Source organism: Bacteroides sp. AF32-8BH, from assembly GCF_003435205.1.
Classification (GTDB): domain Bacteria; phylum Bacteroidota; class Bacteroidia; order Bacteroidales; family Bacteroidaceae; genus Bacteroides; species Bacteroides ovatus.
Genome location: NZ_QVLZ01000014.1, coordinates 57,672 through 115,342 on the forward strand (window position 1 = coordinate 57,672; position 57,671 = coordinate 115,342).

Sequence of the window (57,671 nt, forward strand, 5' to 3'; positions counted from 1 at the left end):
CAAAAGATTCGTACCCGTGTCGGACTTCAGGAATTGAATGCCAGTTCAAGAGAAGAGCTGACCCGGCTTCTTTTGAAAGAAAGACGCTTGGAACTGGCTTACGAAGGAGAGCGATTCTTTGATTTGAAACGTTATGGTATTGCTCAAAGCACCCTGTCAAGTCTGACGTGGTCGGAAATTGTGGATGGAGAACAAACGACTGTTACGGGTAAATTCCCCGCACACATGTTGCTGATGCCTATTCCGCAGGAGGAAAGGGATCGTAATCCGAACCTAACTCAAAATCCGGGGTATAATTAATCCTCTTCCTTTATTAATCTTTAAATGAAGAAATATGAAAACGAATTTATATAAGCTTGTTTCATTCTATATATTTATCGGGCTACTGGCTGTTTCTTGCCAGAATCAGGATGAAATGTTTTTCGATCCGTCTGCCGAAGCACCTGTCATTGGAAAATTGTCCTTGAATCAGGAACAGTTGCAATATGGTGGGTCGGTAAAATTGAATGTGGAGGTGACGGATGCAGATGCTTTGTCGCACGTAGAAATACGCTTGGTTGCCAATCAGGCGGTGCTTTATTCCAAAACTCTTCCGGGAAATAATCAAAAGACGTTGAAAGTGGAAGAGGAAATCGAAGTGCCGTTTGGACGTTTGTGTGGCGAGCAACTTGCTTCTCTGGAGGTTGTGGCTACAAATAAAAATGTGAAAACAGCAGAACAATCTTACGAGATTCCATTGGAAAGGCCGGATTTTGCACAATTATATGTAGTGGTTGGTGAAACAGGGGAAGAAATTGTGCTGCAAAGGGATGAAAGTAATCCGTTAACTCCTTATTTATATAAGGCTACTGTAGACTTGCCGAATAATACAAATGTGTTTATATATAGCGAGCCGGAAAAGAAAGGAATGGTATGGGGATTTGATGCCAGTACGAATACTTGCGAGTTGGCTTCGTCGCGTCCGGTTTCCCTTTGTGATTCACAGAGTACGGAAGAGAAAGTGAGAGAGGTGGTATTCGATGCTTTTTCTTTTGAGATTTCACCTCTGAAAAAGGAAATGACAGTAAATGATGTTGTCTTCATGCTATATAAGAAGAATGCGTCGGATAATGATTTTGTAAGCAATACACTTCGTGCCCAGAATGTTTCTTTGACAAACGGTGAAGAAGTGAGGACAGAATTGATTGATCTCAATGTGTTGAAGTTTGATCCGGATTTCTTTAAACTGGAAGGAGATAAGTTGATGTATATCGGGCAGACAGGTAATGTGACGTTATATATGAATACGATGTTCAACTTTGTTTTTGTAGAGAGTGCGGAAAATCCGTTAACTACTAATGTTTCCTATCCGGAAGTTTTGTTTGTGAATGGTTGGGGAATCGGTCGCCCGGAATTGTGGAACTATAATCCGGATTGGGATTTTAATAATGCAGTTATTTTCCGTAAAATATCGGAAGATGCTACCCAAACTGTCTATTCACAGACTGTCATTGTCAGTAAATGGGTTCAATTCAAATTCTATAATCAGAAAGACTGGGGAGGTGAGTTCTCTTGTCCGAATATAACGTTTGAAGATGACAACTTTAAAGCCGTAGAAGAAAGCGGTAAACCGGGAAATTATAATATATCACCTTCGTTGGGCGATGATACGAGTTATAAATCAGCGGTTGCCAAGATTACATTTATTGTTCCGAAATCGGGAAATACAACTCATTTCCGGAGTACTATTCTGGTAGAGAGTGACCTGGATTGAGTAATCACTTATCATTAAACTAATTTGTATTATGCATAAAAAGATTCAATATATATTATTGCTTATGTTATTTACCTGTTTGATACCTGTTACGGCGAAAAACAAAAGCCGGATCAGTCTGAATGATGAATGGCAGTTCAAGCAATCTATATCTCAAAGTTGGCTCCCGGCACAAGTGCCCGGAGCCGTACATACCGATTTGATGAATAATCGTATGATAAAGGACCCGTTTTACGGAGTAAATGAGAAATCCCTGCAATGGATTGGAGAAAAGGATTGGGAATATAAAAAGACTTTCATAGTAGATGAGGCTCTGCTTCAAGCGCCCAATGTACAGCTAGTTTTTGCCGGACTTGATACGTATGCCGATATTTATATCAATGATTATCTGGTGATGAAGTGTGACAATATGTTTCGTACATGGACTTTGAATCCTCTTCCTTATTTGAAGAAAGGGGAGAATACTATCCGCATCTATTTCCATTCTATATTTAAGGTGGATATGCCTAAGTACCTGGCGTCTCCTTTCCAGTTGCAGGCATGGCCTAATAATGATCAGTCGGATATTATGTTAAGCCTTTATGCCCGCAAAGCCGGATATAATTATGGATGGGACTGGGGCCCTCGTTTGATTACTACCGGTATCTGGAGAGATGTTTATCTGGAATACTGGGATGATATCCATATCGATGGAACTCAAATTATTACCCGGAAACTGGAGTCGGGAAAAGCGAAGATGGAGGCTGTTTGTACGGTGATGAGTGATGAGGATACGAAGGCAACGTTTACAGTGGAATATGATAAGAAAGAGGCTGTTCGTAAACAAGTAGCATTAACTAAAGGGATGAACACGGTACGGGTAGACTTCGAAGTGAAGAATCCTGAATTATGGTGGACTAACGGATTAGGCAATCCCCGGATGTATGATTTCGATATTGTATTGGATAAAGAAGGACGTAAGGTGACAGACCGTGTAAAGACGGGTATCCGTACATTGGAAATAGTTCGTGAAAAAGATGAACAGGGGCAGTCAATGTTTGTGAAGCTGAATGGAAAAGCGGTCTTTATGAAAGGAGCCAATTATATTCCTTTGGATAATTTTCCGAACAGGGTGCCTGAAAGTTGGTACGAATATATCATCAAGTCGGCAGCTGATGTGAATATGAATATGTTGCGTATTTGGGGCGGAGGTATTTATGAGATGGATGCGTTTTATGAAATGTGTGACAAATACGGTATTCTTGTTTGGCAGGATATGATGTTTGCCTGTGGCATGTTCCCCGCTGACGAGCATTATTTGAATAGCGTGGCCGAGGAAGTGAAGGATAATGTGAAACGCTTGCGTAATCATCCTTGCATTGCACTCTGGAACGGAAACAATGAAAATGAGATTTCATATTTCGGATGGGGATGGAAAGATCGTTATACGCCCGAAGAAGACAGAATTTATCAGAGTAATCTGCATAAACTCTTTTATGACGTAATTCCGGAAGCGATACAGGCTGTGGATGAAACGAGGTATTATCACCCGACATCTCCTGTGACCGGCTATAATAATATAGATTATAATATGGGAGATGTACACTTCTGGTCTGTCTGGAAAGGAGGATGGCTTGAAGAGTACACGGAAGCTAAAAACATAGGTCGCTTTATGAGTGAGTATGGTTTTCAGTCTTATCCGGAGATGCGCACCATCCGTCGTTTTGCAAGTGAACATGATTTGCGTTTGGATTCGGAAGTTATGTTGTCTCATCAGCGTGCCCGCAATGACCAGACTCGTGATCCGAATTTCGGGAATAATATGATGAAGATGTATATGGAGAAATATTTTAAAGTTCCCGATGATTTTAGTGCATTTGTTTATATGAGCCAGTATTTGCAGGCGGAGGCGGTGAAGATTGGAATTGAAGCTCATCGTCGTGCAAAACCCTACTGTATGGGAACACTTTATTGGCAGATTAATGATTGTTGGCCGGTAGCTTCGTGGTCAAGTATTGATTATTGTGGCAGATGGAAGGCTTTACAGTATTATGCTCGCGATGCATATGACGAGGTATTGGTTTCTCCTTATGCTTCCGGAAAACAAGTCGTATTCAAGGCCATTTCCGATCGTTTGCAAAAGATGAAAGGAGAGTTGGAGATAACGACTCTGACTTTGGAGGGACAGACGGTGTTCTCAAAGAAAGTTTCATTTGATTTGGGTGCTAATGGGTGTGAAGATGTGGCTTCGATAACAACTACGGAACTTTATGGAGGTAAGAAAGAGAACGAAGTTTTCATTTATGTGACGTTGAATGAAAATGGTAAAACAGTTTCTTCGAACATCCATTATCCGGTCTACTCCAATCAGTATACTTATTCAAAGGTGGCTCCTATTATAACGGTGGAGAAGACCAATGAAGGAGTCAATTTACGGCTTCGTTCTTCTGCACTGATTAGAGGGCTTTATCTTTATGTAGATGACGATGAAAGTTTCTTTGAGCAGAATTACGTAACGCTGATACCGGGAAAAGAGGAAGTGGTTCAGGTGAAGACTCATCTTTCAGCGGCGGCTTTTGAGAAGCAATTGAAATATCTCTCGGTAAATCAAGTCAATTGATTGTGAAATGTATATCTCAATCGGACCTATTAATACATAATAAAAATGAAGAAGATAATGAATAATATATTGGCAGCTTGTCTGCTTTCCAGCCTGATAGCTTGCACTTTGGATGATCCCTATATGCCGGTTAATCCAGAAGAAAAACCGGCTCCTCCTGTGGTTACGGAGTATCAGCCTATCGCTTTAACGATAGGGGCTAATGGTCGTTTTGATGTTTCCGGTTCCTCTGTAAAAATAGGGTTAAACGGGAAGAATTCTACTTATGGTGTTTGTCTGCCACAGATTGCGCAGGGACATTTTATTGCGGAGGTAACAGCTGATAAAACAACTAACTTTGGCTTGGCTATTGTCCGGGAGAAGAACGGGAAACCGGATTTCAATAATTATACTTCGGTGAGTGTGTGTACAGAATCCGGTGTGTCGACCGTACGGGTATTGGATCGTCAGGACGGAATAGATAACGTTTTGGATAATACGAAGAAGATAAATAAAAACGATTATTCTTTCCGTTATTCCATACCTCTCAATAATAGCTATTTTTCTGTTCCTTTTACAGCTTCTACAGGTAAGGCACGTATCATCAGGAATAAGATATCCGGTTTCTTTCATTTTTATGTGAGTGTTGGAAAAGAAATTGATGGGAAATTTCATGAGAACTGGATTGAACTTGCTCAATCGAAAGATTGGGGAGGACAGGGACAGAACTATTTTATTTGTCCGATAGTCAGGAATGGTAATGAAAACTCGACAGAAGTGAACTTTTCAGATATTCGTTTTGAAGAGTTTTCGGCTGAAGATGTCGTGGAGTCCTCTCCGGAATTTGATGTAAAACAGCGTAATTTTACATGGGCTGGCTTTCCGGGGGATGCGACGGTAATCAGTTTCAATCCGAAACATTGCCCGGCTGCTGCACAAAACAGACAATTTGTTTTCTGGTCGGAGGCAAACTTTGTACCTGTTTGGCACATGAATAACGAATTGCTTTATTGTTATGAGTTTGCTGAAACATGGTCGGATTTGAGTAAAGGATGCTTCGAGCCAATGTCGGATCGTTTGTTGGCGCATGCGAAAGTGGATATCATAGAGAATAATAAAGTAAGGAAAGTGGTTAAGTACCATTATGCGTTGGTAAATCCGGATTATAAGGCTCCTTATCCTGACGGGATATATCCGGAAGTAGACGAGTATTATACTTTCTATGCTGACGGAGTAGGCGTGAGACGCATCGAGTATATTCAGAAACAGGCGGGACAGGCTTATTATCGCTATCATGAGTTGAGTGAGCCCATGGTTATTTCCGGCAGTTCATCCATTCCGTCAGATCATGTGAAACAACCGGCTTTTAGTATTTCTAATCTTTCAGGCAACCGGTATGATCTTTATCCGGCTAAACCATTTGATGAAGTCAACCAGAATGTGAAAAACTGGAAAGAGCAAATCTATACTGCTCATTTAAATAATGCTCCTGATGCTTTTTCTGTTTTCTCTTATACTCCTGAACGTCCGGAAGTCTCTCCGTTGCCGATTGAGAATGACTTGACCTGGCATGATATAAATTATCAGATGTCTCATTGGCCGGTAGATAAACAACCCTATTTAAATGCCCGTTATGGGGATTATGATAAGTCAACGGCTACCTGGCCGTCACAGGTCTCTCATTCTTCATTGATTGGCGTGGAGGCTAAAGGGGACGTTTCCTGGAATACTGCTTATCAGATTAATTCGGATGGAAATAAATATAGAGTATATTTGATGCTGTTGGGTATCAATCAACCTGATGCGGCTTCTGATATAGATGCGTATACAAGAGGATGGCTGTATATGGGAAGCCCGACGAATCTGAACGGAGTTTCTTATAATCCGGATGTAACAGGGTATTCCAAACGGGAGATGGTTTTGATGAAAACGACAGGTACAGGAAGTTGTCAGTTTACTTGTAACCCTACCGGCGCAGTGAAGAATCCTGTATTTAGAATTGATAATTGGACCGGAAGCGGAAATGTAACGGTCAAGGTTGGTGGAAAGACGTTGGTGTCTGATAGTGACTATTTGAGTGATAAAGTAGGAGGAAGCCTCGTAATCTGGCTTAATAAAACAATATCTTCTACATTCTCTGTCGAAATTATTCCGGTATAAAATGATCCTTTGGAGAGGACTTCTCAAATCCTCTCCAAAGGAATTTAAATAAATCAAGAGAGGTTGGCCTTTTATGAAATATATACTATTCATTCTTTTGTTTTTTCTCTGTTTATCCTGTTCACATCGTCCGGTTCAGGAGGTTGATACAGTTTCTTACAGAGGGTGGGAGAACTGCCTTAAGCTATCTAACAGGGTTGTTTCCGTAATTGTTAATCCGACGTATGGCGGACAAATTCTATATTTCGGCTTAGAGAGTCGTGGAGATAATATATTGTGGAGTGATTCTGTTATCAACGGTTGGACTGTAGAGAACTATATACGAACAAGACGAAGTCCTGATGCCGGTAGATTTGATATCGGTAATGAACGTAGAACGGAGAATATCCATGATTCAATTTGGGCAGGACCTTATCAAACCTTTATTGAGGAAGATAAATTGCGCTTGGTCAGCCATCCCTCACAGGCGATGGGTATTCAGGTGGAGCGGATTTACTTTTTGGAAGAGAACCAGCCGGTTCTGCATATTAAACAGCGAATGTCTAATATTTCAAATGGGGAGGTTGAATATTGTTTCTGGACACGTACATTACTGCCTGCCGGTGGGATTTACTATTGTGAAGCGATGCCAAATTCACAATATCCATTGGGATTTAGTGAGATTTCATTGTCAGCAGATACATTAATTCCCTCTCATCATCTGCAGGAACGTATTCATGTAGAGAATCATTATTTTACCGCATTTCCCGGAGGAGACGAACAAAAGAAATATGGGATAAATACTACAAACGGTATGTATTTCTATCAGTTCAGTGATTATTTGTATATCAAACAAAATAAGTATGTTCCACAGGGGAAATATGATAATAATTTGCAGGTGTGTTTTCCTAACATGATTTATTTAAATGATGAATTTTTGGAAATGGAACCGAACAGTCCTATGGTTAAGCTAAAGCCGGGAGAGGCTTATGAATATGAAGAGATTTGGACATTAAGGGAGGTGAACTCTATTACTGATAACACATATTAAGATGTATAACTTGCTGATTATTTTTCATACTGTTATATTTGTCCCGCTATTCTATTAATCAATAGAGGGAGAATGTATCAAAAGAAAAATATAAGGGTATATATAGCATGGATGTTATTCATGACATTCATTCCCTTCTTTGTAGTGAAGACCTTTCACTATCATGGAAGTGAGGATGAAAAGTCGTGTTCCCATGCAAAGCATTCTCACCAATCATCTGATGATTGTGCGATCTGCCAATACTCCCTTTCTTTCTTTACTGAACCTCAACCGATAGAATTTCATTACACACTGACGCTCGTGCCCTACGAGCCGATTATTTACCAGGATAAGGTTGTTTGCAAACGAACTTATTCGCATCATTTACGCGGGCCTCCGGTCGCATGATTACATACTCATATTTTCAATGGAGATAGATTGGCTTTCAATCTATCCTTACATTCATTTTACACATTAAATAAAAGATTGTAATTGATGCGTATCGGAATTATTTCGGGCGTAATAGGGCTATTTGTAACCTTATCCGTCCATGCACAGAAATCCGATTCAATCAAGAGCATGCTTTTGCCTGATGTTGTGGTAACCGAAACGTACCAGCAACGTCAAGCGAAAAAGTCTGCCCTTACGGTTGATGTAGCCGATCAGGATTTTTTGCGCAAACATTTTACAGGAAACTTCATGCAGGCGATGGAGAATATTCCCGGAGTACAGGCAATGGATATTGGTTCGGGCTTCTCCAAACCGATGATTCGCGGAATGGGATTCAACCGGATTGCTGTATTGGAAAACGGAATCAAACAGGAAGGACAACAATGGGGAGCCGATCACGGACTAGAACTGGATGCTTTCAATATCGGAGCAGTCAATGTATTGAAAGGACCCTCTTCACTGCTCTATGGCAGTGATGCAATGGGAGGAGTGATTGATGTTGTTCCGTCGGCTGTTCCTGCTGATAATCGTGTATTCGGAGATGTCACACTGCTGGGTAAATCAGTCAATGGAACCATCGGAGGATCACTGATGCTGGGAATCAGGAAGAATGCCTGGTACTCCCATATTCGTTATTCGGAACAACATTTCGGTGACTATCGTATTCCGACGGATTCTATTGTCTACCTGACACAAAGAATTCCCATATATGGGCGTAAACTCAAGAATACAGCAGGCATTGAACGCAATATCGGACTTTTTACCCAATATCAACGAAGAGCCTATAAAGCGAATTATGCTGTGAGTAATGTATATCAAAAGACGGGATTCTTTCCGGGGGCACATGGCATACCCGATGCGTCACGTGTGGAAGATGATGGAGACAGCCGTAATATTGAATTGCCATTCAGTAAAGTGAATCACCTGAAAGTGACCACCCACCAGCAATATGCATGGGAGAAACTGATCTTGTCAGGCGATTTAGGTTTCCAGAACAATCACCGTGAAGAGTGGAGTGCTTTCCATACTCACTATGGTTCGCAACCCGCACCGGAGAAAGACCCCGACAAGGAACTTGCTTTTAATCTGAACACTTTCAGTGCTTCGGTGAAAGCTCGTTTTATTGGTTCTTCTTCGTGGGAACATACATTGGGGTGGGATGGACAACATCAACGGAACGACATTTCCGGCTATTCGTTTTTACTGCCTGAATATCGCCGTTCCACTACCGGAATGCTTTGGCTTACGACATACAGACCCAACAATGTGTTTTCAGTCAGCGGAGGAGTGCGATATGACTACGGATATATGAATATCTCTTCGCATGAAGATACTTACCTTGCCGATTATCTTCGGAAACAGGGCTATGATCCGGAACAGATAGACTTCTACAAGTGGAACAGTCACTCTGTGAATAAGCACTACGGTGATTATTCTCTTTCTCTGGGATTGGTATGGACTCCCTCCGACAAACATCTGGTAAAGGTGAATATCGGGCGTAGTTTCCGCCTGCCCGGTGCGAATGAGTTGGCTGCCAACGGTGTACATCACGGCACTTTCCGCCATGAACAGGGAGATGCAAACCTAAAGTCCGAACAAGGCTGGCAACTGGACGCTTCTTATCATCTGAAGTACCGGGGAATTTCTTTCTCCGTCTCTCCATTTGTCAGTTGGTTCAGCAATTACATCTTTCTGCGTCCTACCGGAGAGTGGTCTGTATTGCCTCATGCCGGACAAATCTATCGCTATACCGGAGCAGAAGCGCTATTTGCAGGAACTGAAGCTACCGTAGATGTTGATTTTCTACGCAACTTCAATTATCGGATTTCCGCTGAATACGTTTACACCTATAATTGTGATGAACATATTCCATTGAGTTTCTCGCCACCTCCTGTTATGCGCAATACATTAACCTGGCAAAAGAATCGGTATATGTTGTATGCAGAATGGCAGAGCATTGCCCGGCAAAATAGAGTGGACCGTAACGAAGACCGTACAGCCGGAGCAAATCTCTTTCATCTGGGTGGTTCATTGAATATTCCGATAGGTGGAAACAATGAGATTGAAATAACCCTGACCGCCCGGAATATATTCGATACCCGATATTACAATCATCTTAGTTTTTACAGGAAAGTTGAAATCCCCGAACCGGGACGTAACTTCCAGATATTAATCAAAGTTCCATTTAAAAAATTACTGAAATGAAAAATAAATTTTATCTCCCAATGATTAGCCTTTTGGCAACAGTTACTTTCATGTTTTCCTCTTGTGATAATGATGACTCCAGCGATACGACCAAACCTCTGATTGAACTTCACGAACCGGAAGAAGGTCAGGCTTTGGAGATAGGAAACGAACATGGGGTTCATTTTGAAATGGATTTGTCGGATGATGTCATGCTGAAATCCTATAAGATTGAAATTCATAGTAATTTCGACCACCATTCACACGGAGGTAATAGCAGAGCTGCACAGGAAACAGTAGATTTTAGTTTCAACAGATCCTACGATGTGTCCGGACAGAAAACCGCCCATATTCATCATCACGATATTGTAATACCGGCCAATGCTACTGCAGGAGATTATCATTTGATGGTTTATTGCACGGATGCCGCAGGTAACGAATCTTATATCGCACGCAATATCAAATTAAGTAATGAGGTGGAAGACGAAGACCATCACCATGATGAATAAGACAATACATAGAGAAAGAATGAGGTGAGGTCAAAAAGGGACGTTTGACACATTCCCATTCTGTTTTTTTACGTAATGAGTATTTTTTCTTTCGAAAGGTGTAATATCTATTACACCTTTTTTGTTTCCAATCCTTTACTTTTGTGAAAAATACTTTTTCGTATGATGAAGTTTCCAATAATAAATCGACTCTTTCCTTCTTATAAATGGAAGGTAGCGGCTGTCATCATTGGCGGTGTTATTGTGGGTGGAGGAGCACTGTTTATGTATATGCTCCGGGCGCATACCTATCTTGGAGATGACCCGGCTGCATGCGTGAATTGTCACATTATGACTCCTTACTATGCAACCTGGTTCCATAGTTCACATGCCCGGAATGCCACTTGCAATGATTGTCATGTGCCGCATGAAAATGCTGTGAAGAAATGGACCTTTAAAGGTATGGACGGTATGAAACACGTGGCTGCATTTCTTACCAAAAGCGAGCCGCAGGTCATTCAGGCTCATGAAGCCAGTTCCGAAGTGATTATGAATAATTGCATCCGCTGTCATACACAACTCAATACGGAATTTGTGAAGACGGGGAAGATTGATTATATGATGTCACAGGTAGGAGAGGGGAAGGCTTGCTGGGATTGCCATCGTGATGTTCCTCATGGTGGAAAGAATTCCCTGTCCGGTACTCCGGGAGCGATTGTTCCTCTTCCGGAATCGCCTGTTCCCGAATGGCTTTGGAAGATGGTGAATCAGAAAGATAAATAAGAAATGAAATACGTAATAAAATAATAAAACCGATATACAATGGAAAAGAAATTAAAATCATGGCAAGGATGGCTGTTGTTCGGAGGTTCAATGGTCGTTGTATTTGTTTTGGGATTATGCGTTTCTGCGTTGATGGAACGGAGGGCGGAAGTTGCCAGCATTTTCAATAACCGTAAAAACGTTATCAAAGGGATTGAAGCACGAAATGAACTGTTTAAGGATGACTTTCCCCGTGAATACCAGACTTGGACGGAGACTGCAAAGACTGACTTTGAGAGTGAATTTAATGGAAATATTGCTGTAGATGCTTTGGAAAAACGTCCTGAAATGGTGATTCTATGGGCGGGATATGCTTTCTCAAAAGATTATTCCACTCCACGGGGACACATGCATGCCATTGAGGATATTACGGCATCTTTGCGTACCGGTTCGCCCATGAGCCCGACCGAAGGTCCTCAACCGTCTACCTGCTGGACTTGTAAGAGTCCGGATGTTCCCCGTATGATGGAGGCATTGGGTGTCGATTCTTTCTATAACAATAAATGGGGGGCTATGGGCGCCGAAATTGTGAATCCTATCGGATGCTCCGATTGTCATGATCCCGAAACAATGAATCTTCATATCAGTCGTCCCGCTTTGATAGAGGCTTTCCAACGTCAGGGTAAAGACATCACTAAAGCTACTCCGCAGGAGATGCGTTCATTGGTATGTGCACAATGTCATGTGGAATATTATTTCAAAGGGGATGGTAAATACCTGACTTTCCCCTGGGACAAAGGTTTTACGGTAGAAGATATGGAGGCTTATTATGATGAGGCCGGTTTTTATGATTATATTCATAAATTGAGCCGTACTCCGATTCTGAAAGCACAGCATCCTGACTATGAGATTTGTCAGATGGGTATCCACGGACAGAGAGGTGTCTCTTGTGCCGATTGCCACATGCCGTATAAGAGTGAAGGTGGTGTGAAATTCAGCGATCACCATATCCAAAGCCCGTTGGCTATGATTGACCGCACCTGTCAGGTTTGTCACCGCGAAAGTGAAGAGACTTTACGTAATAATGTGTACGAACGCCAACGTAAAGCGAATGAAATCCGTAACCGTCTGGAACAGGAATTGGCAAAAGCACATATCGAAGCTAAATTTGCCTGGGACAAGGGTGCTACAGAAACACAGATGAAAGATGTGCTCGCACTGATTCGTCAGGCACAATGGCGTTGGGATTTCGGAGTAGCTTCACACGGAGGTTCTTTCCACGCACCGCAGGAAATTCAGAGAATTCTTTCTCATGGATTGGATCGTGCCATGCAAGCCCGTCTGGCTGTATCCAAAGTATTGGCAAAGAATGGATATACGGGAGATGTTCCGATGCCGGACATTTCAACAAAGGCAAAAGCACAGGAATATATCGGCTTGGATATGGATGCTGAAAGAGCGGCTAAGGAGAAATTCCTGAAAACAACTGTTCCGGCATGGTTGGAGAAAGCGAAAGAAAACGGCCGTCTGGCACAGAAATAAGAGAATTTATATATGTGGAGCAAACCATGGAGTTATAAAGAAGGGCTGGTGATTGGCGCAGGATTACTGGTGATAGGGCTATTGCTGCAAATGACAGTGGGAGCCATACATTGGGACCTGTTTGCCTGTCCGGTCAATGTGATTGTGTTAGTGGTTTATATCATTGCTTTGGTAGCCATGCACCTTCTTCGCAAACGTGTCTATTTATTCGGATGGTTGAGTCATTATTCCGCTGCTGTCTCGTCTCTATTGTGGGTGGTCGGCATGACGGTAGTGATGGGACTGATCCGGCAGGCTCCTTCCGGTCATGCTCCGGCTGATCTGCTGGGATTTTCGCAGATGATTTCTTCCTGGCCTTTTGTCCTGCTCTACTTTTGGATGGTCACCGCCTTGGGGCTGACAATCCTTCGCACCGGTTTCTCTTTGAAGATCAGCAGGATTTCTTTCCTACTGAATCATATCGGATTGTTTATTGCACTGATAACAGCCACTTTGGGAAATGCCGATATGCAAAGGTTGAAAATGACAACCCGGATGGGAAGTGCCGAATGGCGGGCTACGGATGATAAAGGTCAACTGATTGAACTTCCGCTGGCTATCGAACTGAAGGATTTCACTATCGACGAATATCCTCCGAAACTGATGTTGATTGATAATGAAACCGGCCGTACGCTTCCCGAAAAATCTCCTGTACATGTATTGTTGGAAGAGGGAGTGACAAATGGCAGCTTGCAGGACTGGCAGCTAACTATTGAGCAATCTATTCCGATGGCTGCTTCTGTGGCTACCGAAGATACTTTGAAGTTTACTGAATTTCATTCGATGGGAGCGACTTATGCTGTCTATCTGAAAGCAGTCAATCAGAAGAATCAAACAACCAAAGAGGGATGGGTAAGTTGCGGTAGTTTTCTTTTTCCCTATAAGGCAATCCGGCTGGATTCTTTAACCAGTATTGTAATGCCGGAACGGGAACCGCAGCGATTTGTATCGGAAGTGAAGATTTACACACAAGAAGGAACGATCACGGGAGGAACCATTGAAGTGAACCGCCCGATGGAGATAGAAGGTTGGAAAATTTATCAACTTAGTTACGATGAAACAAAGGGACGATGGAGCGATATCAGTGTCTTCGAGTTGGTTCGCGATCCGTGGTTGCCGGTTGTTTACACAGGAATAATAATGATGATGGCAGGAGCCATCTGTCTGTTTGTCAGCGCACAAAAGAGGAAAGAGGAGGACAAAGCATGAGTTGGGAATACTTTATACTATTTGCAATAGCCGCACTGGTTTGTTGGGCTTTGGGAGCTTTTGCTGCCTGGAAAGGTACAAAAACGGGATGGGCTTATGGATTTACTTTCTTAGGTCTGGCTATTTTCTTCAGTTTCATTATCGGAATGTGGATTTCATTAGAACGTCCTCCGATGCGGACAATGGGAGAGACACGGCTGTGGTATTCTTTCTTCCTTCCGTTGGCGGGATTGATAACCTATGCACGCTGGAAGTATAAATGGATTTTAAGTTTCAGTTGCATCCTTTCATTGGTCTTTATTTGTATCAATATCTTCAAACCGGAGATTCATAATAAGACGTTGATGCCTGCTTTGCAAAGCCCGTGGTTTGCCCCTCATGTCATTGTGTATATGTTTGCTTATGCTATGTTGGGAGCGGCGACGGTGATGGCCGTCTATCTGCTTTGGTTCAAAAAGAAGGAGATTGAACGGAAAGAAATGGATTTGTGTGACAACCTCACCTATGTAGGTCTGGCATTTATGACATTAGGTATGCTTACCGGAGCTATCTGGGCAAAAGAAGCCTGGGGACATTACTGGGCTTGGGACCCGAAAGAGACTTGGGCGGCAGCTACCTGGTTCGCTTATCTGGTGTATATCCATTTCAGATTGGGCAAGCCATTGAAGGCACGTCCTGCGTTGATTATTCTGTTAGTATCATTTGTCCTGTTGCAAATGTGCTGGTATGGAATCAATTACCTTCCGGCCGCGCAAGGAGTCAGTGTGCATACTTATAATTTAAATTGAAATATCGAATCACTTAAACTTCAATATCAATGAAAACACCTTATTGGTCATTCTTGCTTATGCTATTGCCAAGCATGGCATATACACAAAACACGGAGAAAGAGAATGAATTTACGATGTCTATGCAAATCAGACCTCGTGCGGAGTATCGGAATGGTGCATTGACTCCACGGGATGAAGGGGTAGCTCCTACATCTTTCATCAATAACCGTGCACGCCTCTCGATGGATTATAAACGTTCGGATCTGGAACTAAAGATGTCGGCACAGCATGTCGGTGTTTGGGGACAAGACCCGCAGATTGAGAAGAACGGGCGCTTTATGTTGAATGAGGCTTGGGCGAAACTGAACTTTGATGAAGGGTTCTTTGCTCAACTGGGACGTCAGTCATTGATTTATGATGATGAACGTATTTTGGGAGGACTGGATTGGAATGTAGCGGGCCGTTACCACGATGCATTGAAGCTGGGATATGCCAACAAAAATAATGAAGTCCATCTGATTCTTGCTTTTAACCAGAATAATGACAATAGAACAAGTGGAGGTACTTACTATGATTCTTCTACCGGACAGCCTTATAAGAATATGCAAACCGTCTGGTATCATTATAAAGCGGATAATGTTCCGTTCGGAGCTTCTTTGTTGTTTATGAATCTGGGATTGGAAACGGGTGATAAAGCCACGGATGATTCTCATACCCGCTATTTACAAACAATGGGTACTTACCTCACTTATAAGAATAGTAACTGGAATCTGGATGGTGCTTTCTACTATCAGATGGGTAAGAATAAAGCTGCGGAGAAAGTTTCAGCTTTGATGGGTAGCATACAAGCCGCCTATACGTTTAATCAGACATGGGGAGCCGTGGCTAGTTTTGATTATTTAAGCGGTGATAAAGGAAATGGCGGTAAGTATAAGGCTTTTGATCCTCTTTATGGGACCCATCATAAATTCTATGGAGCAATGGATTATTTTTATGCTTCTACATTTGCAAACGGTTATGCACCGGGATTGATGGATGCTCGTATCGGAGGTCGTTTCCGTCTATCTGGCAAGGTAGATATGGAACTTAATTACCATTATTTTTGTACAGCTGTAAAGGTTCAGGACTTGAAGAAATATTTAGGTTCGGAAGTCGATTATCAGATAAACTGGTCGATCATGAAAGATGTGAAACTCTCTGCCGGATATTCTTTTATGCGTGGTACGAAGACGATGGACGCTGTGAAAACCGGCAATCATAAAAGCTGGCAGGATTGGGGATGGGTATCGTTGAATATCAATCCGAAAGTATTTTTCACTAAATGGTAGAGAAATAAACAGAATGATGAGAATCCCGGTTGACTTATGTTGACCGGGATTTTAGGACTTTGATCTCTATACCGAATATCTGCTTTTAGCCGAGGTAAATCCCTGTTGACTTAAGGCATCCGCAACTCCTTTGTAATGAAACGGATGTCGGTAGAAATCAGCTGCCAGGTCTGTCCAGTTGCCTACACGATTATTCCATGGACGTTCTTTAAGATAATGGGCGTAGATAACGTCATATTCAGCGAGTTTATCTTTTAAATCAGTCTTATATGTCTCTTCGAAAAAGACAGCCTGTTGTGGAAAACGAGGCTTTAATCCCGGTTCTTCTGCGGGGTAGCCGATACATAATCCCAACATAGGAAAGACATATTCCGGAAGTTGCAATTCATGGACAATTTCCAGCGCATTTTTACGTACATCTCCAATAGGGACTGTTCCCAATCCCAATGATTCGGCAGCCACGACAGCCGCTTCGAGAGCGATACCGACTTCATGAGCTCCCACGAGCAATGTGTCAATGTCCTGCATTACTTCATCGAGCGTTTGCTCTTTCTTATGGCAGGCAAGAGCCACCCTATGGTAATCAGTACAGAACACGAGGAATACGGGAGCTTCGGCAATGTGTACCTGATTTCCGCATAATTCGGCTAAACGTCTTCTATGGTCGGTATTCTTTACTGCAATTATGGAAACGAGTTGCAGGTTTACCCAGTTCGGTGCGGCTTGTACGGCACGGATGATGGAGTTTAAATCTTCATCACTTACCGTTCTGTCGGTGTATGAACGGATGGAACGATGTGCCAGCATACTATCTATGACTTTATTCATTTTTCTTATTATAGTTCATAATTTATAGCATTTCATGTTATTACCAACCTGCCAATGGTATTTTCCGTGCCGGTGCGGGAAACGCGGTATCCAAATCATGCAAATCTTCCTCTGTCAGATGAATGGAAAGGCTTCGGAAATTATCTTCCACATGGGTTACATTACCGGCTTTGGGTATGGCAATGATACCGAGCTGACGCATCGTCCACGACAATGCGATTTGTGCAGGCGATACATCGTGTCGCCGGGCGATTTCCACCAATGTATGGTGGTGCAGAAGTCGTCCTTCTCCGATGGGCGAATAAGCCATAAGTGGCATTCTACGGGCAGCGCACCACGGCATGAGGTCGAACTCTATGCCCCGGTCGCCGAGGTTATAGAGTACCTGATCGGTGGCGCAGCCGCTTCCACCGGACAGTGAAACAATACGTTCCATGTCGGCTGTGTCCATATTACTGACACCCCATAAACGGATTTTTCCCTCTTGTTGCAATTCGGTCATCGCCCGAACGGTTTCTTCATAAGGATGGCGTCCTTTCCAGTGCAACAGGTAGAGGTCGATATACTCCGTTCCGAGCTTCAGCAAACTTCGTTCACAGGCGAGTTTCGTTCCACGATAGCTTGCATTACTCGGTAAAACTTTGCTCACGAGAAGCACTTTCTCTCTACAGTCGCGGACAGCTTCGCCTACCAGTTCCTCGTTGTCGTACATCTCGGCAGTATCGACAAGGTTCATTCCCAGCTCGATGCCATGTTGTAATGCCCGTATTTCTTCATGCCGCCGTGCGGCGGATTGTCCCATTTTCCATGTGCCTTGTCCCAACGGACAAACAGTTTGTCCATTCGGGAAAGTGATTATTGGTCGTTCTGTTTTCTTCATATTGTCACTGCCATTATGTGTTTATTGCGGCTCATTAAGCTATTCCTGATAATAATGCTTGCCACTCCGACAAGCAGGAATGCCACAGCTCCCAACGGAGATGATTGTGTTCCCCATACGGTTATGAACATGCCACATATTGCCGTTCCCAACGTTGTTCCGAGATTTGCGGCGGTCAGGAACAATCCGTTGGCAAAATCGGGTGCTTCGGTTGCCGACGTAGATACCATGAATTGATTCCCGTTATTTGCAATACCTGCGAATATTCCCAATATCAGAATGACGATTGACGTTGGTACGGTCAGTTTCCCTAGTCCGTAAAGTACGAGATAAAGTATCGCCATGATGGCAGGTACGTATTTCAACGTGGCGAAAGGACGTTGTGCCAACAATTTTCCGGCTGCGATATTTCCGACGATATTTGCCATGCCGTAAACAAACAGCAGAAGGCTGATTACCTTGAAGGAGACATCTGTAACCGTTATCAGGTAATCGGACAAGTAGCTGTAAAATCCGAACATGGCTGCATTCATCAGTAATGCCGCAAGGAAGGAGTTCCACAATACGGGTTTTTTCAAAACGCTGAGTTGTGTGCCATACGATAACCGTTCCTTAACGGGCATGGACGGTATGAGGAAAATAGTGGCGAGCAGTACAAATGCATTAACAACGGTAAAAAATACCATTGCTGCAGAGAATGAAAATTCACTGGCGATGTAGCTCGTCACGGGCACTCCGAGCACCATTCCTGCCGATACTCCGGCAAAGATTTTGGAAACGGCTTTCGGAGCATCCTCCCGACTAACGGAAGAGGCTGCGGTTGAGAAAGCGATGGATACATAGAGCGGATGAAAGAATGCCGGAATCGCACGGGTTATCAACAGTACGGTAAAGTTCGTCGTGAAGACCGAAACGAGGTTGGAAATCACGAACACGGACAAGGCGAGCACCATGACCGTTTTACGGTTTACCCGTGAAAAAAGTAACGGTACGACGGGAGCAGAGAAGGCAATGATCAGCGCAAAGAGGCTGACCGTCCAACCCGCATCCGGCACCGTAACACCGAAGGTTTCGGCAATGATAGGGATGATGCCCACTACTCCCATTTCAGTATTCAATATTCCGAATACTCCGAGTGTGAGGATGAACATCAACAAGTGGTTATGCTTATTTTTAGTTGATATACTCATGTTTTTATTTTATTTGAGGTTTGACTTGAAAAATGCTTCCAGTTTGTCAAACGGAATCTTCCGGTCGTAAAGGTCGGTGTGGTTGGCTCCGGGAACGATTAGTAATTCCTTGTTGTTGCCCTTGAGGCGTTTGAAGGCATCCTCGCTGAAATAACGCGAATGGGCATTTTCGCCGTGAATGAGCAATACAGCATTATCAATCTCGTGGATATAGGTTAACAATGGCATATTGATGAACGAAAGAGCCATCGTGGGGTTCCATGCACCATTAGAATTGATGGCACGGGCGTGAAAAGCACGTTCAGTCTTGTAATAATCGAAGTAGTCTTTGACGAATTGCGGCTCGTCGCCCTTGATGCTAGTGGGCAGACCGGGCGTACCGGGAGTGGCCGTGCCGTTCTGTGCATCACGGGTCCGGATAGCATTCATCGCCTCGCGTTTGTTGCGGCGTACTTCGGCACTGTCCTCGGCATCGAAATAGCCGTTGGCATTCACGCGGCTCATATCGTACATTGTAGAAGCTACTGTTGCTTTGATGCGCGTGTCCATTGCCGCGGCATTCAGTCCCATACCACCGAATCCGCAGATGCCGATGATACCGATGCGTTTGGCATCTACATTGGGGTGTGCAATCAGGAAATCCACTGCCGCGCTAAAATCTTCGGTGTTGATGTCGGGCGATGCCACATTACGGGGTTCGCCACCGCTCTCGCCCGTATAAGAGGGGTCGAACGCAAGGGTGAGGAATCCGCGTTCGGCCATTGTCTGCGCATAAAGTCCCGATGACTGTTCCTTCACAGCCCCGAAAGGGCCGCTAACGGCAATGGCAGGGACTTTACTTTCGATATTCTTGGGTTCGTACAAGTCGGCGGCAAGTGTGATGCCATAGCGGTTTTTGAAGGTTACTTTACGATGATTAACCTTGTTGCTCTGTGGGAACTTTTTGTCCCATTCCTGTGTAAGATTCAATGTGTCCATATGATTACTTGTTTTTTGATTTGTAATACCGTTCGTGCAGCCGGTAAGCAACCCCATACTTAACAAGGCTGCGATAGCTGCGGATTTAAAATTCGCTGTTCTCATCATTCTATTATTTAAATGGTTATTGTTCTATTTCATATTGCAAAGGTACGGCTATAAAATAAGCGGCACATTATTGTCGGGCTCAAAAGGAGTTACTCAAAAGCTCAACTATCTATTTTCTTAAAAGCTCCATGCAAATGGCTGGAAAAGTAGTTCTGAATTTATGATAATCAAGTTTGGCGGTGGACAATATGGCATCAGCATACACATTGCTATGAAGATTGTATGCTCTATATTTTCCGGTAAATTATCAGGGCTGCCCTTACCGTAAGGTTACTGTAAGGAACAAGCTGTAAGTTGATGTGAAAGCCTCACTGCGATGTCGCAGTGAGGCTTAAATAATTTAATTAAAAAACTCAATATATTTTGCTCCGATTTACACGAATGTGGCGGTCGGCGGCATACCGTACTGTTTTTTGAAGGCGGTTGAGAAGTGAGACGGGTTCTTGAAACCGACTTCGGCATAAACATCCACGACCTTTTTGCCGCCCTCTTTCATCAGGGCGTAAGCTACTTCGAGTCGTTTACGGATAAGCCATTTTTCGGGAGTGAGGTCGCTGATTTTCTTGAAATCCCGTTTGAATGTGGCAAGGCTGCGTCCCGTGTAGTGTGCCATCTCTTCCATCGTGAGCTCGTACATGTAGTTCTCGTTCATAAATTCCAGAATATCTATTTTCCACGGTTCATTGAAGTCGAAAAGCGTCGGCGCGAACTTTTTGTCGATATGTAATAATGCGAGCAGACCTTCCTGCAATTTCAGTTGCATCAGGTCATCCGCAGGTTTCACCTTCGGATCGAAGTAGGGCGTCATCGAAGCGAACAGACTGGCGAGTTCGGCCGTTTTCGGAAGTTTTATCACTCCGGAATTGAGTTTCGCGGTATTGGTCGGTACTTTACGTTGTTCCAACTTACCGTACATTTCACGTAAGAAACGACGTGTGAACATCAGGAAGATACCGCAGTAGCGTTCACCATCTTTCGTCTTCTTGTACATCGTAATGTGATGGTCGCGCGGTATGAAGACGCATTCGCCTTTTCCGACATGAATTTGCTCATTGCCATTGTCGAGAATCATCTCACCCGAATAGACGTAATTGATGGCATATTCGCGGGAGCGATGTACGCAGCCGCTGAGGTCATCATAGAAGAAGCTGTAGAATACATCGTTGTAATTGAAGATAAGCTTCATTTGCCCTAATTGTTCATCTGTCATATTTTTTTGCTTTTCTTTCTGATTGTAAATATAGCAAAAACAGTTTTATTTCTCTTCGGCTCATTTATATATTTAACTTGTTTTCGATATAAGAGCCAAATTATTCCTTAGTTTCAACCCTGCCCCTGTTTCTTTATTATATGAATTTCTCTAAAGCGGCCTTATTCAAAATTTCCACCCGTTTCCCTTCCATAGTGATAAGCCCTTCCTTGATAATCTTATTAATTTCTTTCGATAAGGCGGGACGTGATACATTCAGGTATTCGGCAAGTTGGGATTGCGTATGTGTAATCTCCACTATCAGGGAATCTTTCTTCTTGTGCTCGAACAGATAAACGATAAATCTTTCCCGGACAGTCTTGCGGGAGAGTGGTTTCAGACGTGATACGGTACAGATATTGCAATTGCCTGCAATGCAGAGAAAATTGTGCAATACTTGCGGGTCCTGGCTGATAACTTTAAAGGTAGAATCCTTTGTTGCCATAAGTATCACACTGTCCTCAAGGGCAGTGAAAGTAGCCGGCAATGTGTTGTCCGAGCTAAAAAGATGTGGAGTGGCAAAAGTGCGTGGCGCAATGATATATTCAATCATCACTTCATTTCCCAGTCCGTCGATAATATCCGTGCGCAATTTCCCTTCCAACAACACATACAGTTTGTTGCAAGGCGTTCCCTGCGTAACAACTATCTCTTTCTTGTTTGCTATATAGACTACGAAATCTAGTTTCTCCAATAGGGATTCTTTAATGTTTAAGGGCAAATTCCGGAAAAGGGGGATTTGAAACAGCTTTTCTTTATGTGTGTCGGTCAGTTGTATTTTTTTCATTGTATCATGTTGTTCGTATTGTGGACAAAGATATAAATTAAATATTGGTAGAAAAAATCTTTTGTTATGTTTGAATCTGTAATCTGGGTATATTTCTCTGTAATTTATATACATTCGCTATGTTATAAATTGTCTATTTTTGCAGAGTGAAAAGACTGATTAATTCTGAAAGATGAAAGTAATAAAAGAAAGTTATGGCTAAAAAAGTTTTGATAATTTCGTCCAGTCCACGTAAAGGTGGTAATTCGGATTTGCTTTGTGATGAATTTATGAAAGGTGCTATTGAGGCGGGCAATGAAGTAGAGAAGATTTTTCTGAAAGACAAAACGGTTCATCCTTGTACGGGATGTAGTGTTTGCAGTATGTACGGTAAACCTTGTTCGCAGAAGGATGATGCAGCGGAAATTGTAGAAAAGATGATTGCTGCAGATGTGATTGTAATGGCAACCCCGGTCTATTTTTACACCATGTGCGGGCAGATGAAGATAATGATTGACCGCTGTTGCGCACGTTATACGGAAATAACCAATAAGGAATTTTATTTCATTATTGCGGCAGCAGAAAACGATAAAGCAATGATGGAGCGTACTATCGACGGCTTCCGTGGCTTCCTCGATTGCTTGGAAGGACCACAGGAAAAAGGGACGGTCTATGGAATCGGTGCATGGAAAGTAGGAGAGATTAAAGATACTCCCTACATGCAGGAAGCATATAATATGGGAAAGATGGTGTAACTGTTTGTTTTCCATATTAAAGATATTCATAAAGAATATGATAAATGGATTTGTTCGAATATTTGAGATATAGTTTTGAACTTAACTTTTAAAACCTGACGGGAAATCTGGAAAAGACGGTTATGTTTTCCAGATTTTCCGCCGTCTTTTTTTATAAGAAGAGGGGAAAAGGTGAGGGTAGTGAGGGAGGATTTCTAACATTCGTGTTTTTTTTTAGAGAAAATATAGATAGGAAAAAATAAAATATAAAAATAAAAGGTTGCAATTCCTCCCTCACTACCCTCACCTTTTTCCCCTTTTTACGATTACTTAATTGACTGGATTGCTTGTTCTGCCACAGAATTATTATAATTTTGTGGCAGAACTTTTTATTTTGTATAATTCGTTTGATAACTAACTAAGTATCATGAGCTATAAAATAACGACTCTTGTGGAGAATTGTGTCTATGGACGTAAATTGCAGGCAGAGCATGGTCTTTCTCTTTATATTGAGACATCGGGACATCGGTTACTTTTCGATACGGGAGCATCCGACTTGTTTATCCGTAACGCCCGCTTGTTGCATATTGACTTGCAAAAAGTCGATTATTTGATATTATCTCATGGTCATAGCGATCATACGGGCGGACTACGTTATTTTTTGGAATTGAATACGCAGGCAACCGTTGTCTGTAAGCGTGAGGTTTTTTCTCCTAAATTCAAGGATGAACGTGAGAACGGGATGATGCATACACAAAACCTCGATCGTTCCCGTTTCCGCTTTATTACAGAGCAGACCGAACTGCTTCCCGGAGTTTTCCTTTTTCCCTCTATTGATATTATAAATCAGGCAGATACCCATTTTGAACGTTTTTGGGTTCAGCAAGAAGATGGATGCAAAATACCGGATACTTTTCAGGATGAATTGGCGGTGGTATTGGTGGAACCGGAAGGATTTTCCGTATTAAGTGCCTGTTCTCATCGGGGAATAACCAATATTTTGCGTACGGTTCAGGCTGTCTTTCCCGAATCTCCTTGTAAATTACTTCTGGGAGGTTTTCATATCCATAACGCGGAAAAACAAAGATATCAGGTCATTGCAGATTATTTACAGGAATATCTTCCCCGACAGATTGGCGTTTGTCATTGTACGGGAGTGGATAAATATGCCTTCTTTTACAAAGACTTTGGTGACAGCACATTTTATAATTACACGGGAAAACTAATTCAAACCGATTTATCGGAATAAATTTATAATAATTTGATATGAAGAAACTAATAACTTCTTTAGCGCTGGTACTATCAGCATTATCCAGCTATGCAATTACTCCTTTGTGGATGCGTGATGCACGTATATCACCGGATGGATCAGAAATTGTTTTTTGTTACAAGGGTGACATTTATAAAGTCCCTGCACAAGGAGGAACAGCTGTTCAACTCACCACACAAACCTCTTATGAAGCCAATCCGGTTTGGTCGCCCGATGGCAAGCAAATTGCGTTTGCCAGTGACCGGAATGGAAATTTTGACATATTCATCATGCCTGCTGACGGAGGTGCCGCCCGGCGACTGACCTATCATTCTGCATCAGAAATACCGTCGGCTTTTACTCCGGATGGAAAGTATGTCTTTTTCTCTGCTTCTATACAGGATCCGGCAAGCACTGCCCTGTTTCCTACAGGAGCAATGACGGAATTATATAAAGTTCCTGTTGCCGGCGGACGTACCGAGCAAGTGCTGGGCACTCCTGCTGAACTGGTCTGTTTTGATAAAACAGGGAAGAATTTTCTTTATCAGGATCGTAAAGGGTTTGAGGATGAATGGAGAAAGCATCATACTTCTTCCATTACGAGAGATATCTGGTTATATAATACCCAAACGGGAAAACATACGAACCTGACAAACCGGGGAGGAGAGGACCGTAATCCTGTGTATGCACCTGATGGTAATGCTGTCTATTTTTTAAGTGAGCGTGATGGAGGTTCCTTCAATGTGTATACTTTCCCTTTGAATACCCCACAGGAAGTGAAAGCTGTGACTACTTTCAAAACTCACCCGGTACGTTTTTTGTCTGTCAGCGATAAAGGTACCTTATGTTATACCTATGATGGTGAGTTATACACACAGAAGTCTGGTGCACGTCCGGAAAAAGTAAAAGTAGAACTTGTTCGTGATGATGAACAGCAGCTTGCTACACTTAAATTCTCGCAGGGAGCAACTTCCGCTTCTGTATCTCCGGACGGTAAACAAATTGCTTTTATTGTACGTGGTGATGTGTTTGTGACTTCAACTGATTATGCTACCACCAAGCAAATCACAAATACTCCGGCAAAAGAAGCTGCCGTTTCTTTTGCTCCGGACAACCGGACACTGGTTTATGCCAGCGAGCGAACTGGTAACTGGCAACTTTATACCGCCAAAATAAGTCGTAAGGAAGACCCGAATTTCCCTAATGCCACTCTTATTGAAGAGGAAGTATTATTACCGTCTAAAACGGTAGAACGTACTTATCCGCAATATTCACCGGACGGTAAAGAATTGGCTTTTATCGAAGACCGTAATCGTTTGATGGTACTCAATTTGAAAACAAAAAAGGTACGTCAGGTAACGGATGGTTCTACATGGTATAACACCGGAGGAGGATTCGATTACGAATGGTCGCCTGATGGTAAATGGTTCACTCTTGAATTTATAGGCAACCGTCACGATCCTTATTCGGATGTAGGCATTGTCAGCGCACAGGGAGGGGCAATTACTAATCTGACAAATAGTGGATATATCAGTGGTGCTCCGCGTTGGGTACTCGATGGGAATGCTATTCTTTTCCAAACCGAACGCTATGGTATGCGTGCGCACGCTTCCTGGGGATCGCAGCAAGATGTGATGTTGGTGTTTCTCAATCAGGATGCTTATGATCGTTACCGTTTGAGTAAGGAAGATTTCGAATTACTCAAGGAATTTGAAAAGGAACAGAAGAAGGCAAAGGAGAAAGACGATGAGAAGACGAAAGACGCAAAGAAGTCTAAAGCGGAAAAAGCAGATAAAGGAAATGCTAACAAGGGAAAGACTGATAAAAGCAAGGCCGACAAGGAAAAGAGCAAAGTAGATAGCAGCAAAGACAGTAATCAGGATGAGTCTGCTGATGATAAGGCAGATCAAAAAGAGATACTTGTCGAGCTGAATGGCATTGAAGACCGTATCGTACGTCTGACTCCCAATTCATCCGACTTGGGTAGTGCCATACTTTCAAAAGACGGGGAAGATCTTTACTATTTCTCTGCGTTCGAAGATGGATATGACCTTTGGAAAATGAATCTCCGTGAAAAAGATACGAAGCGTCTGCACAAACTCAATACCGGTTGGGCATCGTTGATGCTGGACAAAAAAGGAGATATTTTTTTGTTGGGAAGCCGGATTATGCAAAAGATGGATGCCAAGTCGGATGCTTTGAAGTCCATCAGTTATCAGGCTGAAATGAAAATGGACTTGGCTGCCGAACGTGAAACGATGTTTGACCATGTGTACAAACAACATCAAAAACGTTTTTACAATGTCAATATGCACGGGGTTGACTGGGATGCTATGACTAATGCTTATCGTAAGTTCTTGCCTCATATTGATAACAATTATGACTTTGCAGAATTATTGAGTGAGTGGTTGGGTGAGCTGAATGTTTCACATACCGGAGGACGTTATTCTCCCAAAGGAAAAGGAGATGTCACTTCTAATCTCGGACTTTTGTTCGACTGGAATTATCAGGGAAAAGGAATGCAGATTGCCGAAGTAATAGAAAAAGGTCCGTTCGATCATTCACGTACCAAAGTAAAGACTGGTTGCATCATTGAAAAGATTAATGGAGAAGAGATAACTCTCGATAATGACATAACCTGCTTGCTGAATAATAAAGCAGGGAAGAAAACATTGATTTCAATCTACAATCCACAAAATAAAGAGCGTTGGGAAGAAGTGGTGATGCCGGTCACCAACGGGCAACTGAATGGATTGTTATACAAACGTTGGGTAAAACAACGTGCGGCAGATGTTGAAAAATGGTCGAAAGGACGTTTGGGATATGTTCATATTCAGTCGATGGGAGATGACAGCTTCCGTACTGTATACTCGGACATTCTGGGAAAATATAACAACTGCGAAGGTATTGTGATTGATACCCGTTTCAACGGTGGTGGCCGTCTGCATGAAGATATTGAAATACTGTTCAGTGGTCAGAAGTATTTTACACAAGTAGTGCGTGGACGTGAAGCCTGTGATATGCCGAGTCGTCGTTGGAACAAACCTTCCATTATGCTGCAATGTGAGGCCAACTACTCGAATGCACACGGAACTCCGTGGGTATATAAACATCAAAAGATTGGCAAACTTGTCGGTATGCCTGTTCCGGGTACTATGACAAGTGTGTCTTGGGAAACTTTACAAGATCCTTCACTGGTTTTTGGTATTCCTATCGTCGGTTATCGTTTGCCTGACGGCAGTTATTTGGAAAATACCCAATTGGAACCGGATGTAAAGGTTGCCAATAATCCGGAAACAGTAGTCAAAGGAGAGGATACCCAACTAAAGGTGGCTGTGGATGAACTTCTGAAAGAGATAGATAGTCAGAAGAAGTAAATACGAGTATAATTATATCTAAAATAAAGAGTCGCTTCTTTGAAAGAATCAATCAGATTCTAACAGAGAAGCGACTTTCTTTTATATTGATTTTCTTATATTGACCTTTTTATATGACTCCTTTTATAAGGCGTTTATTTTAAATAGATATAGGGCTTACTTCCAGACCGGCAGTAATCTATGGAGGGTTTTTCTAGTCATTATCTTCTGATTCAGGAAGCTGACGATATACCCCGTTATACAAGCGGCAATGAGTGATCCTTCTCGTACTCCCTGAATACCTTGAGTCAGCAGCAGCGAGAGAATCACGGCTAATGTAACCAAAGTAATATCAAAATAAACTTTGAACTTTCCAAATTCCTTGTTATAATGGCGGGATGCATATTTCACAAATGCTTCTGCGCTCATCATGGCTACTTTGGGTTTCAGTTCAAGCACTACTCCGATAGACTGCACCATGCATCCTGTAAGTAATAAAGCAATCGACATACCATAATTAGCGGGATGCAGTTCGCTTGTCAGCATCATATTGAAATCAATGAATGCCGAAAAGATAAAAGAGAACGGTAGTTGAAGAAGAATTTCAATAATATCCTGTCGGGTTCTATTCTTTCGGATTAACCAGAACTGTCCCAGGATAAGCACCATGTTGATGATAAATGTGCAAGTACCCAACGATAAAGGACTATTCAGGCTTAATACATAATTGATGCTCGATATGGGAGTAGTTCCCAATGCCGAGCGTATAATCAACACGATACCTGCCGCTAAAAAATAGAGTCCGATAACAAACACTAAATACCTCTTAAAAATCTCTTTCATTTCCATGTCTTTTTAACCTCTTTCTATTGATTCCTTTTTCATGTATTGAAAAGGATATGCAAAGGTCTTGTTTTTTACTCTGAAATAGATTATCTAATTCCATACAGTTTTTGTCATATCCGAAACAAATCGTATTTTTACGTCATAAAATAAAGGTGTAAATGGTAAAATCTCGTATATTTGATAATACGCAACTATTGAAGGAGCATCCTGAACTTCCTCATTATAAAGAGGAGGTAGTCTGTTTCCGGAGTGAATATAAAGATAGAAGTTATCCGGCAAATGAATGTTATTTCAATCGGGAGCTTTATATGATATTCGTTCTTGAAGGCCGTTCGGAAATTCTACTGAATGGAGAGTTTATTGCGATAGAACCGAATATGTTACTTATTCACGGAGCAAATTATCTCACGGAACATCTTTATTCAAGCCGGGATATTAAATTTATCACTCTCGCCCTTTCCGAATCTATGCGGACGGACGATTCATATCTGACACAAATCACGGCAATCCTGTTGGCAACCATGAGGCGGAATAAGCAATATACGATTCAGTTGACAGAGTATGAAGCTCAAATCATCCATAAGGAGCTGGAAGTATTGATGCATCTGATGAATATTGAACATCATTTCCTTTTCCGGCGTATACAGGCAGCGTGCAATTCTCTGTTTTTGGATATAGCAGATTTTCTTTCCCGAAAGACCGTTATCAAAAAAGAGATCAGTCGTAAAGATCACGTTCTGCAAGAATTTCATGCACTCGTTACCCGTAATTTCAGGGAAGAACATTTCGTGAGCTTTTATGCGGATAAACTGGCTATTAGTGAACAGTACCTGGCACGCATTGTACGTCTTGGAACAGGTAAGACTATCAATAGCCTTATTAATGAATTGTTAGTAATGGAAGCGCGTACTTTATTGAGTTCTACCAAATTTACGGTTGGCGAGATTGCTGCTAAACTGGGGTTTAGTGATGCAGCCGGTTTTTGTAAGTTCTTTAAAAGAAATGCGGGACAGACTCCGTTGAATTATCGGAAAGGATTATTGATTTGAACGGAAAGGATTGCTGAACTGAATGGGGAATTACTGAACTGAATAGAGAATATAATGAATTTAAATAATAAGTTGGCTGATTTGAATAAAAATGGAAGTAGGTTGATGCAACTCAACTGTCCTTAAAGACCGTATACATCAACCTACCTGAATATATAGTGAATGGGTTTGATTTTAACCGATCACTGCTGTGATATCTTCTACAATCTGTTCATCCGTCAGATGATTGGCATGGAGAAACTCCTGTATATCATATCGGTCAACAAATTCTTTTTTAGCTCCAAAGTTCAGAACTTTCATGTTTGTAGCACCATAATAACGGGCAATCTTTTCACCGAAACCGCCATCCAATACACCGTCTTCCAACGTAATCACTAATTCGTGATCTGCTTTCAGTTCATCCATCAGTTCGTTGTCTACACCGGTGATGTAACGCGGATTGATGAGTGTTGCGTCAATATTGGCTTTTTCTTTCAGAAGTGATGCAACCGACTGTCCCAATCCATAGAACGAACCTAAAGCAAGAATGGCTACTTTCGATCCACGATGCGTCACTTTATAGCGATTGAGAACACTATAATCAGTCTCCACCGGTTCCCCACAAGTAATTACATCTGTTGCCGGCACACGGATTGCAACCGGGTGTTCATTTTGGCGGATACTCCATTCTAGCATAGCAAGATATTCCTCTTTGCAAGTCGGTGCCAGATAAACCATATTAGGAATATTGCTGATGAGCGGAATATCGAAGAAGCAGAGGTGAGTTACATCATTCATTCCGGACAGTGTACCCCAGAATACCAACAAAACAGCCGGGTTATTATTGATACAGAGGTCTTGCGAAAGTTGATCGTATGAACGTTGGATAAATGTACTATACACTCCGTAAACAGGTTTTCCGCCATTGGCTGCGATGCCCGAAGCAAGAGCTACTGCGTGTTCTTCTGCAATGCCGACATCTACAAACTGTTTGCCAGCTTCCTTGCGGCGGTCCGGAGTGAATCCGAGAACGGCAGGAGTACCTGAAGTGATTGTTACCACACGAGAATCTTCTTTCATCTTTTTCAGCAGATATTGAGCGGTTACTTCGCTGTAATCTTCTTCCTCATAACTGACTTTTGCTTCTCCGGTTTCCGGATTGAATGGAGTGCGCCAGTGATAAGTCTCTTTATCCTGTTCGGCACGTTCATAACCTTTACCTTTCAAAGTGTTGATGTGTACTACTATCGGATGCTGAATATCTTTCACTTTGGAGAATGCTTCAATCAACGCCTGTACATCGTTACCGTCATTTACATATATATAATCCAGACCCATAGCCTTGAAGAAGTTACATTCGCACTGACCGTTGCTGTCACGCAATTCTTTCAGATTCTTATATAGTCCACCGTGATTCTCGGCAATAGACATCTGATTGTCATTGACAATAATAATCATATTTGTACCAAGTTCCGCCACATAGTCCAATCCTTCAAATGCTTCGCCGCCACTTAAGGAACCGTCACCTATCACGGCTATGATATTCTCATTGCCACCGGTCAGGTCGCGTCCTTTCGCCAATCCGCTAGCCAGGCTGACGGAAGTGGAAGTATGACCGATAACAAAAAAATCATGCTTACTTTCTTGTGGTTCGGAATAACCGGATACGTTGTCATACTCTGCCGGATAGAGAAAAGCATCTTTCCGTCCGGTCAGCATCTTATGTACATAACTCTGATGCGATACATCAAAAACAAGCTTGTCTTCCGGTGAATTGAATACATAATGTAAAGCGATAGTCGCTTCCACCATTCCGAAATTAGGGCCGAAGTGACCGCCGTGTTCACTCAACTTTTGCAGGAGTGATGCACGGATTTCATTACTTAAATCATTGAGTTCTTTAAACGATAACTTCTTTACGTCTGCGGGAGAGTAAATATTTTCTAAATACATATCAATTTGTTTTTTTACGTTTATACCTATTATCTTTATCACACTGCAAAGATACTGCTGAATTTAGATTCGATTTGTATATAGATTACGGATTATTTTACCTATATTACCGACCTTGGAAAATAGGACTGACCTTTTGAGCTGGGAGTACTCATCAGAATTCTTTTTCAGTTTCGACTTTTCTCATTTTGTTTAATGATTCTTTAGTTACTTCTTGTAATAAACTTGGCATTCGCTAAAGTAGGAAGTTTGACTTTGGCTTCCTTGGTTTTGATACTTACCTCATTTCCTTAAATAAGTTAGAATAGATATTATAGCACTTGATAAAAAAATATAATCCGTAATAGGGGTTATTATGTCAGTAATTCATCTACAAACGGTCTCTTTCTTTCATCGTATTTTTGCAATGTAGAAAGTAGACAATCAATTCTTTAATAATTAAAAATAAGAGATATGAAACGGATTTTATTATTAACAACTGTATTTATGATGATGCTTGGAACTAGTTTTTCTTCTGCACAGACAGATGCAGATAACTTTTATAAAAGTGATTTGGTAAGTGTGGAGAAAGTTTCTTTTTCCAACCAGTATAAAATGAAGGTAGCCGGAAATTTGTTTCTGCCTAAGAATATGAAAGAAGGGGACAAATACCCTGCAATCATTGTCGGACATCCAATGGGAGCTGTCAAGGAACAGAGCGCGAATCTTTACGCAACGAAAATGGCCGAACGGGGTTTTGTAACACTCTCCATAGACCTGTCTTTTTGGGGTGGGAGTGAAGGCGAGCCGCGCAATGCTGTTCTGCCGGAAGTTTATGCGGAAGACTTTAGTGCCGCAGTTGATTTTTTAGGTACCCGTCCGTTTGTTGACCGGAATCTAATTGGAGTAATCGGTATTTGCGGCAGTGGAAGTTTTGCTATCAGTGCAGCGAAAATAGACCCTCGCCTTAAAGCCATTGCGACAATCAGTATGTACAATATGGGTACGGCTAGCCGTAATGGGTTAAAACACTCATTGACATTGGAACAGAGAAAGCAAATAATGGCTGAAGCGGCAGAACAGCGTTATGCTGAATTTTTAGGTGGAGAAACTAAATATACAGGTGGTACTGTACATCAACTGACAGAAAAGTCCAGTCCGATTGAACGGGAGTTCTATGAGTTCTACCGTACACAAAGAGGAGAATTTACCCCCGACGGAGCAACTCCTATGACCACCACTCATCCTATACTTTCAAGTAATGTGAAATTTATGAATTTCTATCCTTTCGAAGATATTGAGACTATTTCACCCCGCCCTATGCTTTTCATTACCGGTGAAAATGCCCACTCACGTGAATTTAGTGAAGACGCCTACCGATTGGCTGCCGAACCTAAAGAATTGTATATAGTACCCGGTGCCGGACACGTAGATCTTTACGATCGTGTGAGCCTTATTCCATTTAATAAACTGGAATCCTTCTTTAAGGAATATCTAAAGAAATAAGTTTTAATACTATAAATATGAGATACTATATAATAGCAATTCTTACTATGCTGACATTATCGATCGGTTCCGCATCATGTAGCGAAGATGAACCCATACAGGGAACAGGTCAACAAGTGATTCCGGGTAATGGTTCTGGTTCCGGTGATAATGGCAGTAACAATAATGGCAATAATCCCGATGATAATGACGACAATAACGATGATACCCCAGTGAGCAATAATCTTAAAATAACAATCGGACCTGTTTCATTCAATGCCACATTGGAAAATAATGAGACTGCGAAAGCATTTAAGAGACTACTCCCTATGACAGTGGATATGTCTGAACTGCATGGTAATGAAAAATATTATTATCTGTCGAATGGTTTGCCGACAGCGTCGTCCAATCCCGGGACTATTCGGACAGGTGACTTGATGCTTTACGGTTCCACTTGTGTGGTCCTATTTTATGAAACCTTTTCCACTTCATATACTTATACCCGTTTAGGACGTATAACAAATCCTTCAGGACTGGCCTCCGCCCTTGGTTCAGGAGGCGTAAATGTAACTTTTGAAATAACAGATTAAAGAATAAACTAATGGAACAAATAAGAAATAAAGAATATGGAGGCGAACGTCCTCTGTTCGCGACCCACGACCTTCAACTGGAAGATGTAACAATTCACGCCGGTGAATCTGCATTGAAAGAATGTAGTAATATTATAGCAATCAACTGTCGCTTTGAAGGAAAATATCCTTTTTGGCATACCAACGGATTCATTGTGAAAAACTGTCTCTTTACAGAGGGAGCCCGTGCTGCTCTATGGTACTCTCAAAGTCTGCAAATGGCAGATACCTTGGTAGAAGCACCGAAGATGTTCCGTGAAATGGACGGAATAAAACTCGAAAACGTGCAGTTGCCTAATGCTTTGGAAACGTTTTGGCATTGTCGTAATATAGAGCTGAAGAACGTACAGATTGATAAAGCGGATTACCTTTTTATACACAGTGAGAATATTAAGATACAAAACTATGCCCAAAACGGGAACTATTCGTTCCAATATTGCAAGAATGTAGAAATCCATAATGCAGTTATCAACTCCAAAGATGCTTTCTGGAATACGGAAAATGTAACAGTCTATGATTCCGAGTTGAACGGAGAATATCTGGGATGGCATTCTAAAAACTTACGTTTGGTAAATTGCAGGATTTCGGGGACTCAACCGCTTTGCTACGCACATGATTTGGTGATGGAAAATTGTACGATGGCAGAAGATGCTGACCTTGCTTTTGAACACAGTAGTGTGAAGGCAACGATTAAAAGTCCCGTTCATAGCGTAAAAAATCCTCGTACGGGAAGTATTGTTGCCGAAAGTTTCGGAGCAATCATTTTGGACGAAAATATTAAATCACCAGCAAATTGCGAATTGAAACTTTGGGACGATCTAACCTGTTTTAATTGAAATATGAAGTATAATTTCGATGAAATTATTCCACGCAGAGGAACGAATTCTTATAAATGGGATTCGGCTGAAGATGCGGATGTATTGCCGATGTGGGTAGCTGATATGGATTTCCGTACGGCTCCCCCTGTCGTGGAGGCACTGAAGAAACGGGTGGAACATGGGATTTTCGGTTATGTACGTGTACCTGATGTATACTACGAGGCAGTTGTAAATTGGTTTGTTCGACGACATGCCTGGCGGATAGAAAAAGAGTGGATTATTTACACCACCGGTGTTGTGCCGGCAATATCTGCTGTTATTAAAGCGTTGACACTGCCCGGAGATAAAGTAATGGTGCAGACACCTGTATATAACTGTTTTTTCTCCTCTATCCGTAATAACGGATGCGAGATGATTGCCAATCCTTTGGTATATAGAAACAGGGGCTATCAGATTGACTTTGATGATTTGGAGCGGAAAGCTTCAGACCCGAAGGTCAAACTTCTGTTGTTATGTAATCCGCACAATCCTGCCGGAAGAGTGTGGAGCAAACAAGAGTTAAGGCGTATAGGTGAGATTTGTATTCGAAATAATGTCTTTGTGGTTGCGGATGAGATTCATTGTGAATTGGTATTTCTGGGGCATGAATATACTCCTTTCGCTTCTATATCAGAAGAGTTTCTTATGAATTCGGTAACCTTTGTTTCGCCTAGCAAGGCTTTTAATCTGGCAGGGCTTCAGATAGCCAATATTATTTCTGCAGATGCAAATGTACGGGTGAGAATAGATAAAGCGATTAATATAAATGAAGTTTGTGATGTGAATCCTTTCGGAGTGGAGGCGTTGATGGCTGCTTACAATGAGGGCGAAGAATGGCTGGAAGAACTTAAAATCTATTTGTTTGCGAATTACATCTATTTAAAAGGTTATTTTGATGAATATCTTCCGGAATTTCCTGTAATGATGTTGGAAGGTACATATCTGGTTTGGGTGGATTGCTCGGTCTTGAATCAAACGTCAGCAGAAATAGTAAAAGACTTGTTGAAGAAAGAAAAACTTTGGGTGAACGAAGGCAGTCTGTATGGAGAGACTGGTGAAGGGTTTATCCGTATCAATATTGCGTGTCCGCGACAGCGGTTGATAGAAGGATTAAACAGATTGAAGCGGGTACTGAAATCATAAATACGAATGAAAAGAAGTAGTTAGAAAAAAGAACGCTCAAACGGTAAATATAACATACTCCGTTTGAGCGTTTCTCTTATTAAGAAATCTTTTTGGAATGATGGGGGAGAAAACGATAAGTTATATCCTCCATTATTCCATTTTCTATGTGGTACAACCGTTGATTGGTCGTTTCAGATTTTAATCCTCCCAGAGACTCGATGTAAGGTCCTAACTTTATATATTGGAAATGAGATACATCAAAGTGCTCCGGCAGCTTGCTCTTCCCGGAGTACCATCCGACTTTTACCGGAGTGATGGTCTGCTTGTGTAAAAAAGCAGCTAATTGTTCCACTTCTGCGGGTGAAGCATCACCGCCCATGAAACAGACACAGGTAATTGCTTTTCCATATTTACCGAGCAGGGTAGAAAGACTTTCTTCCGTCAACGGTTCTCCTACGTCCTCCATTAGATATGCACTGTGGCACCCTTTACAATGGTTGGGGCAGTTGGAGAGGTTGATGGCTAATGTCACCTCATCCGGTATCTCCTGAAAAACAATATCATAATCAGCGTACCGGAGCATAATATCTTAAATCGGCCTCCTTTTGCCGTGCTTGGGAGAAATTGCTGATACGCTTCATATATCCGATGACGCGGGTCAGATAATCCACATTCTCGCTGTGACATTCGGGACATTCATGCAAATACCGTTTGTCGATATGATGGCATTTGTTACATACTGTATTCGGAATATTGAATGTGAAGTAGTTGCAACCTTCGGTAGCGGCAACACGAAGCAACTGCCGGTATTGCTCTTTGCTAAGATGCTCTTCCAGATTCATGTGCAAAGCCGAACCACCCGTCAGATGCTCGATATAACGATGCCCGTGCAGGCGGAATTTATCGACAATGTTCAGCGATTTGTCTTCTACAATATAGAAATAGCTGTTGTAACATTCGCGGTAAGTCTGGAATCCGGCTTCCTTGTCCCATTTCGCGTGTTTCACACCCACATTTTCGGCAGGAATCATTTCGCAGTTGAAAAGTACTTCTTTGGTACGATATTTCTTATTGTATTTCTCAATCATGCCGAGAATCTCCTGCACAAAAGCCTCGTATTTCGGATTGTCGTTGATGTCGATTCCCATAAATTGGGCTGCTTCCACCAGTCCGTTCACGCCGATAGTCAGATATTGGCGGCTCATATTGATATAACCCGCATCAAACAAAGGTAACATACCCTTTGCCTGCAATAATTTCAGGTTCTCATTATAGGCAAGCTGTACTTTGTGAACCAAGTCTACTACTTCTTCCAGGAAGAAAGGGTAGAGAATACCTGATTTTACAGCATGCTGTATACAACGGTTCAGATTGATGGTCAACACGCTCTTCGAACCGGTAGAGACTCCTCCGGCTCCCAATGTATAGCTAAAGCCATTGTCCTGTATTTCATTACGCAGACGGCAGCAGCTACTCAAAGAGTCGGCATTGTCACTCATATAGGTGAAGAATGAATGTCCTTCGGCATACATTTCAGCGGTGAAGTCACCATATTCCTTATCCAGTACATCGCCGTCTTTGGTCAGGAGTGCCATTGTCTCTACAGGGAATGTCAGAACGGTGCGTGTACGCTCCTTATTAAACCATTTCATAAAACGCTTCTGCAACCAGCTAAGCGAATCCCAGTCGGGTTTGCTTCCGTCGGGGAAAACAAAGTGCTCGAAAAGGCTATTGAAATAATACTTGTCATAATAAGCCACATTCCAGAAAACTGCTTGGAAATTGCGGGCACCCGTAGGCTGGTTGATGGAATATACGATTTGCTCGAAACAGTCTGTGATGATTTTATCGATCGATCTTTGTTTCAGAGACAAGTCTGCCAGTTTATCAGGGTGTTTATAATAGTCCTGTCCGTATTCCAAACCAATGAAATAGTTCATGTACATCAGGAATTCAGGAGTGGCACATGCGCCGCTTAGCATACTGGATACGATAAATACCATGTTGATAAATCCTCCGCAGAAGGATTTCAGATTGGTCGGGGCGGTAGAATTGCCTCCTACTGCTGTTGTTCCTGCTATCAGCCAGGGATACATAGTAATACTGGCACAGTAGTTCGCCAGATTGGTTTCATCATTTTTGTAGATGAAGTGATGATTCAGGAGTTCCAAATAACGGTCGGAAGCCTCTTTACCATACATATCCCTCAAACGGTCTGTCAGCAGGCGGCGGTTGAGGCGGATGAAATTGGATTTGGGCAGTTCTCCTATCAGCGTGGCGATATTCTTGTTTTCCACATTGGCGTTGGCATCGTACTTGCTACCGCTGGCAGGGTTGGAAGCATCGCAATAATCCATGAGGAATTTAAGTTTGTCTCTGACTTCACGGTCTTCCAAATGTTTTTGACGATACAACATATACGCTTTGGCCACGCTGTAATAATGTTCTGCCATCAAGGCGACTTCCACCTGGTTTTGGATTTCCTCTACGTTTGTTCCGTCACTGATACTGACACGGCTTAACACATTGGTTATCACATCTTGTGTAGCAAAACTACCTACTGATAAAAATGCCTTGGATATGGCATTTTTGATTTTGTCGAGGGAAAAAGCTTCTTTTTTCCCGTCTCTTTTGATAATGAATATCTCCGAACTAATCATACCTATATTTTAAGAATTAACAAAATAGATTTAGTGCCTACATAGTTATTCATGCACGACAATTTCTGGAGACTTGTAATAAAATGGACCTGTACGATTCGTTCTATTGCCTTTCACCCGAAAGCCTGGAATAACGGAAATTTTATCGGCAGGTCTTCTGACTTGTTTTTGTTGTGGCGCCTTCCCGATCCGTTTCATGAATCAGTGGCAAATGAATGCCATAACATTTCTCTTTTTTATGAGAGAGATAAAACTTACAGCTACGGGGATAGTTCCGGATTTTCACTGGATTCCCTTTTAATTCCGTCTGGTGATAATGCCATTCCGGAAACCGATGTTGGCGGCAAAGTTAGAAATTAAATCAAGATTCCAATTGAAAAGGAAGAAAAATATTCGCTCTTTATCAGAACGATATATGGCATTAACAACCTGATAGCTTTCCGTTTATGTTCTATTCTTCGCATTTTAGTAGAGTCCGGTTTATGTATTTCCTGCCTGATGGATGAATGAAAGTGTAGAATAATGAAATAAGATGCATAATGGTTAGCGATGTTGGGATCCCTTTCTCTTCAGGGAATGAGGCGTTTGCATTGATGTTTCCATATTTTAGATTTTTCGAAAGCATAATAGATGTTAATAGGGCTCATGGCTTGCGAACTAATTTTTGATATGATATGTTGTTTAAAGTGAATAACGAATTAAAAAATAAACTAGAAAGTTAGACATGAACAAACAATACATTTCTAATGATTTAGCAGATAAAACATTACATTTAAAACTTATGAATATGAGAAAATCTATTATTTTATTAGCTTTTATATTGGGTGGCTTTACAGTAGCAAATGCCCAATCAGTTGTAGAAGGTACCAAACTTACAGATAATTGGTCTGTCGGAGTAAATGCCGGTGGAGTTACTCCCCTTACTCACAGTGCTTTCTTTAAAGGTATGCGTCCCACTTTTGGAGTGGGAGTCTCAAAGCAATTAACTCCTATCTTCGGTTTGGGATTCCAAGGAATGGGATATATCAATACCACATCCAGTAAAACGGCTTTCGATGCTTCGGATGTCAGCGTATTGGGTAAAGTCAATTTGATGAATCTATTTGCAAGTTACACGGGCGAACCTCGTTTGTTTGAAGTGGAAGCTGTGGCCGGAATGGGTTGGTTACATTATTATGTGAATGGCGATGGCGATCAGAACTCCTGGTCTACGCGTTTGGGATTGAATTTCAATTTCAACTTGGGTGAAAGTAAAGCATGGACATTAGGAATCAAACCTGCCATTGTGTATGATATGCAAGGTACTTACCCTGAAACAAAGAGCCGTTTCAATGCTAATAACGCAGGTTTTGAGTTGACAGCCGGATTGACATATCACTTTAAGACAAGTAACGGAACACATCATTTTGCCAAAGTGAGAGTATATAATCAAGCCGAAATTGACGGACTGAACTCTTCAATCAATGCACTTCGTGCAGATGTAAACAACAAAGATGGTGAGATCAGCAATGCAAACCAACGTATCAACGGATTGCAGGAAGAACTTGAAGCATGCCGCACAAAAGTGGTTCCGGTGGAGACTGTAGTGAAAACCGCCCGTGTACCCGAATCTATCATTACTTTCAGACAAGGTAAATCGTCAGTTGACGCTTCACAACTTCCTAATGTGGAACGTGTAGCTTCTTACCTGAAGAAATATGCTGATTCTAAAGTGGTTATTAAGGGATACGCTTCTCCGGAAGGTAGTGTTGAAGTGAATGCCAGAATTGCCGCAGCACGTGCAGAAGCTGTAAAAACGATCTTGGTCAACAAGTATAAAATCAGTGCATCTCGTATCACTGCTGAAGGTCAGGGTGTAGGCGATATGTTTACTGAACCGGATTGGAACCGTGTAAGTATATGTACTATTGAAGATTAAACTGATATATTACAGAAATAGAATAACAAAGGCTGCCCCAAAAGGCAGCCTTTGTTGCATATCTTGGGTTGTATTTTTGAATACTCTGAAAGTTTAGTAAACAGATTTCTTTGTACATTACATAAAATGGTTATTTTTGCAGGTATTGTTCATGCGCGTTCTGTGTTGAGTGTGCAAATATCAACCATTAAAAACTGTATTATGAAGAGAGTATTCGTTTTTCAAGATTTTAAATCGCAGAAATTCTGGAGCATAGAGGTAGTCGGAACAGATATTACTGTAAATTATGGTAAGTTGGGGACCGACGGACAAACACAAGTGAAAAACTACGCAACGACTGAAGAAGCTGAAAAAGCAGCCAGCAAACTGATTGCGGAAAAGACCAAAAAAGGGTATGTAGAAACTGCTGAAGAAACTGCACGTGAAATGAAAGTGGAAGCCAAGAAATATACTTTGAGTTATGATGAGTATGAAAACAATGTGAATCTTCTGGATAAGATATTGAAAGATAAACATCTCTCTGAATATAAACAAATAACAATCGGTTGTTGGGATTATGAGGGTGGCGACTGTTCTGCCTTATTACAGGGAATGATTGAAAATAAGGAGAAGTTCGCACAAATAGAAGGCTTGTTCTGGGGAGATATTGAGCAGGAAGAACAGGAGATTTCATGGATTGAACAAGCTGATATTAGTCCGCTGCTCGATGCCATGCCTAAATTGAAAGATCTGAAAATCAAAGGAACCAATAATCTGCGTTTGGGAAAGACTTCACGGCCGGAGTTGCGGTCACTCGAAATTATCAGTGGTGGCCTGCCTACCGAAGTGGTAGAAGATATTCTTGGTTCTGATTTCCCCAATCTGGAAAAACTGATTCTATATGTTGGTGTGGAAGATTATGGATTTGAAGCTGATATTGAGATATTCCGTCCGTTGTTCTCCAAAGAACGTTTCCCGAAGCTGACTTATCTGGGGATCGTCAACTCTGAAGAACAGGACAAGATTGTAGAAATGTTCCTGGAGTCGGATATTCTTCCCCAACTTGAAACAATGGATGTTTCGGCTGGTACTCTTAAAGATGAAGGTGCCCAATTATTGCTGGATAATATGGATAAGATCGCTCATTTGAAGTTTATCAATATGCGCTATAATTATTTGAGCAAGGAGATGAAGAAACAGTTGCAGAGTCTCCCTATGAAAATAGATATTGCTGAAACTGAAGAGGCAGATGAATATGATGGTGAATTGTGGTATTACCCGATGATTACAGAATAGGAGATGCAGATAATCGTTGTCAGCAACTCTCTGTCCAAACGTATAGAATACTTTATTGAAGCAGGCAAACACTTGCAGGTGGAAGTTCGTTTTATGACTTACGGGGAACTTTTTAACTGCTTGCCGCAACTACGGCAGGCAGTTATCAAACTGGAACCTTGTGTAAGCGATGAAACGAATTTCCTGAAATATGCGCTGTTGAATCAGGCATATAAGGAGACACTGCAACGTTTAGGCGAGATGAGGTTATCTGATGACGTGTGCTTTTTGAATACTCCCCATGCTTTATTACGTGCTCTTGATAAAAAGGAAACTAAACAAGTGTTGATGGACAGAGGGTTGAAAGTGACTCCGATGTTACCTTCTCCCCGTTCTTTTGATGAGTTGAGAGAGCTTCTTGCCGATTGCGGTAGAGGATGCTTTTTGAAACCCCGTTACGGTTCGGGGGCGGGAGGTATTATGGCTGTTCGCTATCAACCCAACCGGAATAAATGGGTAGTCTATACTACCTTACAACAAGTGGACGGAGTCATTCATAACACCAAACGTATCCACCGTTTGAGTACGGAAAAAGAGATGATCCCGTTGGCGGAAGCGGTGATGCAAACAGAAGCTATTTTAGAAGAATGGATTCCTAAAGAGCAGTTGCAGGGAGAGAATTATGATCTCCGGGTAGTGTGCCGGGAATCTGAAATTGATTATATCGTTGTGAGATGCAGTAAAGGAAGCATAACCAATCTGCATCTGAACAATAAGGCACATTGGTGGAACGAATTGTCTTTGCCGGAAGTAGTGCGGCAACAAATCTATTTTCAGTGTCAGGAAGCGGTTCAATCTTTGGATTTGCAATATGCCGGAGTGGATGTACTGATAGAGAGAGGAACAGATATTCCTTATATAATAGAAGTCAACGGACAGGGAGATCATGTGTATCAGGATATGTTTGCTCATAATTCTATTTATATTCAACAGATAAAAAACATAAAAAAGAGATATAACCATGCAAATAGATGAACTGCCGGCTGGCGAACAGACCCAAAATCCGGATCTGGATATGAATCAGGTGGTGGGTACTCATGATATATTGATGCTTTGCTTTGATACCTTGCGTTATGATGTCAGCAAGGAGGAAGAAGAGGCAGGAAGAACACCGGTACTGAACAGTCACGGAGGAGAATGGGAAAAAAGACATGCGCCGGGAAATTTTACTTACCCGTCTCATTTTGCCATCTTTGCAGGATTTCTGCCTTCTCCGGCGGAACCTCATTCGCTACGCAGCCGTAAGTGGTTGTTTTTCCCTGTGCAAGCTGGTACGGGACGTATTCCGCCTGCGGGAAGTTATCCGTTTACGGAAGCAACTTTTGTGCAAAGCCTTGCCAATGTAGGTTATGAAACGATTTGTATAGGAGGGGTGAACTTCTTCAGCAAGCGTAATGAACTGGGGCGTGTGTTTCCCGGTTACTTTACTAAAAGTTATTGGCTGCCGACCTTTGGATGCACGGCACCCGATAGTACTGAAAAACAAATTGATTTTGCATTGAAGAAACTCGAAAACTATCCGGAGGACAAACGGATTTTTATGTATATCAATTTTTCTGCTATTCATTATCCGAACTGTCATTATGTGGAAGGCAAAATGAAGGATGATAAGGAATCACACGCTGCCGCGCTGCAATATGTCGACAGTCAGTTACCCCGTTTATTTCAGGCCTTTCAGAAACGGGGAAATACGCTGGTGATTGCTCTTTCCGATCATGGCACTTGCTATGGAGAGGATGGATATGAATATCATTGCATATCTCACGAAACGGTTTATACAGTCCCTTACAAACACTTTATTTTAACGAAAAATGAATCAACCGCTACCACGATATGTAGACTATATGTATAGTTACCCACATAAAACTGCTTATCGTTCTTTTCCGTCCCCGGTTTCGCTGGTTCCTTACCTGAAACAGGTGGAAGGACAGAAAGCATCGCTTTATTTCCATATTCCTTTTTGTAGTCATAAATGTGGATATTGCAACCTGTTTTCTCTGCAAACAAATCGTGCGGATTATATCGCAACTTATTTGGAAACTCTTCACAAGCAGGCGCAACAGTTGTCTCCACTCACTACCGGACTGGCATTTGATAGTTTCGCCATTGGAGGAGGCACACCGTTGCTCCTCACTGTTCCTCAACTGGAATACTTACTGGATACAGCTGCCTTATTCGGAGTGCATCCTTCACATACCTTTACTTCCGTAGAAACATCGCCGGAATATGCCGATCCTGCCCGTTTGGACTTATTGAAGCAAGCAGGAGTGGCTCGTGTGAGTATTGGCGTACAGAGTTTCCTTGACGAAGAATTAACTGCTTTGAAAAGACGTCCCCGGCGAGACATGATTAATCAGGCGCTGGAGGCTATTCGGAAGAGACAATTCCCGTTTTTTAATATTGATTTGATTTACGGAATCAGAGGACAAACTGTGGCCAGCTTTCTTTATTCATTGGAACAGGCTCTTCTGTTTCAGCCTAACGAACTCTTTATCTATCCGCTATATGTACGACCGGGAACGGCTATCACGGAGCGGGAATCCGACGATGTCTGTTTTCAGATGTATTGTGCCGCTTGTGATTTGTTGAAAGACAGAGGTTTTCTACAAACGTCGATGCGACGTTTTATTCATCATCCGTCTACTGATGCGGAAATCTCATGTGGGGATGAAGTGATGCTGTCGTGTGGCTCCGGCGGACGCAGTTACCTGGGTAATTTGCATTATGCCACCCGCTATACTGTTTGTCAGCGTTGTATTGCCGGAGAGATAGATGATTATATGGGCACTACTGATTTTACAGTGGCTCGTAATGGATTTATTCTTTCGCAGGAAGAACAGCGGCAACGTTTTATCATTAAAAATCTGATGTATTATATGGGGCTTGATAAGGCCGAATATGAGCGTCGTTTTGGAGAATCACCGGATAATGTGCCGTTGTTTCGACAGTTAGCTGAACGGCAATGGATAGAAAATACGGATAACGGTCGTATTTGTCTGACTTTCGACGGAATGGCATACTCCGATTATATTGGTCAGTTGTTCATTACTCCTGAAATAAGAGAACTGATGGAAACTTATTCTTATTGAACGAAATAGAAATGGAAAACGAAAGCTCTTTACTTTCCTTCAGGCATATATATTATCGCGGTAAATTGAATAGCTGCAACTATACCTGTTCTTATTGCCCTTTCGGCAAGAAGTCGCATCTGGCAGATACGACACAGGATGAACAGATATGGAATCGTTTTATAGCAGCTATTGAACAATGGAAAGGGGAGCCGTTGCAGCTATTTATTATTCCTTACGGTGAAGCGTTGATCCATCGTTATTATCGGAAAGGAATGATGCATTTGGCGGCATTGCCACAGGTGTCCGGAATTTCCTGTCAGACTAACCTTTCTTTTCCGGCTAAACACTGGCTTGATGAGATTCGTGTGACTCCCACTATGATAAGTAAGATAAGGCTCTGGGCCAGTTTTCATCCAGAGATGACTTCGGTAGAGAAATTTGCGCATCAGATTCATATACTCCATCATGCGGGAATACAGGTATGTGCCGGAGCGGTAGGAAATCCCTCTGCAAAGGCTGTACTTAATGATTTACGGAATGCTCTTTTACCGGATATTTATTTATTCATTAATGCTATGCAAGGGTTAAGGGCACCATTAAGTCAGGAAGATATTCAGTTTTTCAGTCAACTGGATAATCTTTTTGAGTATGACTTGAAGAATGCTCCGGCACAATGGGAAGTTTGCGCAGGAGGAAGGGATAATTGTTTTATTGATTGGAAAGGGGATATGTATGCTTGTCCCCGAAGCCGGGTGAAGATAGGTAATTTTTATCAAGGTGATGGAGCTGTTGTGCCGTTATCTTGCAAGAGGAAGGTTTGTGACTGTTATATTGCATTTAGTAACCTGAACAATCACCCTTTACATCGAATAATGGGAGAAGGGGCATTCTGGCGAATACCGGACAAGCCACTTATTACGACTGTTTTCTTCGATGTGGATGGAACACTGACTGATTCACAGGGAAAAGTTCCAGAAAGTTATGCTAACGCTTTGCGATATATGGCACAGTCCGTTTCCTTATATCTTGCCACTTCTCTGTCGATGGAGCAGGCGAAGAAAAAGCTGGGAAAGGCTCTTTTCTATTTATTCAGGGGAGGAGTGTTTGCAGATGGAGGTTTATTATCTTATTCGCGGCAGATTAAGTGTTTGCCGGTGAAAGTATATCCGGAGGTATATGGAGAATCGTCAAAAGTTACTATTCATAGTTATGAAGGAGTGGTTTACAAGTATAGTATATTGGTACGTGATAAAGAACAGAGAGAATCTATTCTTACCCGGTTGAAAGAAAATCCCTGCCAGGTCTTTCATAAAGCTCCGCTGATAACAGTCATTCATCCTGAAGCGAGTAAAAAAGAGGGGATGCTTCAGTTATGTAAGGCTTTGGGTTTAGCTTCTGAACACACTTTAGTTGTAGGAAATTCGTTAAAGGACTGGCCGATGATGTCCGTGGTTTCTCATTCTTGTGCCGTAATGAATGCGGAACCCTTATTAAAAGAACGCGCACGTTATACGCTGAATCCGGATCGGTTGGCAGCTTTCTTTCGTTTTTCTAACGGAGATCCTATAGACCAAACCTCGTCTGATAATAGTTGATATATAGCTAGTTACATCTTCATAAGAAAATAAAAACCGGTTAAAATTTGGTAATTATGAAAACAAAGCCCATATTTGCAGCCCTGAAATAGGGACAGGCATAAAAATCCTCATCGGAGGGTGCTATAATAATAATTATAGTGCTGGATAAGATGAATGGTGCAAATCATTCGCTTGTCCGGCACTTTTTTTATGTTGTAACAAAATAAGATAAAGAGGAAAAGTATCGAAGAAACTATGAAAGAGTTAGATTTGACACAAGGAAGCGTACCGAAGGTATTGTTGCAGTTTGCAGTACCTTTTCTGATTGCCAATGTGCTCCAGGCACTTTATGGCGGGGCTGACCTTTTCGTTGTCGGACAATATGATGATTCGGCAAGTGTGGCAGCCGTAGCTATTGGTAGTCAGGTGATGCAGACAATTACAGGTATTATTCTGGGTATTACTACCGGGACAACAGTGCTGATTGCTATTGCTACCGGAGCTAAAGACAATCGGAAAGTAGCTTTTACTATCGGGTCTTCCGTATGGTTGTTTTCAATAACCGGCGTAGTGCTAACTTTGGTCATGGTGCTTTTTCATAGTCGGATAGCAGAACTGATGCATACTCCTGTCGAAGCGATGGTAGATACGAAAAACTATATTTTGGTATGCTCTCTGGGTATTCTGTTTATAGTAGGATATAATGTTGTATGTGGTATTTTGCGTGGATTGGGTGATTCTAAAACACCACTTTATTTTGTTGGGCTGGCATGTGTGATAAATATAGTGCTCGATTTTATATTGGTCGGTTATTTTCATTGGGGGGCTACGGGAGCGGCTATCGCTACTGTAACTGCACAAGGAGTCAGCTTTGGAATAGCGCTCTGGTTCTTATACCGGCACGGATTCCATTTTGACTTTTCACGGAAAGATATTCGATTGAACCGGAATCTGTCTAAAAAGATCTTGGTGTTGGGAGCACCTATTGCTTTGCAGGATGCTTTAATCAATGTTTCTTTTCTGATTATCACTGTCATTGTCAATCAGATGGGAGTCATTGCATCTGCTTCCCTGGGTGTTGTTGAGAAAATCATTGTGTTTGCTATGCTGCCTCCGATGGCTATATCATCGGCTGTGGCAACCATGACTGCACAAAATTATGGAGCGGGACTTATCAAGAGAATGAATAAATGTCTTGCTTCGGGAATAGGAATTGCTCTTATTTTCGGTGTGTCGGTTTGTGTGTATTCGCAATTCCTACCGGAGACTCTTACTGCTTTCTTTACGAAAGATGCTGCTGTGGTGGCAATGGCGGCAGATTATTTGCGAGGGTATAGCATCGACTGCATCGTGGTTAGTTTCGTGTTCTGCATTAATTCTTATTTCAGCGGACAAGGAAACTCGTTATTCCCGATGATTCACAGTCTGATAGCCACTTTCCTGTTCCGTATACCGTTGTCATACTGGTTCAGCCAGATAGATAGCTTGTCGCTGTTTATCATGGGATTTGCTCCACCCATTTCAACGGTCGTTTCATTATTGATCTGTATCTGGTATTTACGATATACCCAAAGGAAATTATATTTGAGAGGCACAATGATGCCTGCTATGTCGAATTAGGTGTTTTTAAGTGACATATATTAACTAAAATCTATTTTGTATGGAAGCTTATTTGAAGAAACTCTGTTTTGAGTATCAGGTGGATGAAAGAGAAGTGAAAGAGCTGTTGGCTCGAATGGAAATGGTGTATCTGGATAAAGGAGAAACGATTGCTTCTGCCACAATGCCAGAGCAGAGCTTGTACATTATTGTTTCCGGTATTTTGCATACATATACCACTCATGAAGGAGAAGAGAGAACCAATCGGTTTTTCTCTGCGGGTGATGCTGTGTTATGCTATAATTCAAGTCAGTATTCTATCAAGACACTGACGAAATGTGCTGCTTATTACATCAGTGAAGAGGAGATTGAAGAGTTGTGTGCATCTTCAATTTCATTTGCGAATCTGGTCCGTCAACTGATGGAGTATCAGTTTTACTTTAAAGAGGAAGAGGATATGAATGCCCGCAAGCTGACAGTAAGGGAAAGGTACCTCTCTTTATTGGCGGAAATTCCAGATATTCTGTACAGGGTGCCATTGAAGCACATTAATCATTACTTGGGGGCAGATGTGACCAGTTTGGGATATCTGGCCGGAAGTTCTAAATAGGAAATATAACCTAGACATATTTTTCTATGTATTCCTTATCAGATGGTTCATGGCTTATTCAATCGAATCGAATTTGAAAAGTCTTTGGATTATTTGGTAAGGAATACTATTTTTGTATTCTGAATGAAAAACTCAATACCTCGATATACTTTTTATAAGCATAAGTATGGGAGTGAACTTTTGGTCGATGTAGTAGAACTGAAGTATGTGAAGAAGTTCCTGGCTAAAAGTGCTGTCCACACTCTAAATTATTATGATATTACTTTTATAACAGAAGGTAAGGGAGCTTTTTCAGTCGATAACCAAACCTATGAAGCAATTCCTCGTGACGTTCTTTTCTCTAAACCGGGGGAAATCCGGAACTGGGATACTCATCATATCATCAATGGGTATGCTCTGATTTTCGAAGAAGAGTTTTTGTCTTCCCTCTTTAAAGATTCTTTGTTTGTACGGCATCTTTCGTTTTTTCAGATAGAAAGTTCTTCATCACTACTACATTTGTCTGATGAGCTTTATACACGCATACTTGAAACCTTGCATGATATAAAGATGGAGATTGATTCGTATCAACAGGGCGATGTACACGTTTTGAGAGCATTACTTTATGAAGTCCTGATGTTGCTGGACCGTGCTTACCTTAAAATGACTTCGATAGAGGAGGGCAGAAGTAGGGAAGTTTCCAATAATCATGTAAGTAAATTCATGAATTTGGTTGCTACACATGCAAAAGAGCAACATTCGGTTCAATATTATGCGGATAAGCTCTGCATTACTCCTAATTATCTGAATGAGATGATAACCTCGACCATGGGAATCAGCGCAAAACAATATATTCAGAGCAAGGTGATGGAAGAGGCTAAGAGGCTGCTTGTTTATACGGACTTTCCTATAGCTGATATTGCATTTGAACTCTGTTTTTCAACGGTTTCTTATTTTATCCGTAGCTTCCGGCAGCATACGGGAGAAACTCCGTTATTGTATCGTAAAGCACACAAACCGTAAAAAGTGCTATTTCTACCTTTCTTTTTATTGCATTGCTTTCCTGGCATTTCTCTACTTTCGCATCAGATAATAAACCAATAATAAAAAGTAAAATGATGAGAGACGCGGAAAAAACAGTAGGCAACATGATTGATAAGCTGAAAACAGCTTTTATCGGTTCGATAGACAGTGAAGGATTTCCTACCATCAAAGCGATGCTGCAACCCAGAAAAAGAGAGGGGATAAAAACGATTTATCTGACAACAAATACTTCGTCCATGCGTGTGGCGCAATACCGGGAGAACAACCATGCATGTATCTACTTCTGCGATACGAGATTCTTTAGAGGGGTCATGCTACGCGGTATGATGGACGTCTTGACGGATAGTGCCAGTAAAGAGATGATCTGGCAGGAGGGAGATACCATGTATTATCCGGAGGGAGTGACGGATCCCGATTACTGTGTATTGAAGTTTACTGCTATTTCAGGACGTTTCTATAGTAATTTTAAATCGGAAGATTTTGTGGTCGAATAAGGTGCAAGATGGGGTGATTGGAATGGTAATAAACAAAAAGAGACTGAATATTCAGTCTCTTTTTGTTTATAGTGTCTATACTATTTCTCATAACACAATAAGTTCTGCAATTGGTTGATGATGTTTTGTTTCCATTCTTGCAGGAAGTCAGCAAAAGCGGCTTCATCTTCCAAGAATAAAGATACTATCAGGTTCTTGGCAAGAAATGGATAGCTCAATAGGCTGTAGACAGTCAGAAATACAATATGTATCGGAACCTTTTTAAGTTTACCGTCTTCCATTGCTGTCAGTATACTGTCTTTCACTTGGGATAAAGCATCTCCGAACTGAAGTTCTTTTGCAGTGGCAAGCAAGTGGTTTACATCACGCTGTATTTCTCCGCAAATGAATCTGGGAAGACAGGGATTACTTGTGAAAAGCTCAATATACTCATCCAGAATCATGCTTAGTCGCTCCATAAATGGGATATCCTGTTTTACTATATCCTGTATTTTCGGCATTAAAGACATGACTATCGAGCCGAACACGGCTTTGAACATCTTATCTTTGGTTCTGAAATAATAATGTAAAGTGGGCCGGTTGATTCCTACCGTTGCAGCAATATCACTCATGCTGGTCTCCACAAATCCTTTTTCTATAAAAAGTTGTTGGGCAGTTTTTATTATTTGCTGCTCTAAATCGCTATGTTCCGTTGTAGCCATAATTTTAGTTGTTTATGTTGTCAATAAAAAGTAATAATCTGTTTGTTATGTTCACATCGCTGACGCTACTGTCAAAGTCTAAAGATAGTATATTCATTTGAGGGCACAGCGATTTTATACGTTTTTCTATTCCTTTTTCTACAATGTGATTGGCAATGCATCCGAAAGGTTGCAAGCTAATGACATGATTGACTCCTTGGGAAGCAAAGGATAGTATTTCACCGGATATCAGCCAACCCTCTCCAAACTGGGTGCCCAAGGAGATGACTTGTTTAGCTTTTTCTGCCTTTTCAAAGATAGATTCGAACGGTATGAAGTAATTGAAACTTTTGCCGATTTCATTCACCTTATTAATCTGCTTCTGGACTTTCTTGTATAACCAGTCTATAACAAAGTCGGGAGTGAGTTTTCGCTGCAAGTGTTGGTTCTGTCTCACTTTCAGGTTGACAAATCCCTGCATGAAGAAATCACTTATCAGTGGCGGAATCACTTCGATCTTCTGGTTGATGAGCCATGAGGTGACGTCCTTTTGAGCAAAAGGGTTGAACTTCAGGAATATTTCCCCAACAATACCTACTTTGTGACAGGATCTCTGTTCACAGATTTTGTTGAAGTCTCTGGCAGCGAGATATAAGTAGCTCAACAAGTCCTCCGGTTTATTTTTCTGGATGATGGGCTGTGCTGTATCCAGATAAAGATCGCGCAGACGGGCGGCCTGTCCCCGTTCTTTCTCACGAACGACAGCTGCATAATAGAATTTGGCAATGCAATCACTGTATAACACAGACGCAAGTATGATTGGTAAAACCTTGAGCCAGTTTACCTTAAAACCGGATTGCTCATTTTCGATACCACTGCCGAAAGCAAGTGATACCACCGGTGTATTGGTGTATCCATTCTCAATCAATGCCTTTTTTATCAGTGAAATATAGTTGCTGGCACGACATTGTCCACCGGTTTGTGTGATGGCAACGCACGTATTGGCAGGATCATAACGTCCGCTTTTAAAGGCTTTTACTATGTCGCCGACAATCAATGTTGCCGGATAACATACCTCATTATTGGAGTATTTCAATCCCCAGTCGCAAGATGCGGTGTCGCTCAACGGTAACGTTTCCATTTCATATCCGGCCACTTTCATGATGGATGGAATGAGTGGTGAAATGAAAGGCGTAAAGAATGGAGCGAGGATTTTCTTCTTTTTGTCTTTCTTGGTGAAAGGAGCAGTTGAAACAAATGGCTCGGGATCTTTCGTTTGAGAATGTTTCAAACTGAAATTCAAGCTTTCCACCAACGAGCGGACTCGTAATTTGATGGAGCCGATATTATTAACATCGTCTATCTTGAGCAAAGTAAGATTCTTGCCGTATCGTTTCAGCAAGTTACGTACTTCATCTATAAGGAAAGCATCCGGACCGCAGCCAAAAGAAGTCATCTGCATATATTGTATGTCACCCTCTTGCATTGCCGCCCACTTGGTTGCTTTCAGAATACGGTTGGTAAATGCCCATTGAGAGAGGTAATGAGTCTTTTCCAATGAAATCTCCTGCTGGCGGACAATATCATCAGTTATCACATAAACTCCCATCGCAGCAATCATGTCCGAAACCTTGTGCTGTATCAGTGGATCGCTATGGTAAGGGCGTCCGGCGAGTAAGATAATCAGTTTGTGTTTTTCCCGTCCCTCGTTCAGAACTTCCTGATTATAGGCCGCAATTTTTTTTTTCGAAAGCATATTGTTCCTGTAATGCGCGTGAGAAGGCATTTTTGCATACCTCATCCCTGATACCCAAAGATTTCAGATATTCATAGCATTGTTTATACAGCAATGCTTCATCTTTGAAGGTGATAGTCGGAGCATCTATCGGTATATTCTCTTCCTGTACACTTTTGATGACTTCCGAATAACCGGAAACGATGGGGCAATTATAGCTGTTTTGCTGTTGCTTATCCTTTTTCTCGAAAACGACGAACGGCATAAATATCCGGTTGACGTTTTGTTGCGTCAGATTGCGGATATGACTGTGCACAAGTTTGGCAGGGAAGCAGATGTTATCAGACATCACCATGCCGGCAGCAGTCTCGTATTTGCTGAATGTAGAGGGTTCCGACAACTGTACCTGAATGCCGCAAGCAGTAAATAAGGTATGCCAGAAAGGGTATTCCTCATACATGTTCAGAATACGTGGAATACCTATGGTGAATAGGGGTTGTGGAATGTCTGCGCTCCGGTCAAATAATAATTCCAGCTTTTTATCATACGTATTGATGCCTTTGTCCGCATGGCTTCCTTTATTGGAAAACACCTTCTCACACCGGTTGCCGGAGAAGTAATGGTTGTCATTGTTGAACGTATATCGCATAATGGCGCACTGGTTCTCGCACCCCCGGCATTGAAGTTGCTTGGAAGTATATTGCGCCCATTGGAGCATCTCGTTCAGCTCCGTCACCCGGGCATTTTCGATTTGTTTGGCATATAGGGCACAACCAAGAGCACCCATCAATTCAGGACAGTTACTGCGGAAGGTTTGTTTCCCGGTCAGTTTTTCCAGACTTCGTACGATGGAATCATTACGCATGGTTCCTCCCTGCACGACAATATGGTCGCCAAGTATCTCCGTGTCTTTTAATTGCAGAACCTTATACAGGCAGTTTTTAACAACGGAATAAGATAATCCGGCAGCTATATCCGCTACGGACGCTCCTTCCCGAAGTACCTGTTTTACTTTGGAGTTCATGAAGACTGTGCAACGTGTACCCAGATCACATGGTGCTTGCGAAAAACAAGCTGCTTTGGCAAAGTCCTCCACACTGTAATCCAGCGATTTCGCAAATGTGCTGATAAAAGAACCGCAACCGGAGGAACAGGCTTCATTGATTTCGATTCTGTTGATTACTCCGTCGTTCACAAAGATGGCTTTCATATCCTGCCCTCCAATATCCAGGATAAAAGAAACTTCTTTGCTGATATGTTTGGCAGCAGCATAATGAGCGATGGTTTCAATGATTCCCGCATCCATGTGGAAAGCCGCTTTTATCAGATCTTCTCCGTAACCGGTAGAACATCCTCCTTTTATGCGCAGGGTAGTTCCTCGTCTCCGGCATTCTTCATATAGTTTCTGCAAGCCGTTCTCTACTGTTTTTATAGGGTTTCCGTTGTTGTCGTGATAATAGGAGTAAAGGATACGATGATCGTTGTCGAGTACTACGATTTTGGTGGTAGTAGAGCCGGAGTCTATGCCGATAGTTGCTTCCTGTAATCCGGGACGCAGACTGGCATATTGAATTTTATACTGGTCTTTTTCTTTTTTCCATGACCGATATTCTTCCTCACTGTCGAATATAGGAGAAAGATCACTCTGGAAAGGTGAGGTAACACTTAGTTTGTTTTCTATTACCTGTATCAGGTTGGAGAGATGAATACTTTCTTCATTGTTCTCTGCCAATGCTGCTCCCCAGGCAGGGATCAGATTTCCTTTTTCCGGTAATATGAAGTCTGTATCTTGTGACAGATTCAGATAGTTAGCAAATGCTTTCCGAAGGGCCGGAATAAAAGTCAATGGGCCACCGCAGAGTAATACCGGAGCTACGATATTGCAACCGCGTGCAAGTGTGACAGTGGTCTGTACGGCTACTGCATGGAAAATGGAAGCTGCTATATTTTCTTTGGATATATTTTTGGCTATCAGATTCTGTATGTCCGTTTTGCAGAATACTCCGCAGCGTGAAGCGATAGAGTATACCTGATTGGAACGAAGTGCCAGTTCATTCAATTCGTCGATGGAGACTCCAAGCAGAATAGCCATCTGGTCAATGAAAGCCCCGGTTCCGCCGGCGCAATTTCCATTCATGCGCAGGTCTGTAGCCTGTCCGTCCTGAAAGAAAACAACTTTCGCATCTTCTCCTCCGATATCGATCATAGTGGCTGTGTGCGGATGCTCCCGGCGCACATAGTTTGTTGCAGCTACAACCTCTTGCACAAACGGCAGAGAGCATTTCTCTGAAATTCCCATTCCAACAGAGCCCGTAATGTGGAAAGATAAAGGAATATCACCCAACTGTTCCTTTATTTGATAAAGAAATCCGAGTAAACATTCTTGTATTTTTGCCTGATGCCTTTTGTATCCGGAAAACAAGACTGTAGTTCCATCTTTGTCCAATACTACCATCTTGGCGGTAGTAGAGCCTATATCTAAACCCACTTTATATGTATTCATATACCAAATATCTTAAATTAGACCTTGCGTCTGACACCAGTGTCAGACGCAAATGTATGTAAAAATATGGTAGATACGGCAAATCGTAATTGAAGTTTTGGGTTTAATTAACGAATTGGGAAAAAAGAAAGATGGAATGTGAGAGAGGAAAATGATTGTGTAAATAAAGAAGTAAATGAATGATTGTATGTTTATATTACTTGTAAGGTTGTAGCAGATTTTTTATGGTGAATCCTAGAAATCTTGTTTACTCTATTTTTGACAAAAGGAAACGTGGCTTTTAATAAACCCGGATTCTGTTTATAATAAACTTTTTGATAGTTTTAGTAAAACGGTATTCGAGTTTATTATAAACTATTGTAGAACAGTTTTAGAATCAGACGAGAGATTTTAAGCTGAATTATAAACAAAATGGGGCAATAATCATTCGACTATTGCCCCATATAGTATAGGAGTGGTATTGTAAAATACCAGGTTATTTATGATTTATGTATGATTATTTCTTACTATTTTCATGTTGCTTATACTTTTTCTTTTCTCAAAGATACAACATAAAAAGTCCTTTGTCAAGAGTCTGATGAGAAAAGTATCTTATCGCTCTTAAAACAGATGAATAACTTTACTTCTAATATCTGATTTTTATTCGGCTTTATTACAGAATCGGGAATTTGGGTATAAAAATCCGTAATTGATATACAAGCCCATTCATTTTATCGCAGTAAATTTGCAATTAGAAGTTTAACAATGAAAAGATAGAAGATGATGATAAAAACAATTCTAAGTGTCTTGTCTTTATTCGTTATGTTATCATGCAGTATGACAGGGAAAAAGGATATAAGACAGCAGCCTGGTATGTGCGCCAAATTACCTATGGCGGCTGACGGTATTGTGCGGCTATCGAAAATCGAGGTTTATCCGGAGTATCTTGAAGAATATATGAAATATGCGGCCGAAGTGGGGGAAGTCTCCTTGCGTACTGAACCGGGAGTGCTGACTATGTATGCCGTCAGCGAAAAAGAGAATCCTGGCAGGATAACTATTCTTGAAACTTACGCGAGTCAGGAGGCTTATAAATCTCATATTGCATCGGAGCATTTTCAAAAGTACAAGCAAGGAACGCTGCACATGGTTAAGACTCTCGTACTCTCTGACCAAATGCCGCTTAACCCCGCAAATTGCATTAATAACTTCATTCAATAAACGAAATGATTATGAATAAACTCCTTTTATTTTCAGTATTTAGTATTTTAACACTCAATGTTATGGCACAAGAAAAGATAGTACAGACGGCAGGACGTGACCAGCTAGGAACGTTTGCCCCCAAGTTTGCGGAACTCAATGACGATGTTCTCTTTGGAGAAGTTTGGAGCCGCACTGACAAACTCGGTCTGCGTGACCGCAGTTTAGTAACCATTACCTCCCTTATCAGTATGGGAATCACGGACAATTCGCTCGTTTATCATCTTCAGTCGGCGAAGAAGAACGGCATCACCCGCACGGAGATCGCAGAGATTATCACTCATATAGGTTTCTATGCAGGTTGGCCGAAGGCGTGGGCAGCGTTCAATTTGGCAAAAGGAGTATGGTCTGAAGATATTGTTGGTGAGGATGCCAAAACAGCCTTCCAGCGTGAGATGATTTTCCCTATTGGCGAACCCAATACAGCCTATGCACAGTATTTTATTGGTAACAGTTATCTTGCTCCGGTTTCGCGCGAGCAGGTGAATATCTCTAACGTTACTTTTGAACCACGTTGCCGCAATAACTGGCATATTCACCGTGCAACGAAAGGTGGCGGACAGATGCTTATCGGTGTAGCCGGTCGAGGCTGGTATCAGGAAGAAGGTAAACCGGCGGTAGAGATTTTGCCTGGTACGGTTATCCATATTCCTGCCAATGTGAAACACTGGCACGGAGCTGCTGCCGACAGTTGGTTTGCTCATCTGGCTTTCGAAGTTTCCGGCGAAAACACTTCCAATGAGTGGCTTGAACCGGTTACAGATGACGAGTATAACAAACTCAAACAGACTAAACGATGATTTTTGCTAATCCTGCTTTATCTTTTGAAAGGAAATAATATGACTACCGAGGAATTTTAAGGAATATGTAAAGACGCGCAAAGCGCTTAATACAGAAGAAATACATCGTTTGATGGACGATATGGGCAATTATCAAAGTAATGGAAGAATGAAAACGCCTGTGGGGTTACTCCATCGTGATAATGTCTAAACTAATTAATGATAAGAAATATTTAAAATCAAAATAAAATGAAACAGATTATATTCATATTTATGAGTCTCCTTTGCTTTAGCTGCTCATCAAAAGCGCAGAATCAGACAGCGGATACTAATGTACAGTCCGATAAGAAAATCCTGGTTGCCTATTTCTCTTGTACTGGAACTACAGAAAAAGCCGCCGATGCCATTGCAAAAACGGTTGGCGGCAAACTTTATCAGATAACTCCCGCTACAGCCTATACCTCGGCAGATCTTGACTGGAACAACAAGAGTAGCCGTAGTTCAATTGAAATGACGACTGAAAATTCACGTCCGGAATTGGGGGGAGAAGCGCTTAATCTGAAAGATTACGACGTGATATTCCTTGGTTACCCGATATGGTGGAATTTATGTCCGCGTCCGGTCAATACATTCCTTGAGAAATATGATTTCTTCGGTAAAACCGTTATTCCATTTGCTACTTCCGGAGGAAGCTCAATAACTAATAGTGTAAAACAACTCAAGAAACTTTATCCAAAAATCGTATGGGGAGAAAGCCGATTGTTGAACGGAAGTGTCAAGCAGGCCGGAGAGTGGGCGAAAGGAGTAATATAAAGATGGCTACTGAAAATATATTCACTAAATATGAGAAGTTAAATAGGGCGGAAGTAATAGTGAATATATTAAATGAGTAAGTATATTACGAATCATATTTAGATTATGCTTTTAGAAAAACTACTTAAAGAATTTAATTTTAGT

Annotated in this window: 45 protein-coding genes, 3 pseudogenes and 1 riboswitch (2 of these 49 cut by a window edge); of the genes and pseudogenes, 36 read left to right on the forward strand and 12 right to left on the reverse strand. The window is 41.8% G+C overall.

The window, feature by feature from the left end; all coding sequences use genetic code 11:
- The 13 genes from DWZ47_RS11770 to DWZ47_RS11830 form a co-directional block, all read left to right on the forward strand.
- Positions 1-300, forward strand: partial view of a RagB/SusD family nutrient uptake outer membrane protein gene (locus tag DWZ47_RS11770; RefSeq protein WP_117513233.1) — the final stretch only. The gene continues 1,254 nt to the left of window position 1, outside the view; the window shows 300 of its 1,554 coding nt (coding positions 1,255-1,554); its start codon lies beyond the left edge, outside the window; its stop codon occupies positions 298-300.
- A gap of 34 nt (positions 301-334) precedes the next feature.
- Positions 335-1,753 carry a DUF5121 domain-containing protein gene (locus tag DWZ47_RS11775; protein WP_117513235.1) on the forward strand — a complete coding sequence of 473 codons (1,419 nt, stop codon included), beginning with the start codon at positions 335-337 and terminating at the stop codon, positions 1,751-1,753.
- 31 nt (positions 1,754-1,784) lie between these two features.
- Positions 1,785-4,352 (forward strand): beta-mannosidase, encoded by a 2,568-nt coding sequence (locus tag DWZ47_RS11780; RefSeq protein ID WP_117513237.1) that lies wholly within the window; start codon positions 1,785-1,787, stop codon positions 4,350-4,352.
- A 45-nt stretch (positions 4,353-4,397) separates the two neighbouring features.
- Complete coding sequence (locus tag DWZ47_RS11785) at positions 4,398-6,491, forward strand: hypothetical protein (protein ID WP_229065798.1); 2,094 nt, start codon at positions 4,398-4,400, stop codon at positions 6,489-6,491.
- A 73-nt stretch (positions 6,492-6,564) separates the two neighbouring features.
- Positions 6,565-7,521 (forward strand): hypothetical protein, encoded by a 957-nt coding sequence (locus DWZ47_RS11790; RefSeq protein WP_004304079.1) that lies wholly within the window; start codon positions 6,565-6,567, stop codon positions 7,519-7,521.
- Positions 7,522-7,593: 72 nt separating this feature from the next.
- Positions 7,594-7,908: a hypothetical protein gene (locus DWZ47_RS31305; protein ID WP_032851995.1), complete on the forward strand. Its 315-nt coding sequence runs from the start codon at positions 7,594-7,596 to the stop codon at positions 7,906-7,908.
- A gap of 87 nt (positions 7,909-7,995) precedes the next feature.
- A complete protein-coding gene (locus tag DWZ47_RS11800) occupies positions 7,996-10,155 on the forward strand; it encodes a TonB-dependent receptor (protein WP_004304076.1) in 2,160 nt (719 codons plus the stop codon).
- On the forward strand, positions 10,152-10,643 hold the full coding sequence (locus DWZ47_RS11805; protein WP_004309723.1) for a DUF4625 domain-containing protein: 492 nt from the start codon (positions 10,152-10,154) through the stop codon (positions 10,641-10,643). Before DWZ47_RS11800 ends, DWZ47_RS11805 begins: the two co-directional genes overlap by 4 nt.
- 162 nt (positions 10,644-10,805) lie before the next feature.
- Entirely contained in the window at positions 10,806-11,405 is a 600-nt protein-coding gene (gene nrfH, locus DWZ47_RS11810; protein WP_004304072.1) for a cytochrome c nitrite reductase small subunit, read from the forward strand.
- 39 nt (positions 11,406-11,444) lie between these two features.
- Positions 11,445-12,926: an ammonia-forming cytochrome c nitrite reductase gene (gene nrfA / locus DWZ47_RS11815; protein ID WP_004304071.1), complete on the forward strand. Its 1,482-nt coding sequence runs from the start codon at positions 11,445-11,447 to the stop codon at positions 12,924-12,926.
- A gap of 12 nt (positions 12,927-12,938) precedes the next feature.
- Positions 12,939-14,174: a cytochrome c biogenesis protein ResB gene (locus DWZ47_RS11820; protein ID WP_004304069.1), complete on the forward strand. Its 1,236-nt coding sequence runs from the start codon at positions 12,939-12,941 to the stop codon at positions 14,172-14,174.
- Positions 14,171-14,962, forward strand: a complete 792-nt coding sequence (locus DWZ47_RS11825; RefSeq protein WP_004297090.1) for a cytochrome c biogenesis protein — start codon at positions 14,171-14,173, stop codon at positions 14,960-14,962. Before DWZ47_RS11820 ends, DWZ47_RS11825 begins: the two co-directional genes overlap by 4 nt.
- Before the next feature lie 29 nt (positions 14,963-14,991).
- A complete protein-coding gene (locus DWZ47_RS11830) occupies positions 14,992-16,272 on the forward strand; it encodes an alginate export family protein (RefSeq protein WP_004304066.1) in 1,281 nt (426 codons plus the stop codon).
- 66 nt (positions 16,273-16,338) lie between these two features.
- On the opposite strand, the gene DWZ47_RS11835 is transcribed toward DWZ47_RS11830, so the two are convergent.
- The 6 genes from DWZ47_RS11835 to DWZ47_RS11860 all read right to left on the reverse strand — a co-directional run bounded on the left by DWZ47_RS11835 (position 16,339) and on the right by DWZ47_RS11860 (position 22,292).
- A complete protein-coding gene (locus DWZ47_RS11835; protein WP_004297088.1) occupies positions 16,339-17,100 on the reverse strand; it encodes an NADPH-dependent oxidoreductase in 762 nt (253 codons plus the stop codon).
- A gap of 40 nt (positions 17,101-17,140) precedes the next feature.
- Positions 17,141-17,980, reverse strand: coding sequence for an aldo/keto reductase (locus DWZ47_RS11840; protein WP_004304064.1), 840 nt, complete (start codon positions 17,978-17,980; stop codon positions 17,141-17,143).
- Positions 17,977-19,170 (reverse strand): MFS transporter, encoded by a 1,194-nt coding sequence (locus DWZ47_RS11845; RefSeq protein ID WP_008774612.1) that lies wholly within the window; start codon positions 19,168-19,170, stop codon positions 17,977-17,979. Before DWZ47_RS11845 ends, DWZ47_RS11840 begins: the two co-directional genes overlap by 4 nt.
- A gap of 9 nt (positions 19,171-19,179) precedes the next feature.
- Positions 19,180-20,253, reverse strand: a complete 1,074-nt coding sequence (locus DWZ47_RS11850) for an alpha/beta hydrolase (RefSeq protein WP_061448633.1) — start codon at positions 20,251-20,253, stop codon at positions 19,180-19,182.
- Between the two features lie 376 nt (positions 20,254-20,629).
- Positions 20,630-21,466, reverse strand: a complete 837-nt coding sequence (locus tag DWZ47_RS11855; RefSeq protein WP_004304056.1) for an AraC family transcriptional regulator — start codon at positions 21,464-21,466, stop codon at positions 20,630-20,632.
- A 136-nt stretch (positions 21,467-21,602) separates the two neighbouring features.
- Positions 21,603-22,292, reverse strand: a complete 690-nt coding sequence (locus tag DWZ47_RS11860; protein ID WP_004304055.1) for a Crp/Fnr family transcriptional regulator — start codon at positions 22,290-22,292, stop codon at positions 21,603-21,605.
- Between the two features lie 194 nt (positions 22,293-22,486).
- On the opposite strand from DWZ47_RS11860, the gene DWZ47_RS11865 reads away from it, so the two are divergent.
- The 3 genes from DWZ47_RS11865 (at position 22,487) to DWZ47_RS11875 (ending at position 27,631) form a co-directional block, all read left to right on the forward strand.
- Positions 22,487-23,026: a flavodoxin family protein gene (locus DWZ47_RS11865; protein ID WP_117513239.1), complete on the forward strand. Its 540-nt coding sequence runs from the start codon at positions 22,487-22,489 to the stop codon at positions 23,024-23,026.
- Between the two features lie 406 nt (positions 23,027-23,432).
- Positions 23,433-24,254, forward strand: a complete 822-nt coding sequence (locus DWZ47_RS11870; RefSeq protein WP_117513241.1) for an MBL fold metallo-hydrolase — start codon at positions 23,433-23,435, stop codon at positions 24,252-24,254.
- A gap of 17 nt (positions 24,255-24,271) precedes the next feature.
- Positions 24,272-27,631 carry a S41 family peptidase gene (locus DWZ47_RS11875; RefSeq protein ID WP_117513243.1) on the forward strand — a complete coding sequence of 1,120 codons (3,360 nt, stop codon included), beginning with the start codon at positions 24,272-24,274 and terminating at the stop codon, positions 27,629-27,631.
- Between the two features lie 156 nt (positions 27,632-27,787).
- Here the strand turns inward: DWZ47_RS11875 and DWZ47_RS11880 are convergent, their stop codons facing one another.
- Positions 27,788-28,459, reverse strand: a complete 672-nt coding sequence (locus tag DWZ47_RS11880; protein WP_004297076.1) for a YczE/YyaS/YitT family protein — start codon at positions 28,457-28,459, stop codon at positions 27,788-27,790.
- 155 nt (positions 28,460-28,614) lie between these two features.
- Here DWZ47_RS11880 and DWZ47_RS11885 point away from each other — a divergent pair, with 155 nt between their 5' ends.
- Entirely contained in the window at positions 28,615-29,505 is an 891-nt protein-coding gene (locus tag DWZ47_RS11885) for a helix-turn-helix domain-containing protein (RefSeq protein WP_004304051.1), read from the forward strand.
- A gap of 174 nt (positions 29,506-29,679) precedes the next feature.
- On the opposite strand, the gene DWZ47_RS11890 is transcribed toward DWZ47_RS11885, so the two are convergent.
- The gene (locus tag DWZ47_RS11890) at positions 29,680-31,437 is read right to left on the reverse strand and encodes a 1-deoxy-D-xylulose-5-phosphate synthase (protein WP_117513245.1); all 1,758 of its coding nucleotides are present in this window, start codon (positions 31,435-31,437) and stop codon (positions 29,680-29,682) included.
- Positions 31,438-31,890: 453 nt separating this feature from the next.
- Between DWZ47_RS11890 and DWZ47_RS11895 the strand changes: the two genes are divergently transcribed.
- The 4 genes from DWZ47_RS11895 to DWZ47_RS11910 are packed head-to-tail and all read left to right on the forward strand — an operon-like array spanning position 31,891 to position 35,530.
- On the forward strand, positions 31,891-32,922 hold the full coding sequence (locus DWZ47_RS11895) for an alpha/beta hydrolase (protein WP_004304049.1): 1,032 nt from the start codon (positions 31,891-31,893) through the stop codon (positions 32,920-32,922).
- A gap of 17 nt (positions 32,923-32,939) precedes the next feature.
- Entirely contained in the window at positions 32,940-33,491 is a 552-nt protein-coding gene (locus DWZ47_RS11900; RefSeq protein WP_032844245.1) for a cyclophilin-like fold protein, read from the forward strand.
- Between the two features lie 11 nt (positions 33,492-33,502).
- Positions 33,503-34,366: a DUF3737 family protein gene (locus DWZ47_RS11905; protein WP_004304047.1), complete on the forward strand. Its 864-nt coding sequence runs from the start codon at positions 33,503-33,505 to the stop codon at positions 34,364-34,366.
- Positions 34,367-34,369: 3 nt separating this feature from the next.
- The gene (locus DWZ47_RS11910) at positions 34,370-35,530 is read left to right on the forward strand and encodes a MalY/PatB family protein (RefSeq protein WP_004304046.1); all 1,161 of its coding nucleotides are present in this window, start codon (positions 34,370-34,372) and stop codon (positions 35,528-35,530) included.
- A 79-nt stretch (positions 35,531-35,609) separates the two neighbouring features.
- On the opposite strand, the gene nrdG is transcribed toward DWZ47_RS11910, so the two are convergent.
- Positions 35,610-36,095: an anaerobic ribonucleoside-triphosphate reductase activating protein gene (gene nrdG, locus DWZ47_RS11915; RefSeq protein ID WP_004297064.1), complete on the reverse strand. Its 486-nt coding sequence runs from the start codon at positions 36,093-36,095 to the stop codon at positions 35,610-35,612.
- Positions 36,079-38,172 carry an anaerobic ribonucleoside-triphosphate reductase gene (gene nrdD, locus DWZ47_RS11920; RefSeq protein WP_004297063.1) on the reverse strand — a complete coding sequence of 698 codons (2,094 nt, stop codon included), beginning with the start codon at positions 38,170-38,172 and terminating at the stop codon, positions 36,079-36,081. Before nrdD ends, nrdG begins: the two co-directional genes overlap by 17 nt.
- A 129-nt stretch (positions 38,173-38,301) precedes the next feature.
- Positions 38,302-38,523: riboswitch (cobalamin riboswitch) on the reverse strand.
- 430 nt (positions 38,524-38,953) lie between these two features.
- On the opposite strand from nrdD, the gene DWZ47_RS11925 reads away from it, so the two are divergent.
- The 10 genes from DWZ47_RS11925 to DWZ47_RS11970 all read left to right on the forward strand — a co-directional run bounded on the left by DWZ47_RS11925 (position 38,954) and on the right by DWZ47_RS11970 (position 49,778).
- Entirely contained in the window at positions 38,954-40,090 is a 1,137-nt protein-coding gene (locus tag DWZ47_RS11925) for an OmpA family protein (RefSeq protein ID WP_008774604.1), read from the forward strand.
- 201 nt (positions 40,091-40,291) lie between these two features.
- Entirely contained in the window at positions 40,292-41,365 is a 1,074-nt protein-coding gene (locus DWZ47_RS11930; RefSeq protein WP_004304045.1) for an STM4015 family protein, read from the forward strand.
- A gap of 3 nt (positions 41,366-41,368) precedes the next feature.
- Positions 41,369-42,379, forward strand: a complete 1,011-nt coding sequence (locus DWZ47_RS11935; RefSeq protein WP_117513247.1) for an STM4014 family protein — start codon at positions 41,369-41,371, stop codon at positions 42,377-42,379.
- On the forward strand, positions 42,366-43,256 hold the full coding sequence (locus DWZ47_RS11940) for an STM4013/SEN3800 family hydrolase (protein WP_117513249.1): 891 nt from the start codon (positions 42,366-42,368) through the stop codon (positions 43,254-43,256). Before DWZ47_RS11935 ends, DWZ47_RS11940 begins: the two co-directional genes overlap by 14 nt.
- Positions 43,216-44,493, forward strand: coding sequence for an STM4012 family radical SAM protein (locus tag DWZ47_RS11945; protein ID WP_117513250.1), 1,278 nt, complete (start codon positions 43,216-43,218; stop codon positions 44,491-44,493). The genes DWZ47_RS11940 and DWZ47_RS11945 overlap by 41 nt, the downstream gene beginning before the upstream one ends.
- Before the next feature lie 11 nt (positions 44,494-44,504).
- Positions 44,505-46,070, forward strand: coding sequence for an STM4011 family radical SAM protein (locus DWZ47_RS11950; protein ID WP_117513268.1), 1,566 nt, complete (start codon positions 44,505-44,507; stop codon positions 46,068-46,070).
- Positions 46,071-46,307: 237 nt separating this feature from the next.
- Positions 46,308-47,672, forward strand: coding sequence for an MATE family efflux transporter (locus DWZ47_RS11955; RefSeq protein WP_117513251.1), 1,365 nt, complete (start codon positions 46,308-46,310; stop codon positions 47,670-47,672).
- Positions 47,673-47,712: 40 nt separating this feature from the next.
- Complete coding sequence (locus DWZ47_RS11960; RefSeq protein WP_004326679.1) at positions 47,713-48,261, forward strand: Crp/Fnr family transcriptional regulator; 549 nt, start codon at positions 47,713-47,715, stop codon at positions 48,259-48,261.
- Positions 48,262-48,384: 123 nt separating this feature from the next.
- Positions 48,385-49,263 carry a helix-turn-helix domain-containing protein gene (locus DWZ47_RS11965; protein ID WP_117513252.1) on the forward strand — a complete coding sequence of 293 codons (879 nt, stop codon included), beginning with the start codon at positions 48,385-48,387 and terminating at the stop codon, positions 49,261-49,263.
- Positions 49,264-49,355: 92 nt separating this feature from the next.
- A complete protein-coding gene (locus tag DWZ47_RS11970; protein WP_182281616.1) occupies positions 49,356-49,778 on the forward strand; it encodes a pyridoxamine 5'-phosphate oxidase family protein in 423 nt (140 codons plus the stop codon).
- Positions 49,779-49,858: 80 nt separating this feature from the next.
- On the opposite strand, the gene DWZ47_RS11975 is transcribed toward DWZ47_RS11970, so the two are convergent.
- Positions 49,859-50,479 carry a TetR/AcrR family transcriptional regulator gene (locus DWZ47_RS11975; protein WP_032846567.1) on the reverse strand — a complete coding sequence of 207 codons (621 nt, stop codon included), beginning with the start codon at positions 50,477-50,479 and terminating at the stop codon, positions 49,859-49,861.
- 4 nt (positions 50,480-50,483) lie between these two features.
- A pseudogene (locus tag DWZ47_RS11980) lies at positions 50,484-54,696 on the reverse strand (acyl-CoA dehydratase activase-related protein).
- An 831-nt stretch (positions 54,697-55,527) separates the two neighbouring features.
- Here DWZ47_RS11980 and DWZ47_RS11985 point away from each other — a divergent pair.
- From DWZ47_RS11985 to DWZ47_RS12005, 5 genes and pseudogenes are all read left to right on the forward strand, one after another.
- Positions 55,528-55,896, forward strand: a pseudogene (locus DWZ47_RS11985) (putative quinol monooxygenase); the annotation flags it as partial.
- 11 nt (positions 55,897-55,907) lie between these two features.
- Complete coding sequence (locus DWZ47_RS11990; RefSeq protein ID WP_081084210.1) at positions 55,908-56,735, forward strand: carboxymuconolactone decarboxylase family protein; 828 nt, start codon at positions 55,908-55,910, stop codon at positions 56,733-56,735.
- 55 nt (positions 56,736-56,790) lie between these two features.
- Positions 56,791-56,865 (forward strand): annotated as a pseudogene (locus DWZ47_RS30955) (sugar O-acetyltransferase); the annotation flags it as partial.
- A 98-nt stretch (positions 56,866-56,963) separates the two neighbouring features.
- Entirely contained in the window at positions 56,964-57,527 is a 564-nt protein-coding gene (locus DWZ47_RS12000; protein WP_117513257.1) for a flavodoxin, read from the forward strand.
- A gap of 105 nt (positions 57,528-57,632) precedes the next feature.
- On the forward strand, positions 57,633-57,671 hold the 5' portion of the coding sequence (locus tag DWZ47_RS12005; RefSeq protein ID WP_004311506.1) for a Crp/Fnr family transcriptional regulator. 540 nt of this gene lie beyond the right edge of the window; 39 of the gene's 579 nt are visible here — the first part of the coding sequence; its start codon is at positions 57,633-57,635; its stop codon lies off the right edge, out of view.

Excerpts from the sequence above, each read along its gene's own strand:
- DWZ47_RS11820 (WP_004304069.1), top strand. The coding sequence starts at position 12,939 with ATGTGGAGCAAACCATGGAGTTATAAAGAAGGGCTGGTGATTGGCGCA.
- nrdG (WP_004297064.1), bottom strand. The coding sequence starts at position 36,095 with ATGCTCCGGTACGCTGATTATGATATTGTTTTTCAGGAGATACCGGAT.
- DWZ47_RS11940 (WP_117513249.1), top strand. The coding sequence starts at position 42,366 with ATGCAAATAGATGAACTGCCGGCTGGCGAACAGACCCAAAATCCGGAT.
- DWZ47_RS11885 (WP_004304051.1), top strand. The coding sequence starts at position 28,615 with ATGGTAAAATCTCGTATATTTGATAATACGCAACTATTGAAGGAGCAT.
- DWZ47_RS11835 (WP_004297088.1), bottom strand. The coding sequence starts at position 17,100 with ATGAATAAAGTCATAGATAGTATGCTGGCACATCGTTCCATCCGTTCA.
- DWZ47_RS11960 (WP_004326679.1), top strand. The coding sequence starts at position 47,713 with ATGGAAGCTTATTTGAAGAAACTCTGTTTTGAGTATCAGGTGGATGAA.
- DWZ47_RS11925 (WP_008774604.1), top strand. The coding sequence starts at position 38,954 with ATGAATATGAGAAAATCTATTATTTTATTAGCTTTTATATTGGGTGGC.
- DWZ47_RS11900 (WP_032844245.1), top strand. The coding sequence starts at position 32,940 with ATGAGATACTATATAATAGCAATTCTTACTATGCTGACATTATCGATC.
- DWZ47_RS11825 (WP_004297090.1), top strand. The coding sequence starts at position 14,171 with ATGAGTTGGGAATACTTTATACTATTTGCAATAGCCGCACTGGTTTGT.
- DWZ47_RS11905 (WP_004304047.1), top strand. The coding sequence starts at position 33,503 with ATGGAACAAATAAGAAATAAAGAATATGGAGGCGAACGTCCTCTGTTC.
- DWZ47_RS11910 (WP_004304046.1), top strand. The coding sequence starts at position 34,370 with ATGAAGTATAATTTCGATGAAATTATTCCACGCAGAGGAACGAATTCT.
- DWZ47_RS11975 (WP_032846567.1), bottom strand. The coding sequence starts at position 50,479 with ATGGCTACAACGGAACATAGCGATTTAGAGCAGCAAATAATAAAAACT.
- DWZ47_RS11785 (WP_229065798.1), top strand. The coding sequence starts at position 4,398 with ATGAAGAAGATAATGAATAATATATTGGCAGCTTGTCTGCTTTCCAGC.
- DWZ47_RS11965 (WP_117513252.1), top strand. The coding sequence starts at position 48,385 with ATGAAAAACTCAATACCTCGATATACTTTTTATAAGCATAAGTATGGG.
- DWZ47_RS11970 (WP_182281616.1), top strand. The coding sequence starts at position 49,356 with ATGATGAGAGACGCGGAAAAAACAGTAGGCAACATGATTGATAAGCTG.
- DWZ47_RS11855 (WP_004304056.1), bottom strand. The coding sequence starts at position 21,466 with ATGACAGATGAACAATTAGGGCAAATGAAGCTTATCTTCAATTACAAC.
- DWZ47_RS11890 (WP_117513245.1), bottom strand. The coding sequence starts at position 31,437 with ATGTATTTAGAAAATATTTACTCTCCCGCAGACGTAAAGAAGTTATCG.
- nrdD (WP_004297063.1), bottom strand. The coding sequence starts at position 38,172 with ATGATTAGTTCGGAGATATTCATTATCAAAAGAGACGGGAAAAAAGAA.
- DWZ47_RS11840 (WP_004304064.1), bottom strand. The coding sequence starts at position 17,980 with ATGAAGAAAACAGAACGACCAATAATCACTTTCCCGAATGGACAAACT.
- DWZ47_RS31305 (WP_032851995.1), top strand. The coding sequence starts at position 7,594 with ATGTATCAAAAGAAAAATATAAGGGTATATATAGCATGGATGTTATTC.
- DWZ47_RS11805 (WP_004309723.1), top strand. The coding sequence starts at position 10,152 with ATGAAAAATAAATTTTATCTCCCAATGATTAGCCTTTTGGCAACAGTT.
- DWZ47_RS11860 (WP_004304055.1), bottom strand. The coding sequence starts at position 22,292 with ATGAAAAAAATACAACTGACCGACACACATAAAGAAAAGCTGTTTCAA.
- DWZ47_RS11990 (WP_081084210.1), top strand. The coding sequence starts at position 55,908 with ATGAATAAACTCCTTTTATTTTCAGTATTTAGTATTTTAACACTCAAT.
- DWZ47_RS11870 (WP_117513241.1), top strand. The coding sequence starts at position 23,433 with ATGAGCTATAAAATAACGACTCTTGTGGAGAATTGTGTCTATGGACGT.
- DWZ47_RS11845 (WP_008774612.1), bottom strand. The coding sequence starts at position 19,170 with ATGAGTATATCAACTAAAAATAAGCATAACCACTTGTTGATGTTCATC.
- DWZ47_RS11935 (WP_117513247.1), top strand. The coding sequence starts at position 41,369 with ATGCAGATAATCGTTGTCAGCAACTCTCTGTCCAAACGTATAGAATAC.
- DWZ47_RS11945 (WP_117513250.1), top strand. The coding sequence starts at position 43,216 with ATGAATCAACCGCTACCACGATATGTAGACTATATGTATAGTTACCCA.
- DWZ47_RS11950 (WP_117513268.1), top strand. The coding sequence starts at position 44,505 with ATGGAAAACGAAAGCTCTTTACTTTCCTTCAGGCATATATATTATCGC.
- DWZ47_RS11830 (WP_004304066.1), top strand. The coding sequence starts at position 14,992 with ATGAAAACACCTTATTGGTCATTCTTGCTTATGCTATTGCCAAGCATG.
- DWZ47_RS11800 (WP_004304076.1), top strand. The coding sequence starts at position 7,996 with ATGCGTATCGGAATTATTTCGGGCGTAATAGGGCTATTTGTAACCTTA.
- DWZ47_RS11875 (WP_117513243.1), top strand. The coding sequence starts at position 24,272 with ATGAAGAAACTAATAACTTCTTTAGCGCTGGTACTATCAGCATTATCC.
- DWZ47_RS11895 (WP_004304049.1), top strand. The coding sequence starts at position 31,891 with ATGAAACGGATTTTATTATTAACAACTGTATTTATGATGATGCTTGGA.
- DWZ47_RS11955 (WP_117513251.1), top strand. The coding sequence starts at position 46,308 with ATGAAAGAGTTAGATTTGACACAAGGAAGCGTACCGAAGGTATTGTTG.
- DWZ47_RS11775 (WP_117513235.1), top strand. The coding sequence starts at position 335 with ATGAAAACGAATTTATATAAGCTTGTTTCATTCTATATATTTATCGGG.
- DWZ47_RS12000 (WP_117513257.1), top strand. The coding sequence starts at position 56,964 with ATGAAACAGATTATATTCATATTTATGAGTCTCCTTTGCTTTAGCTGC.
- DWZ47_RS11790 (WP_004304079.1), top strand. The coding sequence starts at position 6,565 with ATGAAATATATACTATTCATTCTTTTGTTTTTTCTCTGTTTATCCTGT.
- DWZ47_RS11780 (WP_117513237.1), top strand. The coding sequence starts at position 1,785 with ATGCATAAAAAGATTCAATATATATTATTGCTTATGTTATTTACCTGT.
- DWZ47_RS11880 (WP_004297076.1), bottom strand. The coding sequence starts at position 28,459 with ATGGAAATGAAAGAGATTTTTAAGAGGTATTTAGTGTTTGTTATCGGA.
- nrfA (WP_004304071.1), top strand. The coding sequence starts at position 11,445 with ATGGAAAAGAAATTAAAATCATGGCAAGGATGGCTGTTGTTCGGAGGT.
- DWZ47_RS11850 (WP_061448633.1), bottom strand. The coding sequence starts at position 20,253 with ATGAGAACAGCGAATTTTAAATCCGCAGCTATCGCAGCCTTGTTAAGT.
- DWZ47_RS11865 (WP_117513239.1), top strand. The coding sequence starts at position 22,487 with ATGGCTAAAAAAGTTTTGATAATTTCGTCCAGTCCACGTAAAGGTGGT.
- DWZ47_RS11930 (WP_004304045.1), top strand. The coding sequence starts at position 40,292 with ATGAAGAGAGTATTCGTTTTTCAAGATTTTAAATCGCAGAAATTCTGG.
- nrfH (WP_004304072.1), top strand. The coding sequence starts at position 10,806 with ATGATGAAGTTTCCAATAATAAATCGACTCTTTCCTTCTTATAAATGG.